The 50,787-nt window shown below is 46.8% G+C and carries 41 protein-coding genes and 1 other RNA gene; 30 read left to right on the top strand and 12 right to left on the bottom strand.

Annotated elements, in window-relative coordinates; translation table 11 throughout:
* The first annotated feature begins 707 nt into the window (after window positions 1-707).
* Window positions 708-2,009: a DcaP family trimeric outer membrane transporter gene (locus tag ACE3T3_RS13515; RefSeq protein ID WP_374667772.1), complete on the top strand. Its 1,302-nt coding sequence runs from the start codon at window positions 708-710 to the stop codon at window positions 2,007-2,009.
* Between the two features lie 520 nt (window positions 2,010-2,529).
* Window positions 2,530-3,771: a sodium/glutamate symporter gene (gene gltS / locus ACE3T3_RS13510; protein ID WP_374667776.1), complete on the top strand. Its 1,242-nt coding sequence runs from the start codon at window positions 2,530-2,532 to the stop codon at window positions 3,769-3,771.
* Between the two features lie 56 nt (window positions 3,772-3,827).
* Here gltS and chrA read toward each other — a convergent pair whose 3' ends face one another.
* The gene (chrA, locus tag ACE3T3_RS13505) at window positions 3,828-5,030 is read right to left on the bottom strand and encodes a chromate efflux transporter (protein WP_374667770.1); all 1,203 of its coding nucleotides are present in this window, start codon (window positions 5,028-5,030) and stop codon (window positions 3,828-3,830) included.
* 197 nt (window positions 5,031-5,227) lie between these two features.
* Here chrA and ACE3T3_RS13500 point away from each other — a divergent pair, with 197 nt between their 5' ends.
* The 13 genes from ACE3T3_RS13500 (at window position 5,228) to ACE3T3_RS13440 (ending at window position 18,301) form a co-directional block, all read left to right on the top strand.
* Window positions 5,228-6,253: a patatin-like phospholipase family protein gene (locus ACE3T3_RS13500; protein ID WP_374667768.1), complete on the top strand. Its 1,026-nt coding sequence runs from the start codon at window positions 5,228-5,230 to the stop codon at window positions 6,251-6,253.
* Window positions 6,254-6,699: 446 nt separating this feature from the next.
* A complete protein-coding gene (locus ACE3T3_RS13495; protein ID WP_374667766.1) occupies window positions 6,700-6,882 on the top strand; it encodes a hypothetical protein in 183 nt (60 codons plus the stop codon).
* Window positions 6,883-7,209: 327 nt separating this feature from the next.
* Complete coding sequence (locus tag ACE3T3_RS13490) at window positions 7,210-7,731, top strand: acyl-CoA thioesterase (protein ID WP_374667764.1); 522 nt, start codon at window positions 7,210-7,212, stop codon at window positions 7,729-7,731.
* 481 nt (window positions 7,732-8,212) lie between these two features.
* Window positions 8,213-8,830, top strand: coding sequence for a TetR/AcrR family transcriptional regulator (locus tag ACE3T3_RS13485; protein ID WP_374667762.1), 618 nt, complete (start codon window positions 8,213-8,215; stop codon window positions 8,828-8,830).
* Window positions 8,827-10,050, top strand: coding sequence for an MFS transporter (locus ACE3T3_RS13480; RefSeq protein WP_374667760.1), 1,224 nt, complete (start codon window positions 8,827-8,829; stop codon window positions 10,048-10,050). Before ACE3T3_RS13485 ends, ACE3T3_RS13480 begins: the two co-directional genes overlap by 4 nt.
* Before the next feature lie 9 nt (window positions 10,051-10,059).
* Window positions 10,060-10,953 carry a LysR substrate-binding domain-containing protein gene (locus ACE3T3_RS13475; RefSeq protein ID WP_374667758.1) on the top strand — a complete coding sequence of 298 codons (894 nt, stop codon included), beginning with the start codon at window positions 10,060-10,062 and terminating at the stop codon, window positions 10,951-10,953.
* Window positions 10,954-11,705: 752 nt separating this feature from the next.
* Entirely contained in the window at window positions 11,706-13,127 is a 1,422-nt protein-coding gene (locus ACE3T3_RS13470) for a phosphomannomutase/phosphoglucomutase (protein WP_374667756.1), read from the top strand.
* A gap of 10 nt (window positions 13,128-13,137) precedes the next feature.
* Window positions 13,138-14,046, top strand: a complete 909-nt coding sequence (gene argB / locus ACE3T3_RS13465; RefSeq protein ID WP_374667754.1) for an acetylglutamate kinase — start codon at window positions 13,138-13,140, stop codon at window positions 14,044-14,046.
* 209 nt (window positions 14,047-14,255) lie between these two features.
* Window positions 14,256-15,065 carry a GNAT family N-acetyltransferase gene (locus ACE3T3_RS13460; protein WP_374667752.1) on the top strand — a complete coding sequence of 270 codons (810 nt, stop codon included), beginning with the start codon at window positions 14,256-14,258 and terminating at the stop codon, window positions 15,063-15,065.
* An 83-nt stretch (window positions 15,066-15,148) separates the two neighbouring features.
* Window positions 15,149-15,997, top strand: coding sequence for a class II glutamine amidotransferase (locus ACE3T3_RS13455; RefSeq protein WP_374667750.1), 849 nt, complete (start codon window positions 15,149-15,151; stop codon window positions 15,995-15,997).
* Window positions 15,998-16,284: 287 nt separating this feature from the next.
* Entirely contained in the window at window positions 16,285-16,740 is a 456-nt protein-coding gene (locus ACE3T3_RS13450; RefSeq protein WP_374667748.1) for a bacteriohemerythrin, read from the top strand.
* Window positions 16,741-16,892: 152 nt separating this feature from the next.
* Window positions 16,893-17,975, top strand: a complete 1,083-nt coding sequence (locus ACE3T3_RS13445; protein ID WP_374667746.1) for a hypothetical protein — start codon at window positions 16,893-16,895, stop codon at window positions 17,973-17,975.
* A complete protein-coding gene (locus ACE3T3_RS13440) occupies window positions 17,975-18,301 on the top strand; it encodes an RnfH family protein (protein ID WP_374667744.1) in 327 nt (108 codons plus the stop codon). The genes ACE3T3_RS13445 and ACE3T3_RS13440 overlap by 1 nt, the downstream gene beginning before the upstream one ends.
* A 42-nt stretch (window positions 18,302-18,343) precedes the next feature.
* On the opposite strand, the gene ACE3T3_RS13435 is transcribed toward ACE3T3_RS13440, so the two are convergent.
* Window positions 18,344-18,742 carry an outer membrane protein assembly factor BamE gene (locus ACE3T3_RS13435; RefSeq protein WP_374667742.1) on the bottom strand — a complete coding sequence of 133 codons (399 nt, stop codon included), beginning with the start codon at window positions 18,740-18,742 and terminating at the stop codon, window positions 18,344-18,346.
* A gap of 112 nt (window positions 18,743-18,854) precedes the next feature.
* Between ACE3T3_RS13435 and fur the strand changes: the two genes are divergently transcribed.
* Window positions 18,855-19,292 carry a ferric iron uptake transcriptional regulator gene (fur, locus tag ACE3T3_RS13430; protein WP_374667740.1) on the top strand — a complete coding sequence of 146 codons (438 nt, stop codon included), beginning with the start codon at window positions 18,855-18,857 and terminating at the stop codon, window positions 19,290-19,292.
* 112 nt (window positions 19,293-19,404) lie between these two features.
* Here fur and ACE3T3_RS13425 read toward each other — a convergent pair whose 3' ends face one another.
* Both ACE3T3_RS13425 and ACE3T3_RS13420 read right to left on the bottom strand, forming a co-directional pair.
* Window positions 19,405-20,520: a PilT/PilU family type 4a pilus ATPase gene (locus tag ACE3T3_RS13425; protein ID WP_374667738.1), complete on the bottom strand. Its 1,116-nt coding sequence runs from the start codon at window positions 20,518-20,520 to the stop codon at window positions 19,405-19,407.
* 29 nt (window positions 20,521-20,549) lie between these two features.
* Entirely contained in the window at window positions 20,550-21,587 is a 1,038-nt protein-coding gene (locus ACE3T3_RS13420; protein ID WP_120403120.1) for a type IV pilus twitching motility protein PilT, read from the bottom strand.
* Between the two features lie 123 nt (window positions 21,588-21,710).
* Here ACE3T3_RS13420 and ACE3T3_RS13415 point away from each other — a divergent pair, with 123 nt between their 5' ends.
* From ACE3T3_RS13415 to ACE3T3_RS13405, 3 genes are all read left to right on the top strand, one after another.
* Window positions 21,711-22,403, top strand: coding sequence for a YggS family pyridoxal phosphate-dependent enzyme (locus ACE3T3_RS13415; RefSeq protein ID WP_374667774.1), 693 nt, complete (start codon window positions 21,711-21,713; stop codon window positions 22,401-22,403).
* A gap of 435 nt (window positions 22,404-22,838) precedes the next feature.
* On the top strand, window positions 22,839-23,639 hold the full coding sequence (locus ACE3T3_RS13410) for a thioesterase family protein (protein WP_374667736.1): 801 nt from the start codon (window positions 22,839-22,841) through the stop codon (window positions 23,637-23,639).
* Window positions 23,640-23,985: 346 nt separating this feature from the next.
* Complete coding sequence (locus ACE3T3_RS13405) at window positions 23,986-24,795, top strand: hypothetical protein (RefSeq protein ID WP_374667734.1); 810 nt, start codon at window positions 23,986-23,988, stop codon at window positions 24,793-24,795.
* A gap of 161 nt (window positions 24,796-24,956) precedes the next feature.
* Here ACE3T3_RS13405 and ACE3T3_RS13400 read toward each other — a convergent pair whose 3' ends face one another.
* The 3 genes from ACE3T3_RS13400 to ACE3T3_RS13390 form a co-directional block, all read right to left on the bottom strand.
* Window positions 24,957-28,553, bottom strand: a complete 3,597-nt coding sequence (locus ACE3T3_RS13400; protein ID WP_374667732.1) for an AAA family ATPase — start codon at window positions 28,551-28,553, stop codon at window positions 24,957-24,959.
* Window positions 28,554-28,562: 9 nt separating this feature from the next.
* Complete coding sequence (locus tag ACE3T3_RS13395) at window positions 28,563-29,816, bottom strand: exonuclease SbcCD subunit D C-terminal domain-containing protein (protein WP_374667730.1); 1,254 nt, start codon at window positions 29,814-29,816, stop codon at window positions 28,563-28,565.
* Between the two features lie 407 nt (window positions 29,817-30,223).
* Window positions 30,224-30,601 carry a VOC family protein gene (locus tag ACE3T3_RS13390; protein WP_374667728.1) on the bottom strand — a complete coding sequence of 126 codons (378 nt, stop codon included), beginning with the start codon at window positions 30,599-30,601 and terminating at the stop codon, window positions 30,224-30,226.
* A gap of 661 nt (window positions 30,602-31,262) precedes the next feature.
* Between ACE3T3_RS13390 and ovoA the strand changes: the two genes are divergently transcribed.
* The 4 genes from ovoA to ACE3T3_RS13370 all read left to right on the top strand — a co-directional run bounded on the left by ovoA (window position 31,263) and on the right by ACE3T3_RS13370 (window position 36,419).
* Window positions 31,263-33,380: a 5-histidylcysteine sulfoxide synthase gene (gene ovoA, locus ACE3T3_RS13385; protein WP_374667726.1), complete on the top strand. Its 2,118-nt coding sequence runs from the start codon at window positions 31,263-31,265 to the stop codon at window positions 33,378-33,380.
* A 31-nt stretch (window positions 33,381-33,411) separates the two neighbouring features.
* Entirely contained in the window at window positions 33,412-34,746 is a 1,335-nt protein-coding gene (locus ACE3T3_RS13380) for a hypothetical protein (protein ID WP_374667724.1), read from the top strand.
* Between the two features lie 253 nt (window positions 34,747-34,999).
* Window positions 35,000-35,449, top strand: a complete 450-nt coding sequence (locus tag ACE3T3_RS13375; RefSeq protein ID WP_374667722.1) for an ABZJ_00895 family protein — start codon at window positions 35,000-35,002, stop codon at window positions 35,447-35,449.
* A gap of 67 nt (window positions 35,450-35,516) precedes the next feature.
* Window positions 35,517-36,419, top strand: a complete 903-nt coding sequence (locus ACE3T3_RS13370) for a TIGR01777 family oxidoreductase (RefSeq protein WP_374667719.1) — start codon at window positions 35,517-35,519, stop codon at window positions 36,417-36,419.
* Window positions 36,420-36,627: 208 nt separating this feature from the next.
* On the opposite strand, the gene thiO is transcribed toward ACE3T3_RS13370, so the two are convergent.
* Both thiO and hemB read right to left on the bottom strand, forming a co-directional pair.
* Entirely contained in the window at window positions 36,628-37,749 is a 1,122-nt protein-coding gene (thiO, locus tag ACE3T3_RS13365; RefSeq protein WP_374667717.1) for a glycine oxidase ThiO, read from the bottom strand.
* A gap of 176 nt (window positions 37,750-37,925) precedes the next feature.
* Entirely contained in the window at window positions 37,926-38,939 is a 1,014-nt protein-coding gene (hemB, locus tag ACE3T3_RS13360; protein ID WP_374667715.1) for a porphobilinogen synthase, read from the bottom strand.
* Window positions 38,940-39,038: 99 nt separating this feature from the next.
* Between hemB and ACE3T3_RS13355 the strand changes: the two genes are divergently transcribed.
* From ACE3T3_RS13355 to ACE3T3_RS13345, 3 genes are all read left to right on the top strand, one after another.
* Window positions 39,039-39,554 (top strand): thioesterase family protein, encoded by a 516-nt coding sequence (locus tag ACE3T3_RS13355; protein ID WP_374667713.1) that lies wholly within the window; start codon window positions 39,039-39,041, stop codon window positions 39,552-39,554.
* A gap of 264 nt (window positions 39,555-39,818) precedes the next feature.
* The gene (locus tag ACE3T3_RS13350; protein ID WP_374667711.1) at window positions 39,819-40,970 is read left to right on the top strand and encodes an HlyD family efflux transporter periplasmic adaptor subunit; all 1,152 of its coding nucleotides are present in this window, start codon (window positions 39,819-39,821) and stop codon (window positions 40,968-40,970) included.
* A gap of 6 nt (window positions 40,971-40,976) precedes the next feature.
* On the top strand, window positions 40,977-42,509 hold the full coding sequence (locus ACE3T3_RS13345) for a DHA2 family efflux MFS transporter permease subunit (protein ID WP_374667709.1): 1,533 nt from the start codon (window positions 40,977-40,979) through the stop codon (window positions 42,507-42,509).
* 92 nt (window positions 42,510-42,601) lie between these two features.
* On the opposite strand, the gene glpK is transcribed toward ACE3T3_RS13345, so the two are convergent.
* Window positions 42,602-44,086, bottom strand: a complete 1,485-nt coding sequence (glpK, locus tag ACE3T3_RS13340) for a glycerol kinase GlpK (protein WP_374667707.1) — start codon at window positions 44,084-44,086, stop codon at window positions 42,602-42,604.
* 130 nt (window positions 44,087-44,216) lie between these two features.
* Here glpK and ssrA point away from each other — a divergent pair.
* Window positions 44,217-44,577, top strand: a transfer-messenger RNA (tmRNA) gene (gene ssrA, locus ACE3T3_RS13335).
* Window positions 44,578-44,949: 372 nt separating this feature from the next.
* The gene (locus ACE3T3_RS13330) at window positions 44,950-45,558 is read left to right on the top strand and encodes a glutathione S-transferase family protein (RefSeq protein WP_374667705.1); all 609 of its coding nucleotides are present in this window, start codon (window positions 44,950-44,952) and stop codon (window positions 45,556-45,558) included.
* 138 nt (window positions 45,559-45,696) lie between these two features.
* Here the strand turns inward: ACE3T3_RS13330 and ACE3T3_RS13325 are convergent, their stop codons facing one another.
* Window positions 45,697-47,304 carry a bifunctional 3-(3-hydroxy-phenyl)propionate/3-hydroxycinnamic acid hydroxylase gene (locus tag ACE3T3_RS13325; protein WP_374667703.1) on the bottom strand — a complete coding sequence of 536 codons (1,608 nt, stop codon included), beginning with the start codon at window positions 47,302-47,304 and terminating at the stop codon, window positions 45,697-45,699.
* Between the two features lie 389 nt (window positions 47,305-47,693).
* Window positions 47,694-47,918, bottom strand: coding sequence for a hypothetical protein (locus ACE3T3_RS13320; protein ID WP_374667701.1), 225 nt, complete (start codon window positions 47,916-47,918; stop codon window positions 47,694-47,696).
* A gap of 588 nt (window positions 47,919-48,506) precedes the next feature.
* Here ACE3T3_RS13320 and ACE3T3_RS13315 point away from each other — a divergent pair.
* Together ACE3T3_RS13315 and ACE3T3_RS13310 are read left to right on the top strand one after the other, a co-directional pair.
* On the top strand, window positions 48,507-49,517 hold the full coding sequence (locus tag ACE3T3_RS13315; protein ID WP_374667699.1) for a GTP-binding protein: 1,011 nt from the start codon (window positions 48,507-48,509) through the stop codon (window positions 49,515-49,517).
* 335 nt (window positions 49,518-49,852) lie between these two features.
* Window positions 49,853-50,611 carry an NYN domain-containing protein gene (locus ACE3T3_RS13310; protein ID WP_374667697.1) on the top strand — a complete coding sequence of 253 codons (759 nt, stop codon included), beginning with the start codon at window positions 49,853-49,855 and terminating at the stop codon, window positions 50,609-50,611.
* Window positions 50,612-50,787: the final 176 nt, after the last annotated feature.

The following is a 50,787-nucleotide window of genomic DNA, read 5'->3' as shown; positions in this document are numbered from 1 at the left end:
GTTGAACAAAGAAACTTAAATCCTGTGCTTGACTCTTGTGGTTAAAAACAGGACATTTTAAATGGTTTATCGCATAGACATTTTAATTGGTGAATAACAGATTGTGTCGCAATCATGAAAAAGGTGGCGAACTTATCATACTTATGGGGTATGGGTATTTACCTTTTAGGTATAATATTGGAATATTCGGCTAATAGCGGAACCTGTGCTGCATGCAATTCTATGACTGTGTTCAAGAACTTATTATGCTGAAGACGTTTATCGGAATTATGAAGGCGGCTTTTGTGCAATTAGGCGGTATTGGGCCATGGTCTCATGCTACTAAAGCACAGATAGCCATTCGAAGAATTGTCCGTTCAAATAATCGTCACGAGGTGTCAGGAAGAACAGCTCAATTTTAAAAATACACTGTACAAAAAATGGATTTGTAAAAGGAGCGGTTCAACAGGACCAAAAATTGCAAGACAAAACCGCCATTAAAAGATGGTTATTATGGTGCTGTTTAGGGGTTTGAAAATTTATAGCATGGAAGGCTGGGCTTATTGCTTATTCATTATATAAATTACAAATGCGTAAAATCAGCAAAGTCATATCTAATTTTTCCTGTATAAATATGCAATTAGGAAAAAGTTAAAAATTGCCACAAAAATACATTTTCATCTGAATTGAAAATGATTGTGTGAAACTAGAATTCATCTGGAGAATATATGAATTTCGCTCAACTTAAAAAACCTGCAGCTCAATACAGCTTAGCCATTGCCGTTTCAGCAATTATGCTGAGTTCTGCGCATGCAGCCACAGCTGAACAAAAAGAACTTGCGCAATTGCGTGCAGAAGTTGCAGAGCTTAAGAATCTGATTCAAGCACAGCAGCAGGTTCAAGTCCAACAGCAGGCTGATATTCAGCAAGTCAAAGCGCGTCCAGCTCCAGTTGCTGCAGCTCCAGCTTCACCGTTTGCCAGCTTAAAATCTAAAGCAGGCGCAGATGTAAATCTATACGGTTTCGTACGCGGTGATGCAAACTACATCATCGAAGGTGCAGATAGTGACTTCGGCAGCGTGAACTCAACAAATGGCGCAACAAAAGACAAATTGCGCGCAACTGCAAAAACCACACGCATTGGCTTAGATTTCACAGCGCCAGTAGGTGCTGATAATAAAGTGGGCGGTAAAATCGAAGCTGACTTTGCTGATCCAGATAGCGTAAAAGGTGAAGGCTTCCGTATTCGCCATGCTTATTTAACCTATAATAACTGGTTATTCGGTCAAACAACCTCGAACTTCCTGTCTAGCCATGCGCCAGAAATGATTGATTTCAGCACTAACGTAGGCGGCGGTACTCAGCGTTTACCGCAAGTTCGTTATAACTTTAAGCTTGCACCGCAAACCCAATTGTTTGTTGCAGCTGAAGAAGGCGATAGTAAAGCAACTGGTTCAACGGTTAAATACAGTCTTCCTGTATTAACAGCAAAAGTCACTCAAGGCTTTGCAGACGGTAAAGGTGTTGCTTCTGGCCGTGCCTTAGTTGAACAGCATAAAGTTCAAGATGGTAATGATGATAAAACAGGTTGGGGCTTGGCAGCAGGTACAACTTTTGATGTAACTGATCAGTTGAGACTGAATGGCGACGTATCGTATGTTGAAGGCAACAGCAACTATCTTTATGGCGCGAATACTGCTTATGTTGTGAATGCAAATGGCAACATTGAGCAAAATAAATTTACTGCGGTACAAATTGGCGCGACTTACAAGTTTAACGAAAAACTTCGTTCAACTTTAGCCTATGGCGCGCTATTTGCTGATGATGATACTGGCTATGCGAAAACTGTCCGAGATGCTAATGATCTAACAGCAAACAAAGAAGTGCAGCAAGCTTGGTTAAATATCATTTATTCACCAGTTAAGCCAGTTGAGCTGGGCGTTGAATATGTGAATGGTAAGCGTGAAGCATTCACAGGCAAAACATTCAAAGATGACCGTGTTGGCTTAATGGCTAAATACAGTTTCTAATTTAAAAGATAAAATTTTAAATTATTAAAAAACAGGAGCTTGATGCTCCTGTTTTTTGTTTCCAGCAGCATGCTTTGTTCTGCAATTGGGTATTGGCAAATCAGGGATTATTTTCGTCAGAAATAAATATAAAAAAACGATTACAGTTATTGATATGGTTTATTGTAAAAAAAATAAAATATTTAACAAAAAAATAGGCATAATGTCGCACTTTTATTCATATTGAGTCTCCGGCAGCAATTCTGCTGCTTCAGTGTGAAACGGATTTTATATTTTAATCAGCAAGATTTTTTGCCTATGCTGCTGATTCTTTTGACTAACCTTGAATTTTATCAGGGGGCCGGCCAAAGCAGCGGAGGCAGATGAACTTGAACTGAAAAGGCATGTGATGCTGTTTTGATGTGAAGCATGCTTAAAAATAGACAGGCGCCTCAGCTTTTTATCAGAGCTGGAGCGGCTGTAAATGCAATGGCTAGTTTTAATGTATGCCACAACACAGCATGCCTTAAGGATAATGATGATGGAATTTACATTTAACGCATTTTATACCTTGATCGCCGCCGTAATTGTATTGCTGCTTGGGCGTTTTTTGGTCAATAAAATTAGTTTTTTAAAGCGCTACAATATTCCGGAACCTGTCGCTGGCGGTTTGGTTGCAGCTATTGTTTCTTTGATTGTGCACAGTCTATGGGGTTACAGCATTACGACCAGCAGTGAACTGCAAACCAGCTTTATGCTGATTTTCTTTTCATCTATCGGTTTGAGTGCAAATTTTGCTAAGCTGAAAGAAGGCGGCATCGGACTGGTGATCTTCCTGATTGCAGTCGCTTCATTCATTGTTGTGCAGGATTTAGTTGGGATCAGCCTTGCAACAATGTTAGGCATTGACCCTTTAATTGGCTTGATTGCCGGTTCAATCACGCTGACCGGGGGACATGGCACAGCTGGCGCTTGGGGTGAAATTCTAGAAGTGGAGCACGGCATTCAAGGCGCATTGGCGCTGGGCATGGCGAGTGCGACCTTTGGCTTGATTATTGGCGGTATTATTGGCGGCCCTTTAGCGAAGCTGCTGATTAACCGTTATGCGCTTGCTGCGCCGCGCACCAATGAGCAAATTAAAAAAAGCGATGATACACCATTGGCGGATATCAATTCGACAGAATATGTTCCGTTCGAATATCCGCACCGCGTCCGCTTGATTACCGCTGATAATGCCATTACCACGCTGGGCTTATTTGCTGGATGTTTGGCTTTTGCCGACTTTATGACGTCATTCAGCAAGGGCACCATGTTTGAATTGCCGACCTTTGTTTGGGCGCTGGCTGGCGGTGTGATTTTGCGTAATGTGCTGGAAGGCATTTTCCGTGTGCAAATTTTTGACCGCGCGATTGATGTGTTCGGCAATGCTTCGTTGTCACTTTATTTGGCGATGGCGCTGCTGTCTTTAAAATTGTGGCAGCTGGCGGATTTGGCTGGCCCGCTGGTTGTAATTCTCGGCGCGCAGACGTTGACGATGGCGCTGTATGCGGCATTTGTGACTTTCCGCGTTATGGGTAAAAATTATGATGCAGCTGTGCTGGCGGCAGGCCATTGCGGCTTTGGTATGGGCGCAACGCCAACAGCGGTCGCCAATATGCAGGCCATCACCAATATGTATGGCCCCTCACATAAAGCTTTCTTAATCGTGCCTCTATGCGGTGCATTCTTTGTGGATTTGATTAATGCCACGGTGATTCAAGTCATTCTTAAATTCTTTGTATAATGAAAAAAGCCTCTTTTTAGAGGCTTTTTTTATGCCTGCTGAATTAAAGCAAGCCCTTAAAAAAGGCGGAAGAGCACGCTGCAAACTGCAAAAGCCCCCATCAGAATCAGCCAAATAGGCAAAGAGGTGCGGAGCAAAAGCACCAGCGCAATCAGGATGATGGCATCTGCAATTTGTAAAATCGTCTGACTGCCCATCGGAATAAGCATTGCCAGCAATAGGCCCACTGCTGCGGCATTAATGCTTAAAACCGCAGTGCGGATGAATTTGCGCTGCATCAGCCAGTTCCAGCAGGGCAGCGCGGCAAACATCAGAAAAAAAGATGGCAAGAAAATAGCAGCTACAGCCATCATTGCATTCAATGCAGGCCATGGCGTGAGAGGAAGCAATGCACCTAAGTAGCTGGCAAAACTGAATAATGGGCCAGGCATGAGCTGTGCCAACGCATAGCCGGCATGAAAGGCTTCTGCTGAAATTTTCTGAGTGGCGACAAAGTCCTCATACATCAGCGGCAGAACCACATGTCCGCCGCCAAAGACCAAAGAGGCGCTTTGATAAAAATCATAAATGCTGCGCCAAACCGAGTGTTCGGTTTGATGCAAAAAGAGGAAAAGCGCGAAAGGTAAAAAGAACAGCAGCAGCCAGAAACTGGCGCGCAGCTTCTGCATTCGGTTCATTGCCGATGCGCTGTCCGCTGCCGGCTTTGCAACTGCGGTGTTGGATTGATGTTTTGCATAAATGAGTCCAGCGGTGCCCGCGGCCAAAATAGCGCAGATTTGACTGCTGCTGGACGGCAGTAACAGGATAAGCGCCGTAGCAGAGAGCATGATCATTTTGTGCCAAAATGAGCCGCAGAAGCTTTTAAACATTTGCCAAAAGGCGTGAATGACCACGGCAAATACCAGCAATTGAATAATATGAAAGCTCTGTGTGCTGATCAGCTTGAAATAATGCTGTCCAGCGATGGCGGCTGCGCCCATCAGCAGTGCTGACGGCAGTGTAAAGCCCAGCCAGGCTGCAGCTGCGCCGGCATAGCCTTTTTTTAAATAGCCGATGCCAATGCCCGCCTGACTGCTGGTCGGCCCAGGCAACAGCTGCGCCAAGGCCATAATCTGCGCATATTCAGTATCGCTGAGCCACTGCTTGTTTTTGACAAAGCATTGATGGAAAAAGACTAAATGCGCAGCAGGGCCGCCAAACGATGTACAGCCCAGCTTGAGGAACACCCAAAAAATGCGCAGTACAGAAATAGATTGCATGGGCTGTAATTTTTTGAAAGAAAAAAGAAACCGCAAAAGAAATTTACGGCGTAAAATCCGCTTAATAAGGGTTTAAGATTATAATTTAATGATATGACAGTTTAATGCAAAATTTTGAACGACCTTCATGTTTAACGAATTATAACAATGAGGGGGATTCGATCTCTTTAGACTATCTTTCACAAAGAAAATGCACAATGAACGTTGGAATCTCTGTGGTGAAAAAGACATTATCTTTTGCTATTTTGACTTGCGCGCTGTTTGCCGGCGGCCCAGCTGCAGCATCAAAGCCTGCCGATCAAGCAGCGCCTGCAGTTCAGCACAGCACGGCTGCGGCTTTAAACAAAGTTGAAGCTTATGCAGGTAAAGACCGGATTGATTTTAAAAAGCTGAAACAGCAGGAGCGGCGGCCAGTCGTGGCCTTAGTTTTAGGCAGCGGCGGCGCGCGCGGCTATGCGCATATTGGCGTCATTCAAGTTTTGGAAGCCAATGGCATTAAGCCGGATTTTATTGTCGGAACGAGTGCTGGCAGCATTGTCGGCAGCTTGTATGCGTCAGGCCTGAAAGCGGATGAACTGCGCGAAGTTGCGCTGAGCATGAAGGCAAATGATGTGCGTGAAATCCGTTTGGATAAAAAAGGCGTGCTGGACGGCAAAAAAGTCGAGGATTATGTCAATAAGCAAGTGAATGATACGCCGCTGGAATTGCTGAAAACCCCTATGTATGTGGTTGCCACAGAACTGCAGCAGGGCCGGAAAATGGTGTTTAATGCAGGAAATACAGGACAGGCGGTTCGCGCATCGGTATCCATTCCGAGCATGTTTATTCCCGCGGTGATTAATCATCAGGAATATGTGGATGGCGGCTTGGTCAGTCCGGTTCCCGTGGATGTCGCGCGTGATTTAGGCGCGGATATTATTATTGCTGTAGATATTTTGGCGCAGCCGATGCATACCGAAACCAGCAATGTCTGGGGGCTGTTTAACCAAAATATCAATATTATGCAGTACTATTTGGCTAAAGAAGAATTAAAGCGCGCAGATATTGTGATTCAGCCGGATATTCGCGAAAAAGCGCATATTTTTGATGTGAGTGGCCGCGAAGCCACAATGCAGGCCGGAGTCACCGCAGCTGAATCAAAATTGCATGATATTGTGAAGGTTTTTGCTGATCATAAGCATCCGATTAAGCTTGAAGCTGAGCAGTACAGCGTGCAGCAGTAACATTTAAACCATCTTTATTTTTGTTTCAGCAAACCGTTTGGGGCCGTGTTTAGGTGCGGCGCTAAACGGTTTGGCGTTTAAAGGTATATCAAAAATTATCAAGATAAGGGCTTCTGCATCAATGAGCAGCCTGTTTCTCTGATTGTATTTAAACATTTTCGATATGGATGATTCGGCTATGGAAATGGTCGGGCGCTGCGTTAGCCTTTATCGCGGTATTACGCCTGCTGAACGGTGGAAATGTATGTCCTGAATGGGTGTATATCTATAACTTAATGATATTTAATATAAATTCAAATAAGCTTTGAAAGCTTTTATCTGATACTAAATTTCTATTTAGCTTTTTATCTCATGTATTTAAGTTTACCTTTGCGTATAAAATCGCTAAAATTTCATCAGCTTTTTATAGCTGAAATCAATTAATTGAAGCATGAGTAATGACGATAATGCGTACATTGAAAATTGGCCAACAAGTCACTTTGGCTGCGATGGGCCAACAGGTATTTGTGGTGACAGCGGTCAATATCGATGGCTCCTTTACCGTTGAGACGAAGCTGGCAGATCAGCAAAAACTCAGCTATGACAATGTTGCATTTGAAATGCTGAAAATACTTCCGCCAAAAATTTAAATTCACTAAGCTGTACCAGTGAATTTCAATATTAAGTTAATGGTGAAAAGTGATGATAAATCGCGCAGACAGCATGCTGTTTTATTTTTAATCTGCTCTTTTGGCAAAATTCAAATTATCTGCAATTTACATTAAAATCATGAAATGATTTAAATTTGTTTAATATTCAGTCTGTTAATAAGATTGCTATATATCTTTTTGAATGATGTTTAAATCACTATAAATAATGGTGATGATTTTTTTGCCGATTCAAACATGTTATTTCTGCTAAAAACGATATAATAATCACACTCATCAAAGTCCATCCATAAAGTCTAGAGAAAAACGATGCCCCCATTAGATCAAATTGCTCCGATATTAGAAGATCAATCTGAGTTAACTATGTCTGTGTTAATGACTCCAGATATGGCGAATTTTTCAGGCAATGTACATGGCGGAACAATTTTGAAGCTGCTGGATCAGGTGGCTTATGCATGCGCAAGCCGTTATTCAGGCAGTTATGTGGTGACCTTGTCTGTCGATAAAGTGAATTTTAAAGAACCGATCCACGTCGGTGAGCTGGTGACTTTTCTGGCCAGCGTTAATCATGTAGGCCGCACGTCGATGGAAATTGGCATCCGTGTTGAAGCGCAAAACATTCAAAAGCGTACGGTGCGCCACACCAACAGCTGCTATTTTACTATGGTTGCTGTCGATGAAAACGGCAAGCCGAAGCAGATTCCAGAATTGAACTTGAATAATGACTGGAAGCGCTGCCGCTTTGAAGCTGCTGAACAGCGTAAAATTGCGCGCCTGCAGGAAAATCATCATCCATCATGCAGTATTTATAAAAAATCTTCGCATAGCTGATTGACGCCATGCATAGCAAGAAACCGCCTTTGGGCGGTTTTTTATTGTAGGCTAATCTACGAAAGATCACGGCTGTTGATGCGTGAGGCGGCCTTAAATGTTTAAAGATTTCTTCTGCAATTAAACATTCTGCATGCGAGAACATCATTGAATTTTATGTGATAGCAATTTTCGGCGTACAGCCGAATATGAAATATGAGTTGCTTAGACATGTCCGTGCAAATGCCTTCAATTGCGCCATCATGCGCTATTTTATAAATGCCTTCTTAGTACTTAAAGCTGTTAAATCCTATATTTTTACGGCATTTTTTTAATCATTATAATGACGCTGATTAAACAAGATATTTAAAACACTCAGCTTTTAATTCCGAGCATTCCACTAAAGTTTTATGCTGCATGGCCAAAAATGGATAGAGAACAGTATTCATTCGGTGTAATATAAAACGATACGTATCGTTTTATATTTTCCTGTGGATTGAGCATGAGTGCAGCGAACAGCGTTCCGGATTTGTCTGGAACAAACGACATTGAAAAGAGCTCCCGGCGCAGGCAATGCATTTTGCGTGCAGTCAATGACGCTTTGGCGGTATGCGACTACAGCAAGCTGACCGTTGAGGATATTGCAGCCCGCGCAGGCGTCGGCAAGTCCACAATTTACCGCTGGTGGAAGCACAAATCTGATTTGGTGTTTGAAGCGTTTAAAGAAAATACCGCTTCAGTCTTTGATTTGGATTATGAGCAATCGCTGGCGTTTAATTTGAATCAGCAGCTGCTGAAACTGTCGAAAGCGCTGAATCATCATGTAGGGCGGGCTTTGCTGGTGGTGATGGCGGAACACCGTGAGGCGGCGGGTGAATTTTTTAAGCTGTATCTGCTGCCGCGCCGTGAGCAGACCCGCAAGCTGATCAATCACGCCATTGAACGGGGTGAAATTCGGGCAGATTATCCTTTTGAATTGATGCTGGATATGCTGTACGGGCCGATTCACTATCAAATTATATTTTTCAATCGGGTGCCGGATGAGCGCTATATCCAGCAGCTGGTGCAATTGGCGCTGCAGCCGGTTTTAATTGCAGCGCAGCAGGACAGCCGTACGTGAATCAACAATCTGAACATCTGAACGCTGCTGAAAAGGCCCAGCCGCTGTGGAACCGCGCTTTTTTATTGTGCTTATGCAATAACCTGTTTTTATTCATTTACTATTTTGCCATGCTTAGCGTGCTGCCGATTTATATCCTGCAGGATCTGGGCGGTACGGTCAAAGAAGCGGGTCTGGCGCTGACGCTGTTTTTGCTGTCATCCATTGCGATCCGGCCATTTTCAGGCTTAATCGTGGAGCGTTTAGGCAAAAAACGTTCACTGCGCGGCGCTGGCCTGCTGTTTGTCCTGTTTGCTTTCAGCTATCTGCTGATTGATAGCCTATGGTCGCTGCTGATTGTGCGTTTTCTGCATGGTTTTTGGTTCAGCATATTGACCACGGTAAATGTGCCAGTGGTGAATGATTTTATTCCTGAACGGCGTAAAGGCGAGGGCATGGGCTATTTTGTCATGTCAACCAATTTAGGCATGGTGTTCGGGCCGCTGATTGCGCTTACGGTTATTCAATTTACCAGCTTTAATACGCTGTTTGCGCTGCTCAGTATTGTGACCTGTATTGGTTACGTCTTTTGCCTGACACTGAATGTCAAGGAATATCCGCAATCTGCAACTGCAGACGATGCGCCGAAACGCAGCATTGGCTGGCAAGATATTATTGAGGTAAACGTCCTGCCGATCAGCATGATTGCGCTGCTGGTGGCTTTTGCTTATTCCAGCATTACCAGCTTTATTACCGCCTTTGCCGACAGTCAGCATTTGCTCAGCGCCGCCAGCCTGTTTTTTATTGTGTTTGCGGTGTCGATGATTGCAGTACGCCCTTGGGTGGGAAAATGGTATGACCGTAAAGGGCCAAGCTCAGTGATTTATCCATCCTTTATTTCCTTCGCCATTGGCTTGGTGATTGTCAGCTTTATGGATAATCAATGGGTGCTGTGGCTGTCTGCGGTGTTTATCGGCATGGGCTATGGTTCGCTGTTTCCCTGCATGCAGACCATGGCCATTCAGACGGTTTCACGGCAACGCCTCGGGCATGCGATTTCGACCTTTTTTGCTTTATTTGATATTGGCTTAGCTTTGGGTTCTGTGGTGATGGGCCTGCTGATTGCATTTTTTGATTATCAGTTTACGTATTTAAGCTGTGCCGTTTTGGTGATCATAACATTATTTCTTTACAGGGCTTGCGTGGCATTGAAGAAGCCTGTGCAGACGTCCGTCCAATAGAGGTGCCGTGTGGAATTGCGTCATTTGCGTTATTTTGTAGCCGTTGCTGAAGAGCTGAATTTTACGAAGGCAGCACAGCGTATGTGCACTGTACAGCCGTCTTTGAGCCAGCAAATCAAAGATTTGGAGCAGGAAGTCGGCGTACAGCTGCTGCAGCGCTCAAACCGTAAAGTCGAGCTGACGGAAGAAGGCAAGGCCTTTTTGAAAGAAGCGCGCCTGAGTTTGGAGCATGCTGAAAAAGCGGTGCTGGATGCGCGACAAGTGGCGCACTTGACCAAAGAGCAGCTGAATATCGGTTTTGTGCCAGTTGCGGAAATGAAAGTATTTCCTTACATCATGCCCAATATCCGCGCGCAGTTTCCTGAGCTGAAAATCCATTTCCATAGCTTGACGGACGCCGATCAGCTCAAAGCGCTGTATAAAGGTGAAATTGATATTGCCTTTACCCGCTATGCGGAAGAGGCTGACGATATCGAATCCATTCAAGTTTTTACTGAACCTTTGGCGCTGATTATACCGAAGGACTGCTCGGAAGCGGCGCAGCGTCATATCAGCATTAAGAGCTTTAATCAGCAGGAATTTATTGTCAGCGATGAGCACTCTTCGCCAGAGCTGTACCGTATTATTCAAAACTTTTTCAAGCAATCCAAGCTGGATGTAAACGTGGTGCAGCATTCAACCAACATCTTGCTGAATGTCAATTTGGTCGGCATGGGGGTGGGCTGGAGCTTGGTGCCATCTTATGTGATTCCGCTGCTGGGCGATAAAATTGTGGTGAAAAGCACCATTGAGCCGCTGCCGATGATTGGGCTGTATGCCAGCTACCGTAAAAGCAAGAAAAATGAAGCGATTGAGCTGATTTTAAAGGTATTGAAAGAACAGTTTTATATGGGTTTCTTTTAATCCTTAGACTGAAGATAAAGTAGAAATGAAGACGATCGGCATGATGCTGCTTTCAATGGTTTAATTTAAGGTTTAGCGCTCAATCATTGATTGCATGCAATTGTTTGCTGAATCCAGCATCAGGCCTGGAGCGGGAAAATTGCTGCGGCAATTCAATGGATGGCTCAACCCTTATTTTTTTCAAGTTAATGGCTTAGCCTGGATTCAGGTTGAATTGTATTGAGTTTAAATAAAATAATGATTTATTTGGATTTATATAGCCCTGTTGTATATTTTTAAGATGCAGCGGCATAAAAATAATATTGTAAATAAAATATAAAGCTCTGTTTTATTTTGTTTCGCTGATTATGCTGAGTGCAGTATATTTTTTTATTAATCTAAAAATGTTTGTGAAATTTACCTTAATATTAGGTGTTTATTTTTTCTTTTCGATTAAATTAATGCTGATTGAGTCACGGTATTTTTTATTGATTTTAAACCAACGCTAAATAAATCTTATTCTAAGTCACCGAGATTAAAAACAATTTTAACGCATTAATACCGTTTAGCGGTAAATTTTGTTTGAGGTAAGTTTTGATGTATTATTTGGGCGCAATTTTTAATTGATTCTTTAATTGAAATCATATAGAAAAATGCACATATCAGGCCGGTAAAACGTATTAATTGAAACAGGGTTTAATTAATAGGCTTACTCTATGATTTATTAAAGAATGAATCAATTTTAGCAACATAGATGACTAGAAGAATACCTTATGGGGTCATTGTATAATAACTTCCCAACTCATATTTTCCGCGCATATGACATCCGCGGAAAAGTCTCCGTGCTGAATGCGGGAATGGTGCAGGCAATTGCGCACGGTTTGGCCGAGCAGTATCTTCGTGCCGGCCAAACCCAGCTGGCGATTGGCTATGATGCGCGTTTAACCAGCCCAGCCTATGCGCAAATTATTCAAAATATATGCCGGCAGCATCATATAGAAGCCGTAATGATCGGCTGCTGTTCCAGCCCCATGCTGTATTACATTGCCAAGCAATTTGGCGGAAACGGCATTATGGTGACGGCCAGCCATAATCCAAAAACAGACAACGGCATTAAATGGATGATTCAAGGGGAGCCGCCATGCCCTGAAATGATTCATCAGGTGGGGCAGGATTCCAAAAAGCACTTTGTGCCCAAAGCTGCGCTCAGTACAGCTGTGCTGGAACACCAGGTTTTTCCTGAATTTTGCCTGCAGTATCAGCAGTCACTGCTTGATGATATTCAGCTGAAGCAACCGCTGAAAGTGGTGCTGGATGGTTTAAATGGTTCTGCAGGACGCTGTGCAGCACTGGTTCTAAAAAAACTCGGCTGTGATGTGACTGCCATCCGCTGCGAAGCGGACGGCAATTTCCCGGATCATGCGCCGGACCCATCACAGGAAATTCATCTGCAGAAAATCCGTCATGCGGTTTTGGCGCAGAAAGCGGATATCGGCATCGCTTTGGATGGTGACGGCGACCGTTTGGTGCTGATTGATGAATTGGGCGGAATTATTTCCGCTGACCGCTTGCTGTGCCTGTTTGCAGATATGTGCTTGGCTGAGCATCCAAACAGTGAAATCATCTATGATGTGAAATGTTCAACCATGGTGCGCGACACTGTTTTGAGGGGCGGCGGCCAGCCGGTCATGATCCGCACCGGCAGTTCATTTTTACGCAAATACTTGGCGCAGTCCAAAGGCAAAGCGGTGTTTGGCGGCGAATACGCTGGACATTATGTGTTTAATGACGGGCGCGGCGGCGGCTACGATGATGGCCTGTATGCGGCCTTGCGGGTGATTGAATATCTGCAGAATAAAGGCCTCAGCCTGTCGCAGGCGCTGGCGCCGTATCCTGAACGCAACGGCACAGAAGACATTTATATCAGCACCTATCATGCCATTCCGCAAACTGTTTTAAATGCGGTTGAGCATCAATCTCAGTTTATTGATGCCGAAATCAGTAAAATTGACGGCATACGACTTGATTTTGATGATGGATTTGGCATCATTCGAGCATCGAATACAGGCGAGTATTTCACGGTACGCTTTGATGCGGATAATCCTGCACGCTTAGATGAAATACGCACACTGTTCAGTTCCATGTTGTTAGAGCAATATCCGCATATTGCTCAAGACATCTTAGATGCTCAATAAGGAGAGGCGAATGCCGCATCAGCATACTGGCATCGACAAAGCGCAAATTTTGACAGAAGCTTTGCCGTATATTCAAAGATTTTCGGGCAAGACGCTGGTTGTTAAATATGGCGGCAATGCCATGACCGATCCTGAGCTGGAAAGTTCTTTTGCCCGCGACATCGTTTTATTGAAAACGGTTGGCCTGAACCCGATTGTGGTGCATGGCGGCGGTCCGCAAGTGGATTCTTTCTTAAAGCAGCTGGGCCGTGAATCTGACCGTATTGACGGCATGCGCGTGACAGACCCTGCAACCATGGAAGTGGTGGAAATGGTTCTGGGCGGCAGCGTGAATAAATCGATCGTCAATCTGATTAATCAGCATGGCGGCCGCGCGATTGGCTTGACCGGTAAAGACGGCAACCTGCTGCGCGCGCAAAAGCTGCTGATGCAGAAGACTGCTGAAGACGGTACGGTTCAAGAAATTGACTTGGGCTTGGTCGGCGAAGTGGTTGGTGTGAAAACTGACGTACTTGAAATGTTCACGCAAAGCGATTTTATTCCGGTCATTGCGCCTTTGGGTGTGGATGAGGAAGGCAATACCTACAACATCAATGCAGATTTGGTGGCGGGTAAGGTGGCGGAAGCGCTGGGCGCAGAAAAATTGATTCTGCTGACCAATATCAGCGGTGTATTGGACGAAAACAAAAACTTGCTGACTGGGCTCAGCACGCAGGAAGTGGACCGCCTGATTGAAACAGGCGTGATCTACGGCGGCATGATTCCGAAAGTCGGCTGTGCGCTCGATGCGGTCAAAGGCGGCGTGGTCAGCGCGCATATTGTGGATGGCCGTGTGCCGCATGCCACCTTGCTGGAAATCTTCACCGACCACGGTGTCGGCACGCTGATTACCAACCGCAGCAATCCGAAAAAAGCATAACTGTTTAGGCGGAGGGCTAGCTGGAGCTGAAGCTCCATGTACATGCAGAATCAAGCCGTCTGTGTGATTAACAGTTAGCGAGCTTAACGCGATCCATGCCGGTCAATTTTCATATTGGCCGGCATTTTTATTCGGGAGCGATGGATTGCGCGTCATGAAAATGTCATCGGCTTTGCCTAGTGTAGAAAAAAACACCAAGGCCTGTTGTGATGTTGGATAAATTAAAAAGTCAGTACCGCCAGAGTTTCCATTTCCCTTTTCAGAAAAAAACTGCAAAAAACGATACTTATAGATTTGAATGGATTGACGATTTGCAGAGCCTGCAGGAAGCGCAGCGTTTTCGGGCAGCGCAGTTTTCCGCGCAATTCGGCATCCGCTTCGCCGCGGGCTTGGATCAGGACCTGTATGATTTTGGCTGCTGGCATGCGGTGCTGCGTGATCAGTGGAGCAATGAAATCATTGCTTATACACGTTTAAAGCTGTTTCAAGGCCATGAGCTGGATCAAAGCTACAGCCAGCAAGAGTTTAAAATTGCCGCGGCGCTGGGGCCATTGTCCAATATTGTAGAAATCGGCCGGACTTGCGTGCATCCGCGCTGCCGTTCGGGCAAAGCGCTGTCAGCGCTATGGCTGAATTTAATGCCGAAAGTGCTGTGGGAGATGCGCGCCCAGCACATTATTGGCTGTGTCAGCATCCGCATGCAGGGCAATGAAGCGCGGGCTTACTATACCCATCAGCGCATGCAGGCGCTGGCCAGCGCCTCACGCTGCAGCATTGAGCCTCAGCAGGCTTTTGAGCCGCCGTATCCGCAGTACAGTCTGGCGCAGGATGAGCGGATTCCCAAACTGTTTGATGTGTATTTAAAGATGGGCGCGCAGCTGTCTGCACAGGCTTATCATGATGAAGCCTTTAACTGCCTGGATTATTTTGTCTATTTAGATGCGGCGCGGCTGGCGAAGGAATTTATGCTGCAAAAGAAAATGAGTGCACCGCCGCTGCTAAATCATCAAAACTCATAAAGAACGAGCGTTTTCCTGTTTGAAATGGCATAAGGACTCATGCAGAATAGAATGGTGGTTGATCAGACAGAAGATGACGAGTTATGTGCCAGCTGTTAGGGATGAATTGTGCAACACCAACGGATATTACTTTCTCATTCCGCGGTTTTTCGCAGCGCGCTGGAATTACTTCAGATCATTGCGACGGTTTTGGCATTGCCTTCTTTGAAGATAAAGCCTGCCGTTTGTTTGCCGACAATCAATCGGCTGTCGAATCGCCGATTGCGGAGCTGATCCGCAATTATCCCATCAAGTCACGCAACGTGATTGCGCACATCCGCAAAGCCACGCAAGGCAAAATCAATTTGGAAAATGCCCATCCGTTTAGCCGGGAACTGTGGGGAAGGCAGTGGATTTTTGCGCATAATGGCGATCTGCATGACTTTCATCCTGAATTGGCTGGGCGCTTTACCCCAGTCGGCAATACCGACAGCGAGCGCGCATTTTGCTATTTGCTGGAGCAGCTGGTGAAGCGCTTTGGCTATACGGAGCCATCGCTGGATCAAATCTTTGATGTGCTCCTGGAGATTTCCCCGCAAATTGCTGAGCATGGAACTTTTAATTTCTGCCTATCCAATGGCCAGGCGCTGTTTGCCTATGCGATTACCAAGCTGCATTGGCTGGTGCGCGAATATCCTTTTCAGCCGGCTCAGCTGATCGATTTGGATGTTGAAGTGGATTTCAGTGAAGTGACTACGCCGGAAGACCGTGTGGCAGTGATCACCACGGAACCGCTGACTCAAAATGAAGTTTGGACCGCATTTGAACCGGGAGAGCTGATTCTGTTCCAGCATGGCCGGCCAGTCCGCCATGGTAAAACCAATATTGCCCGTTTAGAACGGGAACGGCTGGATCCATCATTGAAACGCGTGAGCAAAGCCGATCAGCATTGAGGCATTTTTGCTCCCAGGCCTGCAGAATTGTAAAACTGTTTCAAAACTTAACGGTTTTGAGTTCGAATATTCAGTATGATTAAACTATAAACCATTGAATTGGTTAAAAAATATCTTAGCTTTATAGTCGGGTATTTTTATTAAAACATTATAAAACAATAGCTTGCTAAAAAAACACCTTAAATTGCTTAAACCCGAGTAATTCACTTCATTTTTATTTTTTAATTTTATCTATATTATTATTTTTATTGTGATTTATCATTGAAAATGTGACGTAGGTGGTCGTAATGAAAATGAAATGGGTTCCAGAATACAATACTGGCATCGATGTGATTGACGATCAGCATAGACGGATTTTGGATTATATCAACGAGATCGATGGGATTGATGCAGACGCTGAGCGTGACCGTGTAAAGCAAATTCTGGAAAATATTATTGATTATACTCAGTCGCATTTTACCTTTGAAGAATCACTGCAGGAAGAAGCGGGTTATAAATACCGCGTGCCGCATAAGCGTGTGCATGATCTGTTCATTAAAAAAATTGAATCCTACCGTGACCGTTTTGAAATGGGGCATTCGATTGAGTCAGAGCTGCACGAAGTGCTTTCGAAATGGCTGATTAACCATATTCAGCACGATGATGCAGACTACGTCGGCGCAGTGAAAGAAAATATGATGGGCATTATCAAAGAGAAAGAAAAGAAAAAAGGCAAGAACTGGTTCGCGCGTTTCTTCTCATAAAATTATAATAATCGACGGTCAATAATTAAAATTAACTCTAAATATAACTTGGCGCAGCAAATCATCGAAAGGTGGTTTGCTTTTTGTTTTTGTTTTTGATTTTCAGCTTTGAGCAGGGCAAAATAGCGCTAGATTTTATAAAGGAATGCATCATGCAGGATAATGCTTTGTCAAAATGGCTACCGCCGCTGATGGCATTTTGTTTGTCGTTTATTGTGATCGCTGCTTTGGCGCCGATGACCGGCATTCAAATTGACCGTCAGCTGGATTTTTGGCTGCTGTGGCTGACTACAATGCTCATTTTGGCATTGCCGGTTTGCTATTTGGAGATTGCTTTAGCAAAACGCTCAAAAACCACTGCATTGCAGGCGTTGTCTAATTTAACCCGTGATGCGGATGCATCGCAAAAATGGCGTTTAGCCGGCTGGCTTGGCGCTGTTTTCATTCCCTTCCTTGCGGGCGGCATTCTGTCAAATTCTGCGCAGATTTTGAATCTTTCCGCATTGTCCGGCATAGCGCCGAATATCCTATTTGCGGTTTTGGCTATCGCAGCTTTTGCGGTGTCATTCATTCCGCGCCAATGGACTGTTTTGCTGACTACGGTGGGCGTGCTGGCGTCATTAATTGCCGCCAATGCGCTGGGCACATCGCTTCCTGCATGGCATATCACGTCATTGGATTTCAGCGAGTGGGGCAGTGCGACGGTGCTGGCTCTAGTGGCGAGCGGTCTAGGTTTGGGCCTGTATTGGCAAAGCAGCCTGCCTGCGGTGCAGACACAGGATTCAGCCTCTAAAGCCGCCTTGCCGATCTGGTTTGCACAGCTGCTGGCGGTTGCCGCTTTTGGCTTTTTTGCGGTTTCATCAGCAATTCCAGCCTACGTATTTGCGTTTGCCGCGGTAATGGGCGCAGGCCTGATTTTGAATATGGCGCGTGAGCAGCTGCAGCAGCGCCAATTGGCTGCGGCGGTGCAATGGGGGATTTTGCTGGCGGCGGTATTTGCTTGGGCGATTCCACAAATCTCGGCTATTTTCAATATTGCGCTGATGCTGTGGGGCTTAGTGATTTGCCTGATTTATGCCTTATTCGCCGGCTGGATTATGAAAATCAGCCACTTGCGCAAGTCGATGAATTTCAGCAATGAGGCGTTTTACAATATCTGGCGCATTGCAGTGCGCATTGTGCTGCCTGTCGGCATTATCGCAGCTATCATTGCCGTGATTGGAAAGCTGTTCTAATGGCAGTGCAGGCCCAGGTTTGGGTGGCATTTGCCGCAGAGGATCAGCAATTTCATCTGGCTGTTCCTTTTCAAGCGGGCATGACCGCTTTAGATGCGATTGAGCAAAGCGGCATCGCGCAGCAGGCTGAGCTGCCACAGCCGCTTCAATTGGGAATTTTTGGGGTGAAATTGAAAGATCACCAGCAGCCCTTGTCTGCCGGCGACCGCGTTGAAATTTACCGCGCGCTGACCATTAATCCGAAAGATACCCGGCGCAAACGGGCGATTAACCATCCTGTTGGGCGCTTTATTAAAGGGAATCGCTTTAAACAATTGAAGCCATAAGAAAAACCCCTCAAGGAGGGGTTTCTTTTTATCTTAAACTGTCTATAGTGGAGGCGCGTTTAGAATCGCTTCTTTAGACCCCGGCAAGCCAGGCTGTGATACAGGAATGGTTTCCAAACCTTCGACACGTTCGACAATGCCTTGCTGATTAAAGAAGACTTTTAAATGCTGACCTTGTGCTGCAGGGATCTTGGCTTTTTTTGCATAAGTTCCTGGGGTATAGTTGTAGATGTAGTCCCAGCGCAGCGGATTCATTGGATCGGTAATGGTTGGGCTGCCAAGCAAAAAGCGAACCTGCTGGAAGTTCATGCCAGGCTGGATTTTAGTTGCTTGCGCTTGTGTAAGAGGCGTTCCTTGAGGAATATCAACTTTATAAACGCCCAAGGTTGAACAGCCTACGAGCAATGAAGTGACGAATAACGTCAGCATGAGTTTTTGCATTTTGCTACACTATCCCAAATTAATTATGATGCATTTGATCCACGGATAGATCATACTGCATCTAAACTTTGTTGCATATTCCAACTTTAAATTTGTTGAGAGACCTTTTTTCATGGCTATATCAAACCAAGATTTACGCAAAGCTGGACTTAAAGTTACGCTTCCGCGAATTAAGATATTGGAATTACTTGAAAATTCAAAACAACATCACTTAAGTGCGGAAGATATTTATAAGACTTTACTGGAACAGGGCGAAGATGTTGGTTTAGCAACTGTTTACCGTGTGTTAACACAGTTTGAAGCTGCCGGTATTATTCAGCGCCATCATTTTGAAAACAATCATTCTGTTTTTGAGATTATGCAGGAAGATCATCACGACCATATCGTCTGCCAAAACTGCAATAAAGTGGTTGAATTTACCAATGACGTGATTGAGCACGAACAGCACGAAGTGGCTAAAAAATTCGGCTTCCATCTGACTGGCCACTCACTGAACCTCTATGGCTACTGTGATGCGGCGGAGTGTCAGGAAGCTTACCGTAAAAAATAATCTGCTTTGCAGATATGCGGTCAATAAAAAACCGGCTTCATTTGAAGCCGGTTTTTTATGCGCTGAACGTGGATGTCTGCTCAGGCCAGACAATACCGCTCAGGCGGCAGGATTAAGACTGGCCATCAAAAGTGATGTTGGCGCTGGCATGCAGCAGGCGCTCTCCGCCTTCTTCGGCCAACTTGATTTGCAGACGCAAGTCGTTTGGAGAATCGGCGTGTTTCAGCGCATCTTTATAGGAAATCTGCTTGGCTTTGTACAAGTCAAACAAGGCTTGGTCAAAGGTCTGCATGCCCAATTCACGCGAGCGCTTCATCAAGTCTTTAATTTCATGCACTTCACCTTTGCGGATTAAGTCTGAAATCAGCGGCGAGTTGATTAAGATTTCAATCGCTGCGCGGCGGGAATTGCCGTCAATGGTTGGAATCAGCTGCTGCGCGACCATGGCTTTCAAGTTTAAGGACAGATCCATAAACAATTGGCCGTGACGGTCTGCTTCAAAGAAGTGAATAATCCGGTCAATCGCCTGGTTGGCGTTGTTGGCATGCAGCGTTGCAAAAACCAAGTGGCCGGTTTCAGCAAAGGCGATTGCATAGTCCATGGTTTCGCGTGAACGGATCTCGCCGATCAGGATCACATCCGGCGCCTGACGCAGGGTGTTTTTCAGCGCAACTTCAAAAGAATCGGTATCAATGCCGACTTCACGCTGGGTGATGATGCAGCCTTGATGCTCGTGAATAAATTCGATCGGATCTTCAATGGTAATGATATGGCCGTGTGAATTTTGATTTCGATAGCCGATAATAGACGCCAGCGAGGTCGATTTACCGGTACCGGTTGCGCCGACAAAGATAATGATGCCGCGCTTGGTCATGGCTAATTCTTTTAAAATTGGCGGCAGTTTCAAATCATCCATGCTCGGAATGACCGTTTCAATACGGCGCAGAACCATTCCCGGCTGATCCCGCTGCTGAAATGCGCTGACACGGAAACGCGCTGATTTGCTGCTGATTGCAAAGTTGCATTCACGTGTATCCGCGAATTCTTTGCGCTGCTTTTCAGACATAATCGAATGCAGCAGCTGGCCGACGGTGGCGCCGGGCAGCTTGGTTGAACCAATCGGCATAATCGTGCCGTTAATTTTAATTGATGGTTCTACATCCGCTGTAATAAATAAGTCAGACGCTTTTTTCTCAACCATATAGTCGAGTAAGCCGTTAAAATCCATAAATAATCCCCCAATAACAGCTTAATTACTTATAAGAATGATTCAGGCTGCTTCGCTGCAGTACGTGCAGTTTGCGGGCTGATAATGCCTTTGGAAACCAATGTTTTTAAGCTTTGATCCAGTGTGGTCATGCCGTAGTTGGCGCCGGTTTGAATGGCGGAATACATTTGCGCCACTTTGTTTTCACGGATCAAGTTGCGGATGGCCGGAATGCCGATCATGATTTCATGCGCAGCAACACGGCCGCCGCCATTTTTCTTCAGCAGCGTTTGCGAAATAACCGCTTGCAGAGATTCTGAAAGCATGGCGCGGACCATGTCTTTTTCTTCGGCAGGGAAGACGTCAATCACACGGTCAATGGTTTTGGCTGCAGAAGTGGTATGCAGGGTGCCGAAAACCAAATGGCCGGTTTCAGCCGCGGTCAGCGCCAAACGGATGGTTTCAAGGTCACGCATCTCACCGACGAGGATAATATCCGGGTCTTCACGCAGCGCTGAACGCAGCGCTTCATTAAAGCCATGGGTATCGCGGTGCACTTCTCGCTGGTTAATCAGGCATTTTTTAGACTGATGCACAAATTCGATCGGGTCTTCGACCGTCAAAATGTGGTCATAGCGGTTGTCATTGATGTAGTCCATCATGGCCGCCAACGTGGTGGATTTCCCCGAACCTGTCGGGCCCGTCACCAACACGATGCCGCGTGGATATTCGCAGATTTCCTTGAAAATCTGCCCCATGCCTAAATCTTCCATCGAAAGCACTTTGGATGGAATAGTCCGGAATACTGCGCCCGCGCCGCGGTTTTGGTTGAATGCGTTCACACGGAAACGCGCTACGCCCGGCACTTCAAAGGAAAAGTCCGTTTCCAGCTTTTCTTCAAAATCACGGCGCTGCTTATCATTCATGATGTCATACACCAGCTTGTGCACTTCTTTGTGCTCCAAAGCAGGCAAATTGATGCGGCGAACTTCACCATCTACACGAATTAAAGGCGGCATGCCGGCAGACAAGTGCAAATCCGACGCGCCATTTTTCGCAGAAAACGCTAATAATTCTGTAATATCCATAATATCCCCGAGAACGTCTAAATCTTAATTATTTTGATAGAATAATAAGGCTTTCCCCCAGCTTAACCAACTGTTAGTTAAAGGGCAAAGGAAAAAAAGATGAATGAAATGAGAACCCCGTCAATGAATACACTTCGAGAAGCAAGAGAACAGGTATTGCGCCAAATTCAGCAGGCATGCGCGCAGGCTGGGCGCGCTGCAGAAAGCGTGCAGCTGCTGGCGGTTTCAAAGACGCATCCGAGTGAAATGCTGCGGGAAATGCATGCTGCGGGCCAGCGCGCATTTGGTGAAAATTATTTGCAGGAATCTTCGGATAAAATTGCCGCGCTGCAGGATTTAGACATTGAATGGCATTTTATTGGCCATGTGCAGCGCAATAAAACCAAGCATTTGGCTGAAAAGTTCGCCTGGGTGCATGGGGTCGACCGCCTGATTATTGCGGAGCGCCTGTCCAGCCAGCGTGAATCGTCGCAAGCGCCGCTGAATATTTGCCTGCAGGTCAATATTGATGGCCAGGATTCTAAAGATGGCTGCCAGCCGAGTGAAGCTGCGGAACTGGCCGCTCAAATCAGCCGGCTGCCGAACGTGAAATTGCGCGGCTTGATGGTAATTCCAGCGCCGAATAACCTGCAAGCTTTCAGCGATGCGCGTCAGCTTTTTGATCAGATCAGAAGCCGGCATGCGCATCCGGAGGATTGGGATACCTTAAGCATGGGCATGTCTGGCGATATGGCCGAAGCCATCGCTGCGGGTTCAACCATGGTGCGAGTCGGCACAGCGCTGTTTGGCGCGCGGGATTATTCAGCGCAAGCTTAATCCATCCGCTTGGCACGCTGCGAAAAGAACCTTGCCGAACATTGGGCTATGCCGCGGTGATTTGGTCTGAGGCAGAGCATCTGCAAATCACTGCGGCCTTTGACCGCCGCTTTTTAACACAGATCCAAGCCATTCAGCCCAACTTTTAATAAAAAGACTGGCTAAAGAATAAAAAGACCGGCAGTTGAGAATGATGCGGCCAGCGGCCAATGGACTGGGAAAATTCCACAGTCAATCCATCCCATCATTCCAATATGAAAAGGCAGCAAGCACATTAGATGGGCAATCTCAATGAATTGAACCTTTGGGTTCTATTTTTCGCTTTAAAATTGAACTTTCCACTAAAGTTGAGTACAAAACAAGCAGGATGCTGCGATAGTGTTGATCGCAAAATAAAGCATGTAAATACATAAAATTGAACAGACAGGAAAGTTCATGACGGCATATTATCAGCTGATCCAGCGTGAAACCGACGCGCAGGGCACAGTCACGGCACATTATCAATCAACGCCATTGGCGCAAGGTGCATGGAATGAACATGAACAGCATATGGCGCCGGCAACGGGCATTATTTGCGCAGAACTGGATCAGTTCCATCCGCGCGACAGCATGCGTATTGGCCGCATCAGCCTGGATATTTTAGGACTGATTCCAGCGGGCGAATTCAAAATTGTCACCAAAGTGATCCGTCCGGGCAAAACGATTGAATTGATTGAGTCTGAAATGAGCGCGCAGGGCAAGACCTGCATCGCGGCGCGGACGTGGCGCATGATGACGCAGAACAGCCAGCAGATGCTGGGACTGGAAGATCAAGCTGTAGATGGCCCGGATGCTGCGCCGGTTTGGGAGGGCATCCGCAAATGGCCGGGCGGTTTTATTCAATCCATTGAAGCCCGAAGCCTAGGGCGGCGTGCAGGCAAGGGCATTGTCTGGCTGCGCACGCAGCATGAAATGATTGAAGGCCAGCCGAGTTCTGATTTTGTGCGCTTAATGGGGCTGGTAGATACGGCAAACGGCATTGTGCCGCGGCAGGATTGGCCTTTTCAATGGGGTTTCCCAAATCTGGATTTGCAGATTCATCTGCACCGGATGCCTTCAGGACAATGGCTGGGCCTGGAAACCGCGCAGCAGTATGGTGAAGACGGCATTGGCTTAACCAGCTCTGTGCTGCACGATCTTCATGGCCCTTTTGGGCGCAGTGAGCAAATTCTGACGCTGCGGAAATTGGCAGATTAACCGGTTGTACACGGCGGCTGATGCCGGTCATTTGCTGCTGAAAGCAGTGATTTGCAATGTGATGATGCCTGGATAAGTTCTTCAATTCATCACTGAAATGCAGTTTTGCTGAAACCAGCAGTGAAACGGTAATGGTGAGAAGCGGGCTGCATGGATGCAGGCTCATGAAAGCCGGCAGCGTTCTCAGCTATCGAGTTAATAGGGTGCTTTTGACATTTTTGCCGCTGATGAAGATGCTGCGGCATCTGTCTTTACAGTGCTTAGCATAAGTGAACAATTTGCAGCGTTCTTGCGCCGTGCTGTTTTTTATACTGGGTGGATAAGTATTCTAATAAAAGGCAGAGCAATGAACGTTATACGCATTTTGATTTGGAGCCTGCTGGGCAGTGTTTTCAGCTTGATTTTAACGGCCTGCAGTTCGACAGCGGTTCAGCCGTCTGCGGATGAAATGTCATCAGAAATGCAGGCTGACAGTGAAATGACCCGTGCAGATTTTCCTAGCGCAGCCGCCAGCCGGACTTCAGCCAATTTAAGCAGCAGCGGTATTTTGAATGAACAGCGCCTTGGCACCCAATGGGGCGATGAAATAGCGTCATCCGTCACCGAAGTGAATTTAAAGCGCTTAAGTTCATCTCCCATTGCTGAAACGCAAATCAGCTATGCAGGAAAAACTTTTTCTGGGCGCAGCATCAGCGGCATTTCACTGGCAGCAGGCAAAGTCAGTTTTTCTGTGACCGATGTGCGTGGGCGCAATTTAGCGCTGTACCGGGAAGGGCAGCAGTATTATTTATCGGCCCATGAAGGCCAGAGCTATGTGCTGAAATACAGCAACAGCAGTGCGCAAACTTTTGAGATCGTTGCCAGTGTTGATGGTTTGGATGTCATCAATGGACAGCGCGCATCACGCTATAACAGCGGTTATGTGCTGCGGCCTTACAGCAGTTTGAATATTGAAGGCTTCCGGAAGAGCAATAATGCCGTGGCTTCGTTTACCTTCAGCAAGCCCAAAGATGCTTATGCTGCGCATTCCGCCAGCGGCTCGATTTACAATACCGGTGTGATTGGCACAGCAATGTATGAGCTGAATGCACCGCGCAGTGCGGTGAAGCCCTCAAGCCCATATGCGCCGGCGCCAAATGCGTTCCCGGCAGATTAAGGCCGATGCTATCCGCTGCTGCATAGAGGCATTCAATTCATCAGCCCTTATGGCAGCAAAGAGATGAAGCGCAGCTGAGCGGCGGATATGCCGCTCAGTTTTTTATTTTCCGTACAAGCAGGCGGCATGTCCAGCAACTGCAGTCTGCTTAATCAAATGCCTCAGCATACGACTTCGATGGTGCTGGCGCCGGCGCCCAAAGGCTTCACCTGTATCTGCACTGGAATACGTTCATGCATTTCCTGAATATGCGAAATCAGCACCACTTTACGGCCATGGTTCTGCAGCTGATCCAGCGCATTCATCACCATGTGCAGGCTTGAAGCATCCAGCGTGCCAAAGCCTTCATCAATAAACAGGGATTCAATTTTCATGGAACCTGAGGCCATATTGGCAATCGCCAAAGACAGCGCGAGTGCGGTCAGGAAGGACTCCCCGCCCGACAGTGATGCCACAGAACGGGTTTCACCATCCATATCATGGTCAATAATGGCGAGGCTTAAGGAATGATCCAAGCGTTTCAGGGTGTAGCGCTGAGAGAGCATGGCCAGCTGCTGATTGGCATGTTCCAGCAAAATATCCAAATTATACTGCTGCGCATAATCACGGAATTTTTTGCCGGTGGCATCGCCCATCAGTCCTGAAATTTTGCCCCAGCGGTGTTCTTCCTGCTGCACTTCGGCAATTTGATCGGCAAATTGCTTGTGCTTTTCCAGATTCTGCTGATGCAGTTCCAATTTTAATTTCAGCTGATCACGCTGATCCAGCTGCACCTTGAACGCTTCAGCATTGTGCAAAACCAATTGCTGCAGCTGGACCAATTCCACTTCCGGCTGATGCTGCAGATGTTCTGCCAGCTGTTCCTGCATGGTTTGCAGCGAGGCGTTGGCTTCATTCAGCAGGCGCTCGCTGTTTTGCAATTGCTGGCGGATGTGCTGTTCCTGCGCAGGGCTGACCTGCGCCAGCGCGTCTAAATCCTGCGCTTGAAAATTATCATGCTGCCCCAGCCATTGCTGAATATCGGCAAGCGCTTGCTGCAGGCCGCGCTGATTGTGCTCAAGTTGCGCCTTGAGTTGCGCCAAAGCGCTTTTTTCCAGTTCATATTGATTGCGCAGGGCCTCAAAACTCTGTTTTTGCTGCTGATACTGGCTTTGCGCCTGCTGGCGCTTGGCATCATGCTGCTGCAGCCATTCATTGGCCTTCACATCGTTTAAACCGGTCATTTGCACAATCAATTGATTGGCTGTTTCGGTATTTTGCTGTCCTTTGAGCTTGACCTCATTCAGGCTCTGCGCCGTATCTGCCAGCTGTGTATCGGCATGTTCGATATTCAGCTGCAATGTGCGCAGCTGCTGACTGTGCAGATCGAATTGTTTGGCATGCTGCTCGGCTTGGCCTAGGTGCTGCATGCGCTGCTGCAAGAGGGCATAAACGTGCTGCGCGTGCTGAATGCTGTGCTGCTGCCAGGCTGTTTTTTCAGCCGCTGATAAGCAGTGTTGAATCGGCTGGATCTGCTGCTGCAGCTGGCGGGCGCTTTGCAGCAAATATTCAGCGCGCTGAATGGTTTGAGCAAGCTGCTGCTGGTTTTTGATCCGTTGATCCAGCTGCTGGGTACGCGCTTCAAGCTGTGCAAGTTCAGTCTGGTATTGCTGGGTGATTTGTGCTGCACCCGCTGAAATTTCAGTTTGAGTGTGCTTGAGATTGAGCTGAATCTGGTTTTTTTGCAACTGCTCCTGCAAGACTATTTCTGCGGCAGCGGTTTTATCTGCCGCGGCCTGAAGGGCGGTTTTTTGCTGTTCCAATACCGCGGTCAGCTTGGTTTGCTTCTGCTGCATCAATTGCCAGGCATTAAAGCTGTCCTGTTCTGCGTGCAGCGCCTGCTGTTCCTGCTGCTGCTGCAATTCGAACAGCGCTTTTGAAACGGCCGATTCTTCCGTTTTATAAGGATGGGATGTGCTGCCGCAGACCAGGCAAGCTTCGCCCTCTTTCAGTTCATTGCGCAAATGCTCGGTATTGTCTGCATGCAGCAGGCGCTGCTGCTGCAGAACGTCCTGCAGGTTCAGGCGGGCGTCTTTAGCGGTTTGAAAGGCTTGTTCTGCGGTTAGGGTCTGCGTTTCCAAGTGCTGAACTTGCACAGCAGATTGCGCAATGGCTTCATGCAATGCTTGAGTTTCAGTTTGCCATTCAAAGAGCTGCGCCAGTTTTTGCTGAATCAGTTCGAGCTGATTGCATTGACTGAATTTTTGTTCACGCTGCAGGCGCGTTTGTTCAAGCTGGGCAGTCAGCTGCTCGATGCTGCCGAATTGCTGAATAACATCTTCAAGCTGTTTTTGGTCTGCGCCGAGCTGGGTTTCGGCCTGAGCCTGATTTCCAAGCTGCTGCTCAATCGGCTGATACTGCTGCATGAACTGCGCCAGCTGCTGCAGATGTGCAGACAGGCCTGGGTCTAAACTGGAAAATTGCGCTGTTGCAGATAAATGCTCGGTGATCTTTGCCTGCTGCTGCGTGATGTGCTGCAGCTGCTGCTCAAGCGCTGAGCGCTGTTCCTGCAAGGGCTGTTTGCTTTGTTCTAATTGCGTCAGTTTGGCCTGAATTTTTTTGAAATCGGCGCCAATATATTCACGTTCCTGAATGCACTTGCGCACCTCATTCAGCGCTTCACGGTGAGTGCTTTCAAAATTTTGCAATTCATTTAAAGCTGTTTCCGCTTGGCTGAACTGGGTCTTTACGCTATCAAATTGAGTATTGATCTGCTCGAAAATAGACTGCTGTTTGTGCAATTGCGGCGTCAGCTGCTGCTCTGTTTTCAGCAACTGCTGCTGTTGAAATACAGCAGGGCGGATGCCTGAGAACAGCTCTAAACGGCTGAGATGTTCGCGCTCCGGTGTTAATCCCTGCTGCGCCTTAAGCTGGGTGTCCGCCAGCAGCTGTTTGGCGATAATTTCCTGATCCAGTTTGTGCCTGCGCTCAAACCATTGCTGTTTTTTCTCCAGCTGAAATTTTTCGTTTTCCAGCTGCTGATATAGGCTGCTGGCCTGCTGACACTGCTGAGTGAGCTCATCCGCCTGCTCATCTGACAGCAGTTCAATATGACCGAGCAAGCTCTCCAGTTCTTTACGCTGTGCAGCCACCTGTTTGGTTTTGTCATAAGCCAGCTGGCCGATTTTGCCAAAAATGGATGAATTGGTCAGATATTCCAGCAATTCCCCGCGCTCATTGTCCCGCGCTTTTAAAAAGGCGGTGACTTCGGCCTGCGCCAGCAGCACCGCGCGGGTAAACTGCTCAAAACTCAGCTGGGTAATTTTAAAGATGCCGGCATCCACGGCTTTGGCCTTATCCGCAATCACCACGCCATCGGTCAGGCAGGTCAAATAGCGCTGTACGCTTTGCAGCTTGCCATCGGCTTTTTCACGAGAACGTTTCAGTTCCCAGCGCGCTAAATAATGCTTTTGATCCTGCGCAGTAAAGGTCAATTCGGCGAAACCATGCGCTGTGCCGCGCCGCAGCACGGTCAGCGGCGAGTTGGTCAGCAGTTCAGAACCATCGGCATCAATCAGTTTGCCGTCACTGTCTTTCAGGCGCGGAATTTTATTGAAGAGGGCCAGGCACATGGCGTCTAAAATCGTCGATTTTCCTGCGCCTGTTTTGCCGACAATGGCGATGAGGCCGGCGGAAGCCAAAGGCTCAGATTCAAAATCTATGAAATGCTCACCGGCCAGAGACGCTAAGTTTTTAATGCGGATAGATAAAATTTTCATAGCAAATCCTCAGCTGTCCTGCTCATGTTCCAGTGATTTTTCTGCTTCCTGCACTAAGCTTAAAAAGTCTTTCAGCACAGCATCATCCTCGGCATAGCCTTGCTTTTCCCAAATTTGCTGAAACAGCTTTTCCGGTGTCGGCGGTTCAAGGCTGACCTGCGCAGCATCTTCAGCATTTTTCTCAGAGGTCAGATATTGCCGTGAAATGCGCACCAGGCGGTAACGGCCTTTGGGCAGGGCATCTTCAAACTGCTGGCGCAGATTCGGCTGCGGCGGAATGGCCGTATGGTACTCAATATCGACATATTCACGATGATCAATGACTGCGATTTCACCTTGCGGCAAAGCGTTCAGCTGGGCAAACACATCATTCAGCTCGCCTTTGATTTTATGCAGCTGCACGCTGCGCGGAATCGGCAACGCTTCGCATTGAAAGCGCGATTCTTCGGGCTGCGCAGGATCAATGCTGATGTCCAGCACCTGATGCTTATAGTTGATTTCGCTGAACGATAGCGGAATCGGCGAGCCGCTGTAGCGGATATGGGTTTGCCCGACTTTTTGAGGCTTATGCAAATGCCCCAGCGCCACATAGTCAATCACATCATCAAATAAGGCTGTGGAGAGGGCTTCTTCATTGCCGATAATAGTCGGCCGCTCAGAGTCTGAGGTTTCGCCGCCTTGCATATGCGCATGCGACATCAGAATCAGCGCTTGACCGTCCTGTTTGCGCTGTTTCGCTTCGGCAATCAGCTGCTGATGAATATAGGCAATGACATTTTGGCTATTGGCGGTTTGCTCATTCAAGCCGGTAATTTCAGCAGGGCGCAGGAAAGGCAGGGTCAGGCACCAAGCCGTAATGCTGTTCTGCTCATCATAAATCGGCACCAGCAGGCGGTCTAAATCGATGTGGCCATCAGCATTTTTATGAATCACGCCCACGGTTTTGGCATTGTATTTTTCCAGCAGCGGCTCAACCTGTTCGATCCGGTAGCCGGAGTCATGGTTGCCGGCAATCATCAAAGTCTGCATCTGCGGTGCCAAGCTGTGCGCATCGGCTAAGAACTGGTACAGCTGTTTTTGCGCAGAAGATGCCGGATTGATGACATCAAAAACATCTCCGGCAATCAGCAGCGCATGCGGCTGTTTTTCTTGAATTTGGGTTAACAGCCAAGCCAGAAACTGTTCGTGTTCATACTGACGGGAATGATTGTAAAAAAACTGCCCCAAATGCCAATCCGATGTATGAAAAAAACGTACAGTCATGTGAACTCAAAAGAATGAAATGCCCTGCATAACTTAGCATAATTTCATTCATGAAACCCGAGGCAACTGATCTATGCGACAGCAATTGTCGTAAAAAGCAGATTTATCTCAACAGCTTATAGGTAGCAGCATCTGCTGATCCATTTTCATCGTCTGCATCAGTACTGCCTTTTGCCTCTCGACAGATTTTTGCCGCTTTGCCCGGCGCATGCTGTTGGGGTATGACGTGGCAAAGGTCCGCGGCTGGGGCTGAGCAAGGCGCTGCAGCGATCTCCTGAACCTCATAATATTATTGTCCTTGAACCTAGACTGGGTTCGGCAGCCCTATAAACCGCATAAAATGAATAATATGCTGAATCCTGCAAATTACAGCTTTTTGCTGATTCCGTCATTGTTATCGCTGAATTTTACTGAGCATGCTCATCCGCTTGCACCAGTCCAAAAGTATTGTGATCCGGATCTAAAAAATAGCCTTGCCAGCAGCGGCCGGGGATGGCGAATTTTTCCATGGCGACTTGGCCGCCGGCCGAAAGAATTTTTTCAGCCATGACATCAAAATCATCAACTTCAAAAGAACAGGTAAAGGCATTGGTGCCGCAATGGGTGGGCGGAACGGGGGCTGGACGGGCCAATAAGCCGCCGTGCATGCTGGGCGTTTCAATTTGATAGTACTCAATAGGCAAGCCTTCGACTTTGCTGAAGGTCCAGTCAAAAACCTGCTGATAGAAGGCAGCTTCCCGTGCTGGATTGGAGGATTGAATTTCGAAGTAATTGAGCTGGTTCATGGAGAACTCCGGACATTGGATTGTTGTTGTTTTAGTTCTATTTTAGAGAGGCTGATCGTACAGTTTTATCATTAAGCGCTGCCGCTTTGAATGCTTTTTTGTATTGAAAAATTAAACAGCTTATTGAGCCAACCTATTGATGAAAATGCGGCCGCTTATATTCTATTTTTTGCTGAGTTTGTTTTTACAATTCCTTTATTTATTCATCACATGATGATTGCTTACGTGGAATGAAAAAGGTGAAATGGAAAATGGAGCTGAAAATTTTAAATGTCCAGATCAAATTGGAGTGGAAGATTTTATCAATGCGGGTTTTATTCTGTTTATGGTTTTAACTGTGTTCTGTTTGGTGTTTTATGAAAATGAAGTTTTAAGTCTGACATTATTTTCGCTAAAACATTTTTTATGATCAGAGAATATTTTGTCAGATGTTCCCAGTCTTGCAATTGGCTGATTTAGCAGTGAAAAATCCATTTTGATAAAAAACATTTATAAATCAATTATTTTGATATTTTTATCTGCGGCGGTGAACTGACAGTCAGCCCCAAATATAAAAAATGTTTCAATTTATTGATTTTTTATGCGAAAAATATACAAACTTTAAAAAATCATTAACTTTGAAATTAGATTTAGATAATGGAATATCCATAAGGGGGCATAAGTGATTCATAATGAAAGTGATAGTTTCCAAAAAAAATGCAGAAAAACCATTAATTTGATTTCAGGCCATCCTTCCGAGATGCGGGCTGAATTAAAACAATATTTTTTGGAGACATTTAATACTTATGAATCCTTATTTAAATGCCTCAGCCAGGAGGATGCCTTTTATAAAAAGCCGATCAACTTAAGGCATCCTTTGATTTTTTATTATGGCCATACGGCTGCGTTTTATATCAATAAGCTGAATCTGGCCAAAGTCATTGATTATCGGGTCAATAAGCCATTTGAAGCTATTTTTGCTGTTGGCGTCGATGAGATGAGCTGGGATGATTTAGATGACAATCATTATGAATGGCCATCCGTCCGCGCTGTGCAGGAGTACCGTGATCAGGTGAAAGCGGTGATTTTAAATTTGCTGGATGATTATCCGCTCACTCTGCCGATTGATTGGGAGAATCCTTGGTGGGCATTCATTATGGGCATTGAACATGAGCTGATTCATCTGGAAACATCCTCCGTTTTAATTCGCCAGCATCAGCTGCAATATGTGCAAAATCATGGAGCATGGCAACCGGCAATTGAATATTCCGAAGCGCCAGAAAACCAATTGATTCATGTTGAAAGCGGAACGGTTCAGCACGCAAAGGATACATCCGATCAATATTATGGCTGGGACAATGAATATGGCCAGCACGAAAGCGCAGTCTCGGCATTTAAAGCCTCGCAGTGCTTAGTCAGCAATCATGAGTTCTTGGGCTTTGTGCAGGCTGGCGGTTATGAAAAATTGGAGTTTTGGGAAGCCGAGGGACATGACTGGCTGATGTTTGCAAAAGCTGCGCATCCAGAATTTTGGGTTTTGCAAGACGGGCAATGGCATTTAAGGCTCATGACGCAAGAGGTTCCGATGCCATGGAGCTGGCCAGTCGAGGTGAATTACCATGAAGCCAAAGCTTTCTGCAATTGGAAAAAGCACGAAACAGGTCAGAATTATCGGCTGCCGACAGAAGATGAATGGTACCGCCTATATTCGGTTTCAGGGATGTCAGAGGATGCGGATGCGAATATTCAGCTGAAATACCATGCTTCCAGTTGCGCGGTAAATCAATTTCAGCATGGCGATTTTTTTGATATTCAGGGGAATGTCTGGCAATGGACAGAAACGGCAATCTACCCCTATGAACAGTTTGCCGTGCATCCTATTTATGATGATTTCAGCACGCCGACCTTTGACAGCAAGCACAATTTAATCAAAGGCGGATCTTGGATTTCCTGCGGCAATGAAGCGCTGGCGTCATCCAGATATGCGTTTCGGCGCCACTTTTTCCAGCATGCCGGTTTCCGCTATGTCGTGTCGAATGATCAGATTCAGCACGGGCAATCCTATTATGAAACGGATACGCTGGTTTCTCAGTATTTGGATTTTCATTTTGGCCCAGCGCATTTTGCTGTCAATAATTTTGCGGCAGCACTGGTCGAAATGGTTAAAGATAAATTTACCGATCAAAAAAATATGAAAGCATTGGATATCGGCTGCGCGACAGGGCGGGCATCGTTTGATCTATCCAAATATTTTGACAGTGTCTTGGGGATTGATTTTTCAGCCCGGTTTATCCGTTATAGCGCTGAGCTGCAAAAAGGCGAAACGGTTTATTATAAGATGCCTTATGAAGGCAATATTGTCACTTATGAAAGCTGCAGCTTAAAAAATTTTGATTTTTATCCGCATCGAGACAAAGTTGAATTTATGCAGGGAGATGCCTGCAACCTTAAACAGAATTTAAAAGATTTTGATTTTGTGCTGGCTTCTAATTTAATCGACCGGCTGCACGACCCGAAAGCCTTTTTGATGTCTTTAAAGCGCCTGGTTAAATTGGGCGGCTATGTGTTGATTGCATCGCCTTATACTTGGGATGAAGCCTATACCCCAATGGAAAATTGGCTGGGCGGCATTAAAAAATTAGGTGAAAACTTTACGGCGCTGGAAGGATTGCATGAAATTTTAGACGGGGATTTCCAGCTGGAACAGCCGCCGATAGACGTTCCGTTTGTGATTAAAGAAACAAACCGGAAATTTCAGCACACTGTTTCTCAGGCGACGCTGTGGAAAAGAATTCAGTGAATTTAAGCATGCATCGGCCGGATAAAGATTGATGGAAATTGCAGCGCATTGCGGGGGAAAACAGCTTGGAAGCGCCTTTTTAGAAAAATATCAGCAGGCTTATCAATATTGGGCTGAGGCGAATCAAAAAGTAGAAAAACTGAAGCAGCTTAATCCATATCTGGTGGATTTAACGATTAGGGAAACGGCTGCAAGCACGGCGATGGGGCATACCTTAGAAACGAAAATTGAACTTTTAAAGCAGATGCAGGCGTTCGGCTTTCAATATATTTTATTGGGGGCTTTGAATTATGCGTATTCAGAGATGCTGGAAGTGGATGATTATTTTCTGATGCATATATCGCAGCAGCAGTACGATAAGCGCAGCTTTTATGCCTTTACCTCGATGGGGCGGACAGCAGGGGCCGTATTTTGCCCTGATCCGTCCATGCTGAAATTGCACAAGTACGGCATTCCAAATACTTTTTTAGAAATTGCATTGTGTGATGACTATTTTATCCTGAATGAACAGCAGAGGCGGCGCTACCTCGATGATTTGGTTGAAAGCATTTATTGGATTCAGCAGGCAAATGCACCAGGCGCGAGCAAGGTGATGATTAATATCGTGGATGGCTGTGATGCTTTTTTGCAGGATCCGCAAGCAGTCTGCGAGGTTTTGAATACGCTGTCTCAGCATCCGATTGAAGGGGTGAGCATTGAGGATTCGCGTGGCACTTTTATGCATTTCCAAATTGGCGCTTTTGTCTCGATGGCGCGGATATTTATGCCCGCGCCGCTGAAAATTCTGGTTCATCTGCATAGCGGCAACGGCTGTGAAAATGCTGGCGTTCTCGAAGCCTTGCTGCAAGGCGCTGACGGGGTATGGGGAGGCCTGCCGAAACAGGCGGCAACGCATGGCCATGCATCGCTTGCAGAATTATTGGCGAATTTAATGCGCATCAACAACCCGCATATTGCCCGGCAATATCAAATGAAACGGCTGCTGCCTGTTCTGCGCGATGTGGAAAAACGCTTGGTCAATGATGAATTGCTGGATCACAATGCATCAATCATCGGCAAAAATGCGTATACCTTGCATTTGTCGGTATTTGAACAGCATCCTCATCGGCCGATGGATTTGCCGCCGGAGCGCATTGGCGGCAAATATTCATACCGCATCTGCCCTGTGGTAAGCGATACGCAGGTGATACGGCAAAGGCTGCATGATGTGTTTGGCGCTGCGGAAATTGAGCTGTCTGAAACCATGCTGATCAGAATGATTGGACAGATGAGAAAAGACCTCAATGAGGGTGTTGCCTTGAATTATGATCAGCCGGAGGTGCTCAAAATGCTGTTTCACAAAATAAAAGACCAGCGATTCGAGTGATGATAAATCGCTGGTCAAAAAATCTATTTCAAATTTAAGTTTGAGCTGCTGTTCAAAAACTTAAGCTTGAAAAGAAACTTATTGCTTTATGAAAGGTCACCGAAAACATTGCGGATGCCAGAACAAATCATTCGGTTGCTACAGACCTTGTACCCTATATAACGCCTGCGGTTACAGATTGGTTGACAATAAAATGAAAAAAAATTCATTTTTTTTTATACTGGCTGTATCTTTTTTATTGGCCATCATTCAAATGCCGCTAAAACGTTATTTTATAATATTTTTTCTCATTTGCTTGGCGCTGACCTGCATTTGCGGCGTATTGGCTGCCTTAATGCCCGTAGGTGTCGGCGGCATTTTAACGGCTGTTCCGTATATTGCGGCCATGATCTGGGTGCTGTTTCATTTTCTGAAGCGCAATCAGCGCGCACCGGATCAAGCTGAACGCAAACGCTTGACCTTGGGCTACACCCTGATTTTCTGGGGCTACAACATTGCTTTTCAAATTATTGGCGTGGCTGTTTTTGCGGTTAAAGACCCAGACATTTGGCAGAATTTTCTGCTGTATTTGCAGCAGCCGCAATTTATCAGCATTGTGCTGATCATGGCCTTGCTGCTGGCGATCCCGCTGTATGCGCTGACTTACTGGTTTTATGGACCGCAGGCGAAACGCATGTCGCTCAAAATGTTTGGACACGAATAAGTACTTGAATAAGAATAAATCCTATTTTATAGATAGGATAAATATTGCTAGCAATGAGATGACTTCCATGCATAAAGAGCAGGTGCTGATTACAGGCGCAAGCGGGTTTATCGGCACGCGGTTGACTGAATATTTGCTGTCGCAGGATTATGCTGTGATCGGTTTAAGCCGGAAAAAGAATCTGGTTTCACGCCATCCCGATATGCAGTGGATCAGCCAGCTGGATGAGCTGAAAAGCGACCAGATTGATTATGTCATCAATTTAGCGGGTGAAAGCATTGGTCAAGGCCGCTGGACCGCAGACCGCAAACGGCAATTGATTCAAAGCCGGGTGCAGAGCACTGAAAATCTGTACCGCTATTTAGAACGGCGCCAGATTGTGCCGAAATGCATTATTTCAGGTTCCGCGATTGGCTATTACGGCATTGATCCAGAAGAAAAATGGCCAAATGCCTGTACTGAAGATTCGCTGCCGCAGCAGATTTTCCAGTCGGAAATGTGCCAGCAATGGGAAGAAAGCGCACGGCAATTCACCAATCAAAACACCAAAATTATTCGCCTTGGCATCGTGCTGTCTGCTAAAGGCGGCATTTTGCCGCAAATGCTCCGTCCCATCCGGACTAATTTAGCCGGCCGAATAGGCCACGGCCGGCAGCCTGTGGTGTGGGTGCATATCCGCGATGTATTGCGGGCCATTGAATTCCTGATGACGCAGCCATTGGACGCCGCGGTATTTAATCTCACTGCGCCAGAACGGGGCAATCAGGCCGAGTTTGCTTCTATCGCAGCGCGGCAGCTGAAAAAATGCCCTGTGCTGTCCGTGCCGGCCTGGGTGATGAAGCTGATGCTCGGCGAACAGTCTCAGCTGGTGCTGAATGGCCAGTATGTCAAGCCGAAAGCGCTGCAAGAGGCTGGATTTGAGTTTAAGTTTCCAACGTTAAAAGAAGCGCTGGCTGATTTATTGGGCTAAAGGGAAGAAGCCAAGGCTCTGGCTGACCCATAAGACCAGGCTGTGCTGAATAAACCAGGTACGGTATTTCTCCCTTCGGCATGGGCTGCGGGGCTTGTTGCCTGCCATGCCGAAAGGGGGGGGCTGGTTTTTTTAGATGGTTTTTTAAATAGATTTTCAGATAGTTTTGTCAGATGATTTTTGGGTTTTATGCATCCTTTAACGCACTTTAAGCCGTTGCCACCGCATGGGATAACAGCCGCATTGGAGCATAAGCTGCCGCATCCGCGATGAGAGGCTGCTGCAGCATCAGCTGGCGCAGCAATTGTGCAGAAGCTGGCCCCATGCAGAGGCCGTTGCGGTAATGTCCGAAATTGGCCCAAAGATTGTTCAAATTCGGCATTTTGCCGATATAGGGCACGCCGCTCGGCGAGCTAGGACGCAGGCCGGCCCATTGCTGCACAACGGGAAAATTCTCAAGTTCCGGCACCATCGCCACACTGGCTTGATATATATCCTGCTGGGTTTGCGCGGATGGCCGTTTATCAAAGCCGGCATGCTTCATGCTGGAGCCGCAGACAATATGTCCGTCCTGACGCGGAATTAAATACATCACATTGTTCATGCACATGGTCGGCAGCCAGTTTTCCGGTGTTTTAAACAGCAGCATTTGCCCTTGCACAGGTTCTACAGGAATGCTGAGCTGCAGCTGTTCTGACCAATGTTCTGACCATGCGCCGGTCGCAATCACAAATTCATCCGCTTCAAAGCGCTGGCCATTGGCCGCACGGATGGCGCAAATCCGCTGATGCTGGATGTCAAAATGGTCGATCCATGTATTTTCACAAAACTGCACTTTAGGATGCTGTTTGAGATAGGCAATGATGGATTTCAGCAAGCGGGGATTGCGCACATTGGCTATTTGCGGAAAGTAAATCGCATCAGTCAGCTGTTCAGAGACTCTGGGATTAATCAGTTCCAGCTGTTCCTGCTGCAAATATTCGCATTGCTGCATAGGTTCTTGATGCTTTTCGGCATAGTTCAGGCCCGTTTCGAAGTCATCTTGATCGAAAATCAGCATGCCTGTTTCATGAATCTCAAAATCAATGCCGGACACTGGCAATAATTTTGTATTCCAAGATTGATACAGCGCTTTGCCGTGCTTGGCGAGATCATTGACGGCTTGCGGATAGCGCCATGGATACATGGGGGAGAGAATGCCGCCGCCGGCCCATGACGCGGCTTTGCCTGCGGATTGCTGATCAAAAATACTGACCGAGCAGCCTTGCTCAAGCAGTTCCAGTGCAGACAGCAAGCCGCTGATTCCTGCACCAATAATGGCGATATGCATCTGTTTGAACCTATTTTTTCAGGTTTAAATATATTTAGAATGACGAAATTTCAAAGTGTGCGCTTGGTATTGCCTAAAAACACTTGCAGTCGCAAACATAGGCAAATTGTCAACAGCCCCTCATTGTTCCTGCAATAAAAAAAGCCTCCCTCATAGGAGGAAGGCTGATTCAGGATTTATTTCATGTCTTTCAGTTTTAGAGCGGCTTCTTCTGCGAAGTAGGTCCAGATGCCGTCAGCGCCGGCGCGGCGGCAGCTCATCAGTGATTCAATAATCACGCTGTCCGACAGCCAGCCATTTTGAATGGCGCCAGCCAGCATGGCATATTCACCGCTGACCTGATACACAAAAGTCGGAATGCCGAAGTTATCTTTCACTTCACGCACAATATCTAAATACGGCATGCCCGGCTTCACAATCACCATGTCTGCGCCTTCCTGAATATCCAGCGCAATTTCATGCAGCGCTTCTGCGCGGTTGCCGATATCCATTTGGTAATTGTATTTATTGCCGCCTTTAAGGTTGCCGGATGAACCCACCGCATCGCGGAACGGGCCGTAGAAGCTGGATGCATACTTGGCTGAGTAAGCCATGATATTGGTATAGATATGGCCATTGGCTTCTAAAGCCTGACGGATAGCGCCGATGCGGCCATCCATCATGTCGCTTGGCGCCACCACATCCGCGCCTGCTTCAGCATGGCTCAGCGCCTGCTTAATCAGGCATTCAACGGTTTCATCATTCAGCACATAGCCGGTGTCATCAATGATGCCGTCTTGGCCGTGCGTGGTATAAGGGTCAAGTGCGCCATCGGTAATCAGCACCATTTCCGGCAATTCTTTTTTCAGCAGGCGCACGGTATTTTGCACCAAGCCATTTTCATGCCAAGCCGCTTCTGCGTTGAGGCTTTTGTCTTCTTGCGGCGTTACAGGAAACAGCGCTAATTTAGATACGCTCAGTTCAAGCAGGCTTTCTGCTTTTTTCAGCAGCAGATCTGCAGATAAGCGCTGCACATTCGGCATGCTCGGAATGTCTTGTGTTTGATTTTGCCCTGGCAGCACAAATACTGGGTATATGAGATGATCTGCCGTCAGCTGGGTTTCACGAACCATAGCGCGAAGCTGGTCATTTTTACGGATGCGGCGCATGCGGGTGGCGGGAAATGCTGGACGATTGAACGTATAGGTCATAACAATCTCAATGATCAGTATTAAACTTTCAGGTATTGTAGCCCTAGATTCGCCTTTTGGGTGAAATGTAATAGATTTTTGTTTTAGGAATTCGAGCAGATGACAGGCAGTATGGAAACCGGAAGTACGGAAAAAAGTTGGACAGGCAATATCGGATCCGGCCCGGATATTGATATTAATGCAATCTTGGAAAAAATCTGTCAGGCATTTAACAGTTCTCCATTTTTCCTGCACAACCGGATGCAAATGCGGGTTGTCGATGGTCAAGTCGAAGCCCATGTTGAAATGGAAGAAAATTTGATCGGCAATGTGGCTTTTCAGATTCTGCATGGCGGTGTGGCGGCAACGCTGCTGGACAGCATCGGCGGCATTTCAGGCATGGCGGAGCTGTACCGCAAGTCTGCGCCGGAGGATTTGGCGGAAACCAGCAAAAAAGTATCGCGTTTGGCGACGGTTGATATGCGGGTCGATTATCTGGCGCCAGGCCGCGGCAAGCACTTTATTGCGCGCGCTGAAACTTTGCGTTTAGGCCGCAAAGGCTGCACCATGCGCATGACCATGGTGAACGATGAAGGCAAGGCGATTGCAACGGCGATTGCCTCCTACGCATATTAATTTTTTGACAGCTTAAGTTAAGCTAAATGAATAATAATTAAGTATAATTTACAGCATTTAATGAAAATTGAGTGCTGTGCCCATAAAAAAGACTGGCCAGTTACATTTTATTTTCTCAAAAGATGATTATCTCACTATAAAATGCGTCAAATTTAAAAAGAAATGACTTTCTCAACGACACCATTGAGGACAAAAATGTCCGATTTCTTGCTGGAAGCAAGGATGATGCCGGCTGACCAAGTCTGTTGGATTTAGGAAAAATCAATGACAGATGCTCAAAACACACTGCCAGATGCCGACGCGGCGGTTCAGCCCAATGATCAGGAACTCAAGGCCAAGCGCAAGAAAGGCTTAGGATTTGTCGCGCTGATCCTGATTATAGCCGCGGTTTTATATCTGATTTGGAAACTGTTTTTTAATCATACTGTTTCAACGGATAATGCCTATGTGGGCGCAGAAACCGCATCTGTTACCTCTATGGTGACCGGGCAGGTTGCAGAAGTGCTGGTCAGCGACACCAAGCAGGTGAAAAAAGGCGATGTGCTGGTGCGCATTGACCCGCGCGATGCTGAAATTGCCTTGGCGCAGGCTCAAGCGGAATTGCGTAAAGCGCAGCGTCAGTACAAGCAGACTGCAGCCAACAGCAGCTCTTTGAATTCTCAAATCTATGTCAGTGATGATGCCATTCATAGCGCCGAAGCTCAGGCGGTCAAGGCGCAAGCGGATTTAAGCAAAGCGCAGGATGAACTCAGCCGCCGTCAGCAATTGGCAGCATCCGGCGCGATTTCCAAAGAAGAATTGAGCACAGCGCAAAGCGCGGTGAATACAGCAAAAGCCAGTCTTGATGTTGCGCAAGCGGGCGTGGCGCAAGCGAAATCCAGCCAAAAAGCCGCGCAAAGCAACAAAGCGGCCAATGATGCTTTAATTCAAGACAGCACTGAAAACTCAACGCCGGATGTATTGGTGGCGCAGGCCAGACTGAAACAGGCCGAGCTGGATTTAGAACGCACCGTGGTGAGAGCGCCGTTTGATGGCGTAGTGACCAGCCGTAAAATTCAGGTCGGGCAGCGTGTTGCGCCAGGCAGCGTCATGCTGATGGTGGTGCCTTTGGCTCATCTGTATGTGGATGCCAACTTTAAAGAAAGCCAGCTGGAAAAAGTCCGTCCGGGCCAAAAAGTCACGTTAACTTCTGATCTGTATGGCGACTCTGTGGAGTACAGCGGCACCGTCATCGGCTTTTCGGGCGGTACAGGCTCAGCCTTTGCCTTGATTCCAGCGCAAAATGCCACAGGCAACTGGATTAAAGTGGTGCAGCGTTTGCCGGTGCGCATCAAGCTCGATCCGAAAGAATTGGCAGCGCATCCCTTGCGAGTGGGCCTGTCTATGGAAGCGAATATCGACCTGAACTCGAAGTAATCGCCTATGAATAGCAATAGCTTTGTTCCTTATGGCGATCTGAAAGGCGGGCGCTTGATGCTGGCCGCCTTTGTGCTGGCGCTGGCCAACTTTATGGTCGTGCTGGACATGACCATTGCCAACGTTTCAATCACCCATATTACCGGAAGCCTGGCTGTCTCCAGTTCGCAAGGCACGTGGGTGATTACCTCCTATGCCGTGGCGGAAGCGATCTGCGTGCCGCTGACTGGCTGGCTGGCCGGACGTTTTGGCGGAGTGAGGGTTTTTACCTTAAGCCTGATGGGCTTTACCATTTTTTCTGTGCTATGCGGGCTATCCACCAGTTTGGAAATGCTGGTGTTTTGCCGGATTGGACAAGGCCTGTTTGGCGGCCCGATTATGCCGCTCAGCCAAATGCTGCTGCTGCGGATTTTCCCGCCAGAGAAACAGTCGCAGGCGATGGGCATGTGGGCGATGACCACGGTGGTTGGGCCAATTCTAGGCCCGATTTTGGGCGGCTCAATCAGTGACAATCTGTCTTGGCACTGGATCTTCTTTATCAATATTCCAGTCGGCATTATCTGCGCGATGGCGGCGGCCCGCCTGCTGAAGCCGGCAGAAACTGAAACGGCTAAGCTGAAGATTGATATGGGCGGCTTAATCCTGCTGGTGCTGTGGATTGGCGCTTTGCAGCTGATGCTGGATTTAGGCCATGAACGCGACTGGTTCAATAACCCCTTTATTGTGGTCTTGGCGCTGACGTCATTAATTGGCCTGGTGATTTTTACCATCTGGGAGCTGACCGAACGGCACCCCGTGGTGAATATTCAAATCTTCAAATATAAGAGCTTTACCATCTCGGTGCTGGCGCTGGCCATGGGCTTTGGCGCCTTTTTCGGCAGCATTGTGCTGATTCCGCAATGGCTGCAGATCAATTTGGGCTATACTTCGACCTGGGCTGGCTATTTGACGGCAACCATGGGATTCGGCAGCCTGACCATGTCGCCTTTGGTGGCGAAGCTGGCGACCAAATATGATCAGCGCGCTTTGGCCAGTTTTGGCCTGAGCATGCTGGGCGGGGTGACCTTGCTGCGCGCATTCTGGACCACGGATGCGGACTTTTTTGCACTGGCTTTGCCGCAAATGCTGCAGGGCTTTGCTGTACCGTTTTTCTTTATTCCGCTGTCGAATATGGCGATGGCATCGGTGCATCCTCATGAAATGGCGTCTGCCGCCGGCCTCATGAACTTTTTAAGAACCATGGCAGGCGCAATCGGCGCATCCATTGCGGTGACCATTTGGGATGATCATGCCAAGCTGTCGCGCAGTGAAATGGCGGGAACCCTGCACACCGAAGATACGCAAGCGGCCTTAATGCAGCAGGGCCTGAGTTCAGAAAGCGCATTGGGCTATATTTCCAGCTTAGTGGATAAAGAAGCGCTGACACTGTCTGCCAATCATGTGTTTTTGATTCTCTCGCTGGTATTTATGACGGCTGCTTTGATGATCTGGCTGTGCCCGCGGCCTAAAGTGGTTGAAGGCGGCGGCCATGCGCATTGAGCTGAAAACATTGAATAAAAAACCGCTTTAAGAAGCGGTTTTTTATTGTGCAGCAGGGGGGAGCCAGTATCAGCCGGATTGAAATACCGCAATCAGAGGTCTGATTTGGCGCGTTTCAGCGCAGATCGCCATTGATTTAAATGGTATTCACGTTCATCGGCATTCATTTTCGGTTCAAAGGCCCGTTCCAGCTGCCAAGACTGGCCGATCTCATCTAGATTGGAAAATACGCCTGCTTTTAAGCCAGCCATGGCAGCAGCGCCCCATGCGGTCGATTCCAGCAGTTTTGGACGCAGGACAGGCACATTCAGAATATCCGCCTGAAACTGCATCAGCATGTCATTGGCGCAGGCGCCGCCATCGACACGCAGCTCTTTCAGCGGCTTGGAAATATCGGACTGCATCGCGGTCAGCACATCGGAGACTTGAAAGGCGATGGATTCTAATGCCGCCCGGGCAATATGCGCCTTGCCTGTACCGCGCGACATGCCGCAGAGCAAAGCGCGCGCTTCACTGTCCCAATGCGGCGCGCCCAGGCCTGTAAAGGCAGGCACTAAAACCACGCCATCTGTTGACGGCACTTGGCGGGCCAGCTTTTCGACGTCGCTGCTTTTTTGAATAATGCCGAGGCCATCACGCAGCCACTGCACAATGGCGCCAGCCATAAACACGCTGCCTTCCAGCGCATAGGTGGTTTGGCCTTGCGCTTGCCAAGCGAGAGTCGAAAGCAGTTTATTTTGGCTGAACTGCACATCATGGCCTGTGTTGAACAGCATGAAGCAGCCAGTGCCGTAAGTATTTTTTGCTGTGCCGGCTTCAAAGCAGGATTGCCCAAACAGCGCAGACTGCTGGTCGCCTAAAATGCCGGTAATCGGGATATTTGCGCCGAGCAGTCCTTCCGCCGTATCGGCGACATAACTGTCAGAGCTGATGATTTTCGGCAGTACAGCGGCGGGAATGTTAAAAAGCTCCAGCAGTTCTTCATCCCATTGCTGGGTTTTTAAGTTCATCAGCATGGTGCGTGACGCATTGCTGGCCTCTATCACATGCTCTGCGCCTTGGGTTAAATTCCAGATCAGCCAGCTGTCGATGGTGCCAAAGGCCGCATGGCCTTGTTCCGCCAAGGTGCGCAGGCCATTCACATGTTCCAGCAGCCAGACCAGCTTTCCGGCGCTGAAATAAGGGTCTATCCTTAAACCGGTTTTTTGATGGATGCGCTCATGCAGATTTTGCTGCACCAGCTGATTACACCAGTCCGCCGCGCGGCGGTCTTGCCAAATGATGGCTGGCGCCAGCGGCTTTCCGCTGCGTTTATCCCACACCACCGTGGTTTCACGCTGGTTAGTTAATCCAATGGCTTTGATGTCTTTGGCGAGAATGCGCGCCGTAGCTAAAGCTTGCTGCACAACGGCAATTTGCGAACTCCAAATTTCCTGAGCGTCCTGTTCGACCCAGCCGGAATGTGGGGTTTGAATATGGGTCTCGCGCTGAGCTGTTGCCTGAACTTGTCCATGTTCATTGAAGATGATCGCACGGCTGGAGGTGGTTCCCTGATCGAGTGCAAGTAAATAGCTCATATATTTTTTCTTTTGAGGTCTTGAAAAGTAAAATATTAGCGCAATTATGTAATTAAGCGCATATCAATGTGTAATTGTTTCTAAATTGCATCGCAATTTTTTGCAGTTATGCTATGATGGCTCTCACTTTGGGGGTGTTTCTGGCTTCGACGCTGGTGATGAAACTCATAGATGCATGTCGAGAGCGCATTTTCTCTCGTAAATCAAATTTGCAATTTCATAGTCGCAAACGACGAAACTTACGCTCTAGCTGCCTAAGGGCAGCTTGTCCGCATCCCTGAATACTTGTGGTTAGGGGTCCCGACTGAAGCGAACGCACACAAGTCCGTATAAGATCAAGCCTTGGGGTCTCGTACTAAATCTTAAAGGATCGCGATTTGTACCCTGTTCGTCGGGTCACAAAGAGCTAAATCAATAGACGATATCTAAGCATGTAGTATTCTCGAGCGTAATGCTGGCGGACGCGGGTTCAACTCCCGCCACCTCCACCAAAATTCAATATATAAATCAGCCACTTGTAAAAGTGGCTTTTTTATTGCCATATCTTCCATAAAACCGCATCACATTTTAAGCCATTCAAAAAAACGCTTTATGCGCCTACGTTAAGTTTTACCATCTTCAAAATTGAGCTAATCAATTCCATGCATGGCACAGGACTTTATACATTTACCGTTTTAGGCGAAGTTCATTCCTGCATTGCCGCTTAAACTCAGAGAAGTTCGGCGCGCTGCAATATTGAAACCGCTGTGCCGCAAAACCGATAAAAAGAAGAACGAAGAACGCCGGTAAAACAAAAACTTCATACAGATTAAATTTTCAGCATCCTATACTCTAAAAATCTACTGCAGAGGATCATTATTTTTATGAAATATTACAGCAATAAACAATCCCGCGGAAACACGCTGCTGCCGCTGTTCAAAGAGCTGGGCATTGAACAGGACATCGAAATGATTGAAGTGGATTATGCCAAAATCCATGATGCAGAATATCTCAGCATCAACCCCATGGGCAAAGTGCCGTGTCTGGTGGATGGCCCTGCGGTAATTAGCGAAACGGCGGCGATTTATGCCTACTTGGCCGATAAATATCATGAAAAAGGATTGGCGCCCGCTTTGGATGATCCGATGCGCGGTGAATATTTGAAATGGCTGTTTTTCTGCCATGGCCCGATGACTGAATATATGGATGTGCAATATCTGCAGGTTGCAGAAGCGCAAATTGAAAAATGCCGTTCTGCGCTCAGCATGGGTAATGAAGCGGCTGTCTTTGCATTTTTAAAACAGGGCATGAAGCAGGCCAATCCTTATTTGACCGGTGAAAAATTCACTGCAGCGGATTTGTATTTGGCCTATTGGATCGCCTATGCCGTGCAATTTAAAATTCTGCCGTATTTGGATGAGTTTGATGGCTTTATTCAGCGGGTGAAAAAAAGGGATTCTGTTCAAGATATTGAGTGGCTGCAAAAGCTTTAAGCCTTCATCAATCTGCTATATATCAATGAAGATGGATGGAGTGAATATCCAGGAAAATCAGGTAAAAAAAGACCACGCATAGTGCGTGGCCAGGCCTCTGAATCATTCAGAAATTTTAATTCTTCTGCAGCGGCGGCATTACTTCACGTGAAGTTTAGCAAACAGCTGCTGGCTGACTTGATCTAAAGTCTGCGGAATGGCCAGCGCTGCCACAAAGCGGTCAGGGCGCAGCACCACAACCGATTCAGCGGTTTTGCCAAACCACGTGCGGATATCCGTGCCAATGTCGCCAATGGTGATCACGCCTTCAGGCTGCTTGCGGTTGGCATTTTGGAACTGCACCGCTGGAATCACTTGGATGAATTTAACACCCAGCTTTTGCCATTGTTGGATTGTTGCATCCGACAGGCCCCACTGCGGGTCTACGCCCCAAGCAATCAGCGCAAAGTCATTGCCGATGACGTCGTCCAGCAAGGCCGTTTCACCCGTAGCCAATTTCACTTCCGGCTGAATGAACATTTTGCCGATAGGAGAATCTTTTGAGCTATTCGCCAACAGCGCGCCGTCATTGTATTTCGGCATCGGCTTAAAGCGCATTTCCAGCAAATACTGTTTAATCGGCTTGATGTAGTTCAAGGCATAAGCAATTCCGTCACGGACAAAACCTTGCCATTTCTTCGGCGGCGCAAGCACGGTGCCGGCCATCACAGACAGGTCAATCATGGCTTTCGCATGGTCTTTACGTTCAACTTGGTAAGAGTCCAGCAGTTCTGAGCCGGCTTTGCCTTGAACCACTAATGCGACTTTCCATGCCAAGTTGAACGCATCACGCATGCCGCTATTATAACCCTGACCTTGCCATACCGGCATGATGTGGGCGGCATCGCCGGCAAGCAGAATGCGGTCGACACGGAATTTGTCGGCAATGCGCGCATTGTGGGTATAGACACGCTGGCGGATCACATCAATGCCGTCAGTGGTTGGCATCACTTTGGACAGCAGCTTTGCAATATTTTCTGGTTTGCTGAGTTCTTCTTGAGTTTCACCCGGCATCACCATGAATTCGAAACGGCGGATACCGTGCGGCAGCGCAGCCGATACATATGGGCGCACAGGGTCGCAGCAAAGGTAAATATGCGGCGTGGCCAGCGGGTCATTGTCAATATCAATGACAATCCATTGGTTCGGCGCTGTTTTGCCGTCAAAGGCAATGTTCAACGTGCGGCGCACAATTGAGTTGCCGCCATCGCAGGCAATCAGGTACTGCGCTTTTACAGTTTCCTGCTGGCCATCTTTATTGCTAAGGCTCAGTGTTACTCCGGAAGCATCTTGATGGAATTCAGTTAATTGGAGTGAGAACAATACTTCAGTTTTATCGTATTGTTTTAAACCTTGCAGCAGGACATTGTCGACTTGCGGCTGAATAAATGCGTTGCGGCGGGAAAAGCCGAATTCGCGGGTTAAGGGCTGAATGTCTGCAAAGCAGCGGCCTTTAGGCGTTAAAAAACGCATGGCATGGTTGGGTGTCGTATGCGGCAATACTTGATTCACCAAGCCCAAAGACTGGATGGTGCGCAATGACTCGTCATCAATGCCGATTGCACGCGGGTAATCAATCAAACTGTCCAGCTGTTCAATGACAGTGACTTGTACACCTTGCTTGCTTAAGTAGTTGGCAAGGGTTAAGCCGACAGGGCCAGCACCTAAAATCGCCACTTCAGCTGTAAAATTTGCTTTATTGCTCATGTGCAAACATCCAATTCTTTCGCATTGAGCGTATTTAAGGGCTAAATTCGCCTATACAGCAAGTTATGCCTAAGTCGGTGGAATAGGTGGATCGTATGCTGAACTGAATTTTCAGTTTTTTTATCTTATTGATATTTATTATTATATTTTGTCGATGTTCATAGTCACAGATGATTTATCTATCATTTTAAACTATCAATTGCCGTGCGTTGCAGATAAAAAACCGGATAGCCAAGCAAGGCTACCCGGTTCGGACTCTGCCGTGGTCCGCTCAGGCTAAACGCCATGATGCAGGTCATCGCGGAGCAGCTTTAGTCTGAGGGTTTCAGCTGCGATTTTGAAACTTTCATTGAAAATGTCATTGAAACGGCTGAACGGCAGCGTGCAGATTATTGCGCAGATGGAGCTGCAGCAGAGGCTTCAGTTTCTGCTTGAGCTTCAGGTGCTGGCTGAGCAGCAGTTGCATTCGCCGCAGCTTCTTCAGTACCCGCAGCCGGCTGTGCTTGCGTGCTGGCAACTGTTTCTTCTTGTACTGGCTGAGTGTCTTGTGCGGCAAAAGTTGTTGCAGCAGCGGCAGCTAAAGTTGAAGCAAGTAAAATTTGAGTTAATTTCATTTTGGCATCCTTAAATGTGTGCAATTTATGAGACATTTTTATCAGCTGAGCAATCTCTCAAGCGCTCTAAACGCCTTAAACAGATTTGCTCACTGTGTCATCATGATTTTGAGTTCATGTGATTTAGTTAGAGATTCAAGCAAATCATCACTCTCTGCTTGAATAGAAACTCATGCTAAAAGCCGAAGCATCCGCAAGCAATCTTTGCAGCAAAAGCCTATAGGATGAGTTACAGAAGCGCTGCAATCATTCAAGATTTGTTGATTTATGTGATTAATACTCTAAAATCGGCCGCTAAAATGTGTGCAAACATTTCAATATCCGGCTTTAACAGACGGTGCTGTAACAGTCTGATTACATAATGAAGAAAGTAAGTATAAGAAATGCGGAAAATAGCGCAAAGCAAATGTAAAATTTCATTTCAAATTGACTGAAATATGAAGATCTTGTGTCAATTAAGTCAATAAATCAGCGCTGAATGCTGCCCGTATGCTTCAGCCGGAGGCAGGCGCTGTGCAGAAACTTGCCAGCATGGGCTGATCCCGCTGTACAATCCTGTTATTCCGTCCATTTTCAGCAGGTGTTCTTTTGAAGCTCGTGACAGCATCTCAGGCTATTCCCGTTCATATTATTTCCGGTTTTTTAGGCGCAGGGAAAACCACGTTGCTCAAGCAGCTGCTGAGCCAAAAACCTGAAAATGAAGTTTGGGCCGTGCTGATGAATGAGTTTGGACAGATTGGCGTGGATCAGCAGCTGCTGCCGCAGGATCAAGGTTATGCCGTGAAGGAGCTGCTGGGCGGATGCTTGTGCTGCAGCAGTCAAATGCCGATGCAGATTGCCTTGTCGCGCCTGCTTTCAGAAAATCAGCCTGACCGCTTGTTCATTGAGCCGACCGGCTTGGGCCATCCGGCGCAGCTTTTGGAGCAGCTGACCGAACCGCATTGGCAGCCGCATTTAAACATGCGCGCGCTGGTGACCGTTGTGGATGGCTCACGGCTGCATGATCGGGAATGGAGCCAGCAAAATCTGTATGCAGATCAGCTCAAGGCGGCGCAAATTGTTGCTGTTTCACATGCGGATCAAATGCGTGATGCAGATGAGCAGGCGCTTCAGGCCTTGCAGGCAGAATATCAGCCTTATCAGCAAACTTGGCTGAAAACTGCAATGGGTGAACTGGCATTATCCGATATTGATGCGCCTTATACCGGCACGGCCAGGAAAATTCAGCCTTTGCTTAGGATCCAGCAGCAGCTGAGCGCAGGCGAGGCCATGCCCGAAATCAAACAGCTGCCGTATCATTATGTCGAAACTGCGCAGGGCTATAGTGTGGCCGGCTGGAAAATGCCGAAGCGCTGGAGTTTTGATTTCCTTGATTTGATGGACTTGCTGTGTGAGCAAAAGGACTGGCTGCGCATTAAGGGAATTTTTCAGACCAATCAGGGCTGGAAAAGCTTTAATTTCAATCCTGAGCAATTTAATTATCAGAGCGCAGCGGAAAGTATTGATAATCGTTTGGAAATCATTTATCAGCAGGAACGCTCTTGGCTGGAGTTTGAGAGTTTGCTGATGAACTGCCGCGTGGATCAAGAGCAAAAGTAATCCTCAATTGAGGGGGCGCTGAAGCTATAGCTTTCTTATTGATACACACTATCAATAGTGAGTTGGACATCTATTCTTATTTCATCTGAATAATTTTCTACTTTAGCGTTTAATGAGGCCGCATAAAATCGTGGAACATTGTTTAAATAGTAAGCGTGAAACATGATTAATCTATAAAAAATTGTGAAATTTATTAATAAATTAATATGATCTCGTATAACGTGTATTATATTAATTTTAGAGAAAGTGAAATTTACACAGTAAAATTAATAATAAACATTGTAATTCATATATTATTCTTATAAATTTAATTAAAACATTGATAAATATCTAAAATGACTGAAATAAATAGTTTAAAACTTGCTGTATTAATAGATGCAGATAATGCTCAAGCCTCTGTATGTGAAAACTTATTAAAAGAGATAGCACGCTTTGGTACAGCTCATATTAAGCGGATCTATGGTGATTGGACTCAACCAAATTTAAAATCTTGGAAAGAAGAACTACATAGACATGCAATTCAACCAATTCAACAATTTAGCTATACATCAAAAAAGAACTCTACAGACTCAGCGCTCATTATCGATGCAATGGATTTACTTCATCAGAGTCACCTAGATGGATTCTGCTTAATTTCTTCAGATAGTGATTTTACCAGACTAGCAACACGAATTAGGGAAAATGGTTTGGTCGTCTATGGTTTTGGTGAAAAAAAGACTCCAAATGCATTTATTGTTGCATGTGATCAATTCATTTTTGTTGAAAATTTAACACCAAAATTAGAAGAAGTTACTGCACCAGAAGTAAATGGTAAAACTTCTCCAAAGACAAATAAAAAAATTGAATTATCAAAAGATAAAAATTTAAAAGATGCATTAAAAGTTGCCATTAATGCTGTATCAAAAGATTCAGATTGGGCTCCTTTATCTGGAGTAGGAGGATATATGGTGAAGAATGATCCTTCATTTGACGCTCGTAGTTACGGTTATGAAAAATTAGGTGCTTTAGTAGAGAATCTAAATTATATCGAAGTCGATAAGCGTAAGCCTCATAATGAATCTCACATATATCATATGTACATTCGTTTTAAGTAACCTAATTATCCCTCGCCATTTAACATAATGGCGATTATACGAAATCCCTATGTTAGAACCCATTTAAAGTGTCTATATTCTCACCAATAAAAATGTCTAGTTTATGATGGTTTTTATCACCATGGACTGGATATAAAATATAGATGCTGATCACTATGTCTGACAAAGAAATTCAA

This window comes from Acinetobacter sp. (assembly GCF_041919735.1).
Classification (GTDB): Bacteria; Pseudomonadota; Gammaproteobacteria; order Pseudomonadales; family Moraxellaceae; genus Acinetobacter.
The sequence above is the reverse complement of the archived record's forward strand: the minus strand, read 5'-3'. Positions and strand labels throughout refer to the sequence as shown.

What these genes read in the sequence shown, in the direction of transcription:
- ACE3T3_RS13515 (WP_374667772.1), top strand. Translation starts at nt 708, where the DNA reads ATGAATTTCGCTCAACTTAAAAAACCTGCAGCTCAATACAGCTTAGCC.
- ACE3T3_RS13310 (WP_374667697.1), top strand. Translation starts at nt 49,853, where the DNA reads ATGACTGAAATAAATAGTTTAAAACTTGCTGTATTAATAGATGCAGAT.
- fur (WP_374667740.1), top strand. Translation starts at nt 18,855, where the DNA reads ATGGCTATATCAAACCAAGATTTACGCAAAGCTGGACTTAAAGTTACG.
- ACE3T3_RS13440 (WP_374667744.1), top strand. Translation starts at nt 17,975, where the DNA reads ATGGCAGTGCAGGCCCAGGTTTGGGTGGCATTTGCCGCAGAGGATCAG.
- ACE3T3_RS13320 (WP_374667701.1), bottom strand. Translation starts at nt 47,918, where the DNA reads ATGAAATTAACTCAAATTTTACTTGCTTCAACTTTAGCTGCCGCTGCT.
- ACE3T3_RS13490 (WP_374667764.1), top strand. Translation starts at nt 7,210, where the DNA reads ATGCCCCCATTAGATCAAATTGCTCCGATATTAGAAGATCAATCTGAG.
- ACE3T3_RS13375 (WP_374667722.1), top strand. Translation starts at nt 35,000, where the DNA reads ATGCCGCTAAAACGTTATTTTATAATATTTTTTCTCATTTGCTTGGCG.
- ACE3T3_RS13380 (WP_374667724.1), top strand. Translation starts at nt 33,412, where the DNA reads ATGGAAATTGCAGCGCATTGCGGGGGAAAACAGCTTGGAAGCGCCTTT.
- ACE3T3_RS13345 (WP_374667709.1), top strand. Translation starts at nt 40,977, where the DNA reads ATGAATAGCAATAGCTTTGTTCCTTATGGCGATCTGAAAGGCGGGCGC.
- ACE3T3_RS13470 (WP_374667756.1), top strand. Translation starts at nt 11,706, where the DNA reads ATGGGGTCATTGTATAATAACTTCCCAACTCATATTTTCCGCGCATAT.
- ACE3T3_RS13400 (WP_374667732.1), bottom strand. Translation starts at nt 28,553, where the DNA reads ATGAAAATTTTATCTATCCGCATTAAAAACTTAGCGTCTCTGGCCGGT.
- argB (WP_374667754.1), top strand. Translation starts at nt 13,138, where the DNA reads ATGCCGCATCAGCATACTGGCATCGACAAAGCGCAAATTTTGACAGAA.
- glpK (WP_374667707.1), bottom strand. Translation starts at nt 44,086, where the DNA reads ATGAGCTATTTACTTGCACTCGATCAGGGAACCACCTCCAGCCGTGCG.
- ACE3T3_RS13390 (WP_374667728.1), bottom strand. Translation starts at nt 30,601, where the DNA reads ATGAACCAGCTCAATTACTTCGAAATTCAATCCTCCAATCCAGCACGG.
- chrA (WP_374667770.1), bottom strand. Translation starts at nt 5,030, where the DNA reads ATGCAATCTATTTCTGTACTGCGCATTTTTTGGGTGTTCCTCAAGCTG.
- ACE3T3_RS13425 (WP_374667738.1), bottom strand. Translation starts at nt 20,520, where the DNA reads ATGGATTTTAACGGCTTACTCGACTATATGGTTGAGAAAAAAGCGTCT.
- ACE3T3_RS13410 (WP_374667736.1), top strand. Translation starts at nt 22,839, where the DNA reads ATGACGGCATATTATCAGCTGATCCAGCGTGAAACCGACGCGCAGGGC.
- ACE3T3_RS13495 (WP_374667766.1), top strand. Translation starts at nt 6,700, where the DNA reads ATGCGTACATTGAAAATTGGCCAACAAGTCACTTTGGCTGCGATGGGC.
- ACE3T3_RS13485 (WP_374667762.1), top strand. Translation starts at nt 8,213, where the DNA reads ATGAGTGCAGCGAACAGCGTTCCGGATTTGTCTGGAACAAACGACATT.
- hemB (WP_374667715.1), bottom strand. Translation starts at nt 38,939, where the DNA reads ATGACCTATACGTTCAATCGTCCAGCATTTCCCGCCACCCGCATGCGC.
- ACE3T3_RS13435 (WP_374667742.1), bottom strand. Translation starts at nt 18,742, where the DNA reads ATGCAAAAACTCATGCTGACGTTATTCGTCACTTCATTGCTCGTAGGC.
- ACE3T3_RS13405 (WP_374667734.1), top strand. Translation starts at nt 23,986, where the DNA reads ATGAACGTTATACGCATTTTGATTTGGAGCCTGCTGGGCAGTGTTTTC.
- gltS (WP_374667776.1), top strand. Translation starts at nt 2,530, where the DNA reads ATGGAATTTACATTTAACGCATTTTATACCTTGATCGCCGCCGTAATT.
- ACE3T3_RS13445 (WP_374667746.1), top strand. Translation starts at nt 16,893, where the DNA reads ATGCAGGATAATGCTTTGTCAAAATGGCTACCGCCGCTGATGGCATTT.
- ACE3T3_RS13355 (WP_374667713.1), top strand. Translation starts at nt 39,039, where the DNA reads ATGACAGGCAGTATGGAAACCGGAAGTACGGAAAAAAGTTGGACAGGC.
- ACE3T3_RS13350 (WP_374667711.1), top strand. Translation starts at nt 39,819, where the DNA reads ATGACAGATGCTCAAAACACACTGCCAGATGCCGACGCGGCGGTTCAG.
- ACE3T3_RS13460 (WP_374667752.1), top strand. Translation starts at nt 14,256, where the DNA reads ATGTTGGATAAATTAAAAAGTCAGTACCGCCAGAGTTTCCATTTCCCT.
- ACE3T3_RS13455 (WP_374667750.1), top strand. Translation starts at nt 15,149, where the DNA reads ATGTGCCAGCTGTTAGGGATGAATTGTGCAACACCAACGGATATTACT.
- ACE3T3_RS13500 (WP_374667768.1), top strand. Translation starts at nt 5,228, where the DNA reads ATGAACGTTGGAATCTCTGTGGTGAAAAAGACATTATCTTTTGCTATT.
- ACE3T3_RS13450 (WP_374667748.1), top strand. Translation starts at nt 16,285, where the DNA reads ATGAAAATGAAATGGGTTCCAGAATACAATACTGGCATCGATGTGATT.
- ACE3T3_RS13415 (WP_374667774.1), top strand. Translation starts at nt 21,711, where the DNA reads ATGAATACACTTCGAGAAGCAAGAGAACAGGTATTGCGCCAAATTCAG.
- ACE3T3_RS13325 (WP_374667703.1), bottom strand. Translation starts at nt 47,304, where the DNA reads ATGAGCAATAAAGCAAATTTTACAGCTGAAGTGGCGATTTTAGGTGCT.
- ACE3T3_RS13370 (WP_374667719.1), top strand. Translation starts at nt 35,517, where the DNA reads ATGCATAAAGAGCAGGTGCTGATTACAGGCGCAAGCGGGTTTATCGGC.
- thiO (WP_374667717.1), bottom strand. Translation starts at nt 37,749, where the DNA reads ATGCATATCGCCATTATTGGTGCAGGAATCAGCGGCTTGCTGTCTGCA.
- ACE3T3_RS13330 (WP_374667705.1), top strand. Translation starts at nt 44,950, where the DNA reads ATGAAATATTACAGCAATAAACAATCCCGCGGAAACACGCTGCTGCCG.
- ACE3T3_RS13395 (WP_374667730.1), bottom strand. Translation starts at nt 29,816, where the DNA reads ATGACTGTACGTTTTTTTCATACATCGGATTGGCATTTGGGGCAGTTT.
- ACE3T3_RS13420 (WP_120403120.1), bottom strand. Translation starts at nt 21,587, where the DNA reads ATGGATATTACAGAATTATTAGCGTTTTCTGCGAAAAATGGCGCGTCG.